General features: G+C 64.4%; 52 protein-coding genes and 5 pseudogenes (2 of these 57 running past the window's edge). 29 read left to right on the forward strand and 28 right to left on the reverse strand.

Annotated elements, in window-relative coordinates:
* Nucleotides 1-795 carry the 5' portion of a LysR family transcriptional regulator gene (locus DQG17_RS17260; protein ID WP_232829484.1) on the reverse strand. Its footprint begins 135 nt before the window's first position, so 795 of the gene's 930 nt are visible here — the first part of the coding sequence; the start codon lies at nt 793-795; its stop codon lies off the left edge, out of view.
* A gap of 261 nt (nt 796-1,056) precedes the next feature.
* Here DQG17_RS17260 and DQG17_RS17265 point away from each other — a divergent pair, with 261 nt between their 5' ends.
* From DQG17_RS17265 to DQG17_RS17300, 8 genes are all read left to right on the forward strand, one after another.
* A complete protein-coding gene (locus DQG17_RS17265; protein ID WP_116134121.1) occupies nt 1,057-2,235 on the forward strand; it encodes an MFS transporter in 1,179 nt (392 codons plus the stop codon).
* A 246-nt stretch (nt 2,236-2,481) separates the two neighbouring features.
* Complete coding sequence (locus tag DQG17_RS17270) at nt 2,482-3,168, forward strand: HAD family hydrolase (RefSeq protein WP_116134122.1); 687 nt, start codon at nt 2,482-2,484, stop codon at nt 3,166-3,168.
* Nucleotides 3,161-4,126, forward strand: a complete 966-nt coding sequence (locus DQG17_RS17275) for a sugar-binding transcriptional regulator (protein WP_116134123.1) — start codon at nt 3,161-3,163, stop codon at nt 4,124-4,126. Before DQG17_RS17270 ends, DQG17_RS17275 begins: the two co-directional genes overlap by 8 nt.
* 112 nt (nt 4,127-4,238) lie before the next feature.
* On the forward strand, nt 4,239-5,558 hold the full coding sequence (locus DQG17_RS17280; protein ID WP_116134124.1) for a sugar ABC transporter substrate-binding protein: 1,320 nt from the start codon (nt 4,239-4,241) through the stop codon (nt 5,556-5,558).
* A 100-nt stretch (nt 5,559-5,658) separates the two neighbouring features.
* Nucleotides 5,659-6,531 (forward strand): carbohydrate ABC transporter permease, encoded by an 873-nt coding sequence (locus DQG17_RS17285; protein WP_116134125.1) that lies wholly within the window; start codon nt 5,659-5,661, stop codon nt 6,529-6,531.
* Between the two features lies 1 nt (nt 6,532).
* Complete coding sequence (locus DQG17_RS17290; protein ID WP_116134126.1) at nt 6,533-7,363, forward strand: carbohydrate ABC transporter permease; 831 nt, start codon at nt 6,533-6,535, stop codon at nt 7,361-7,363.
* A gap of 12 nt (nt 7,364-7,375) precedes the next feature.
* Nucleotides 7,376-8,380, forward strand: a complete 1,005-nt coding sequence (locus DQG17_RS17295; RefSeq protein WP_116134127.1) for an ABC transporter ATP-binding protein — start codon at nt 7,376-7,378, stop codon at nt 8,378-8,380.
* 177 nt (nt 8,381-8,557) lie between these two features.
* Nucleotides 8,558-10,045 (forward strand): mannitol dehydrogenase family protein, encoded by a 1,488-nt coding sequence (locus DQG17_RS17300; RefSeq protein ID WP_116134128.1) that lies wholly within the window; start codon nt 8,558-8,560, stop codon nt 10,043-10,045.
* Between the two features lie 101 nt (nt 10,046-10,146).
* Here the strand turns inward: DQG17_RS17300 and DQG17_RS17305 are convergent, their stop codons facing one another.
* From DQG17_RS17305 to DQG17_RS17325, 5 genes are read right to left on the reverse strand one after another with little or no spacing between them, the layout of a single operon-like run.
* On the reverse strand, nt 10,147-11,343 hold the full coding sequence (locus tag DQG17_RS17305) for an aminotransferase class V-fold PLP-dependent enzyme (protein WP_116134129.1): 1,197 nt from the start codon (nt 11,341-11,343) through the stop codon (nt 10,147-10,149).
* A 16-nt stretch (nt 11,344-11,359) separates the two neighbouring features.
* Nucleotides 11,360-12,130: an amino acid ABC transporter ATP-binding protein gene (locus DQG17_RS17310; protein WP_116134130.1), complete on the reverse strand. Its 771-nt coding sequence runs from the start codon at nt 12,128-12,130 to the stop codon at nt 11,360-11,362.
* 5 nt (nt 12,131-12,135) lie between these two features.
* Nucleotides 12,136-12,786 carry an amino acid ABC transporter permease gene (locus tag DQG17_RS17315; RefSeq protein WP_116134131.1) on the reverse strand — a complete coding sequence of 217 codons (651 nt, stop codon included), beginning with the start codon at nt 12,784-12,786 and terminating at the stop codon, nt 12,136-12,138.
* On the reverse strand, nt 12,779-13,450 hold the full coding sequence (locus tag DQG17_RS17320) for an amino acid ABC transporter permease (protein WP_116134132.1): 672 nt from the start codon (nt 13,448-13,450) through the stop codon (nt 12,779-12,781). Before DQG17_RS17320 ends, DQG17_RS17315 begins: the two co-directional genes overlap by 8 nt.
* 57 nt (nt 13,451-13,507) lie before the next feature.
* The gene (locus tag DQG17_RS17325) at nt 13,508-14,383 is read right to left on the reverse strand and encodes a transporter substrate-binding domain-containing protein (protein WP_116134133.1); all 876 of its coding nucleotides are present in this window, start codon (nt 14,381-14,383) and stop codon (nt 13,508-13,510) included.
* 130 nt (nt 14,384-14,513) lie between these two features.
* Here DQG17_RS17325 and DQG17_RS17330 point away from each other — a divergent pair, with 130 nt between their 5' ends.
* Nucleotides 14,514-15,284, forward strand: a complete 771-nt coding sequence (locus DQG17_RS17330; protein ID WP_116134134.1) for an IclR family transcriptional regulator — start codon at nt 14,514-14,516, stop codon at nt 15,282-15,284.
* Between the two features lie 31 nt (nt 15,285-15,315).
* Here the strand turns inward: DQG17_RS17330 and DQG17_RS17335 are convergent, their stop codons facing one another.
* A complete protein-coding gene (locus tag DQG17_RS17335; RefSeq protein WP_116134135.1) occupies nt 15,316-15,801 on the reverse strand; it encodes a RidA family protein in 486 nt (161 codons plus the stop codon).
* Between the two features lie 312 nt (nt 15,802-16,113).
* On the opposite strand from DQG17_RS17335, the gene DQG17_RS17340 reads away from it, so the two are divergent.
* The 3 genes from DQG17_RS17340 to DQG17_RS17350 are packed head-to-tail and all read left to right on the forward strand — an operon-like array spanning nt 16,114 to nt 18,860.
* A complete protein-coding gene (locus tag DQG17_RS17340) occupies nt 16,114-17,112 on the forward strand; it encodes a TRAP transporter substrate-binding protein (protein WP_116134136.1) in 999 nt (332 codons plus the stop codon).
* A complete protein-coding gene (locus tag DQG17_RS17345; protein ID WP_198666171.1) occupies nt 17,113-17,616 on the forward strand; it encodes a TRAP transporter small permease in 504 nt (167 codons plus the stop codon).
* Nucleotides 17,613-18,860, forward strand: a complete 1,248-nt coding sequence (locus DQG17_RS17350; protein ID WP_116134137.1) for a TRAP transporter large permease — start codon at nt 17,613-17,615, stop codon at nt 18,858-18,860. Before DQG17_RS17345 ends, DQG17_RS17350 begins: the two co-directional genes overlap by 4 nt.
* Nucleotides 18,861-18,869: 9 nt before the next feature.
* Here the strand turns inward: DQG17_RS17350 and DQG17_RS17355 are convergent, their stop codons facing one another.
* Genes DQG17_RS17355 through DQG17_RS17365 form a run of 3 tightly spaced genes read right to left on the reverse strand, consistent with a single transcriptional unit; the run spans nt 18,870 to nt 21,696 of the window.
* Nucleotides 18,870-20,150: a TRAP transporter large permease gene (locus DQG17_RS17355; RefSeq protein WP_116134138.1), complete on the reverse strand. Its 1,281-nt coding sequence runs from the start codon at nt 20,148-20,150 to the stop codon at nt 18,870-18,872.
* Complete coding sequence (locus tag DQG17_RS17360; RefSeq protein WP_116134139.1) at nt 20,151-20,642, reverse strand: TRAP transporter small permease; 492 nt, start codon at nt 20,640-20,642, stop codon at nt 20,151-20,153. It abuts the gene before it with no gap.
* Between the two features lie 52 nt (nt 20,643-20,694).
* Nucleotides 20,695-21,696, reverse strand: coding sequence for a TRAP transporter substrate-binding protein (locus tag DQG17_RS17365; protein WP_116134140.1), 1,002 nt, complete (start codon nt 21,694-21,696; stop codon nt 20,695-20,697).
* A 340-nt stretch (nt 21,697-22,036) separates the two neighbouring features.
* Between DQG17_RS17365 and nadA the strand changes: the two genes are divergently transcribed.
* From nadA to nadC, 3 genes are read left to right on the forward strand one after another with little or no spacing between them, the layout of a single operon-like run.
* A complete protein-coding gene (gene nadA, locus DQG17_RS17370; RefSeq protein WP_116134141.1) occupies nt 22,037-23,077 on the forward strand; it encodes a quinolinate synthase NadA in 1,041 nt (346 codons plus the stop codon).
* A 13-nt stretch (nt 23,078-23,090) separates the two neighbouring features.
* Entirely contained in the window at nt 23,091-24,659 is a 1,569-nt protein-coding gene (locus DQG17_RS17375) for an L-aspartate oxidase (RefSeq protein ID WP_116134177.1), read from the forward strand.
* Nucleotides 24,656-25,504 carry a carboxylating nicotinate-nucleotide diphosphorylase gene (nadC, locus tag DQG17_RS17380; protein ID WP_116134142.1) on the forward strand — a complete coding sequence of 283 codons (849 nt, stop codon included), beginning with the start codon at nt 24,656-24,658 and terminating at the stop codon, nt 25,502-25,504. The genes DQG17_RS17375 and nadC overlap by 4 nt, the downstream gene beginning before the upstream one ends.
* Nucleotides 25,505-25,612: 108 nt before the next feature.
* Here nadC and DQG17_RS17385 read toward each other — a convergent pair whose 3' ends face one another.
* The 4 genes from DQG17_RS17385 to DQG17_RS17400 are packed head-to-tail and all read right to left on the reverse strand — an operon-like array spanning nt 25,613 to nt 29,320.
* Complete coding sequence (locus DQG17_RS17385) at nt 25,613-26,638, reverse strand: ABC transporter ATP-binding protein (protein WP_116134143.1); 1,026 nt, start codon at nt 26,636-26,638, stop codon at nt 25,613-25,615.
* Nucleotides 26,638-27,417 (reverse strand): ABC transporter permease, encoded by a 780-nt coding sequence (locus DQG17_RS17390; protein ID WP_116134144.1) that lies wholly within the window; start codon nt 27,415-27,417, stop codon nt 26,638-26,640. The genes DQG17_RS17385 and DQG17_RS17390 overlap by 1 nt, the downstream gene beginning before the upstream one ends.
* Nucleotides 27,414-28,277: an ABC transporter permease gene (locus tag DQG17_RS17395; protein WP_116134145.1), complete on the reverse strand. Its 864-nt coding sequence runs from the start codon at nt 28,275-28,277 to the stop codon at nt 27,414-27,416. The genes DQG17_RS17390 and DQG17_RS17395 overlap by 4 nt, the downstream gene beginning before the upstream one ends.
* A gap of 8 nt (nt 28,278-28,285) precedes the next feature.
* Nucleotides 28,286-29,320 (reverse strand): PotD/PotF family extracellular solute-binding protein, encoded by a 1,035-nt coding sequence (locus DQG17_RS17400; RefSeq protein WP_116134146.1) that lies wholly within the window; start codon nt 29,318-29,320, stop codon nt 28,286-28,288.
* 338 nt (nt 29,321-29,658) lie between these two features.
* Here DQG17_RS17400 and DQG17_RS17405 point away from each other — a divergent pair.
* Together DQG17_RS17405 and DQG17_RS17410 are read left to right on the forward strand one after the other, a co-directional pair.
* Nucleotides 29,659-29,883: pseudogene (locus DQG17_RS17405) on the forward strand (IS110 family transposase); the annotation flags it as partial.
* Nucleotides 29,884-30,446: 563 nt separating this feature from the next.
* Nucleotides 30,447-32,123 (forward strand): sulfotransferase family 2 domain-containing protein, encoded by a 1,677-nt coding sequence (locus tag DQG17_RS17410; protein ID WP_198666172.1) that lies wholly within the window; start codon nt 30,447-30,449, stop codon nt 32,121-32,123.
* A gap of 12 nt (nt 32,124-32,135) precedes the next feature.
* Here DQG17_RS17410 and DQG17_RS17415 read toward each other — a convergent pair.
* From DQG17_RS17415 to DQG17_RS17465, 12 genes and pseudogenes are all read right to left on the reverse strand, one after another.
* Nucleotides 32,136-32,471 (reverse strand): annotated as a pseudogene (locus DQG17_RS17415) (transposase); the annotation flags it as partial.
* A gap of 14 nt (nt 32,472-32,485) precedes the next feature.
* Nucleotides 32,486-32,713, reverse strand: a pseudogene (locus DQG17_RS22025) (transposase); the annotation flags it as partial.
* A 134-nt stretch (nt 32,714-32,847) separates the two neighbouring features.
* On the reverse strand, nt 32,848-33,915 hold the full coding sequence (locus DQG17_RS17420) for a phosphoribosyltransferase (RefSeq protein ID WP_157973648.1): 1,068 nt from the start codon (nt 33,913-33,915) through the stop codon (nt 32,848-32,850).
* A gap of 276 nt (nt 33,916-34,191) precedes the next feature.
* Complete coding sequence (locus DQG17_RS17425; RefSeq protein ID WP_116134149.1) at nt 34,192-36,243, reverse strand: glycosyltransferase family 2 protein; 2,052 nt, start codon at nt 36,241-36,243, stop codon at nt 34,192-34,194.
* A gap of 3 nt (nt 36,244-36,246) precedes the next feature.
* Entirely contained in the window at nt 36,247-37,551 is a 1,305-nt protein-coding gene (locus DQG17_RS17430; protein ID WP_116134150.1) for a hypothetical protein, read from the reverse strand.
* Nucleotides 37,552-37,894: 343 nt separating this feature from the next.
* Nucleotides 37,895-38,225 (reverse strand): annotated as a pseudogene (locus DQG17_RS17435) (transposase); the annotation flags it as partial.
* 109 nt (nt 38,226-38,334) lie between these two features.
* Nucleotides 38,335-38,487, reverse strand: a pseudogene (locus DQG17_RS17440) (IS1380 family transposase); the annotation flags it as partial.
* Between the two features lie 142 nt (nt 38,488-38,629).
* Entirely contained in the window at nt 38,630-41,218 is a 2,589-nt protein-coding gene (locus DQG17_RS17445; RefSeq protein WP_157973649.1) for a glycosyltransferase, read from the reverse strand.
* A 224-nt stretch (nt 41,219-41,442) separates the two neighbouring features.
* Nucleotides 41,443-42,378, reverse strand: a complete 936-nt coding sequence (locus DQG17_RS17450; RefSeq protein ID WP_116134152.1) for a PfkB family carbohydrate kinase — start codon at nt 42,376-42,378, stop codon at nt 41,443-41,445.
* Nucleotides 42,375-43,382 carry an ADP-ribosylglycohydrolase family protein gene (locus DQG17_RS17455; RefSeq protein WP_116134153.1) on the reverse strand — a complete coding sequence of 336 codons (1,008 nt, stop codon included), beginning with the start codon at nt 43,380-43,382 and terminating at the stop codon, nt 42,375-42,377. The genes DQG17_RS17450 and DQG17_RS17455 overlap by 4 nt, the downstream gene beginning before the upstream one ends.
* Nucleotides 43,383-43,487: 105 nt before the next feature.
* Nucleotides 43,488-43,700: a DUF3329 domain-containing protein gene (locus DQG17_RS21875; protein WP_198666173.1), complete on the reverse strand. Its 213-nt coding sequence runs from the start codon at nt 43,698-43,700 to the stop codon at nt 43,488-43,490.
* A 130-nt stretch (nt 43,701-43,830) separates the two neighbouring features.
* A complete protein-coding gene (locus DQG17_RS17465) occupies nt 43,831-44,640 on the reverse strand; it encodes a response regulator (protein WP_116134154.1) in 810 nt (269 codons plus the stop codon).
* A gap of 127 nt (nt 44,641-44,767) precedes the next feature.
* Here DQG17_RS17465 and DQG17_RS17470 point away from each other — a divergent pair, with 127 nt between their 5' ends.
* Genes DQG17_RS17470 through DQG17_RS17480 form a run of 3 tightly spaced genes read left to right on the forward strand, consistent with a single transcriptional unit; the run spans nt 44,768 to nt 47,294 of the window.
* Nucleotides 44,768-44,962, forward strand: coding sequence for a NepR family anti-sigma factor (locus DQG17_RS17470; protein ID WP_116134155.1), 195 nt, complete (start codon nt 44,768-44,770; stop codon nt 44,960-44,962).
* Nucleotides 44,959-45,516, forward strand: coding sequence for an RNA polymerase sigma factor (locus tag DQG17_RS17475; protein ID WP_116134156.1), 558 nt, complete (start codon nt 44,959-44,961; stop codon nt 45,514-45,516). Before DQG17_RS17470 ends, DQG17_RS17475 begins: the two co-directional genes overlap by 4 nt.
* Nucleotides 45,513-47,294, forward strand: a complete 1,782-nt coding sequence (locus tag DQG17_RS17480) for a sensor histidine kinase (protein ID WP_232829485.1) — start codon at nt 45,513-45,515, stop codon at nt 47,292-47,294. The genes DQG17_RS17475 and DQG17_RS17480 overlap by 4 nt, the downstream gene beginning before the upstream one ends.
* Nucleotides 47,295-47,330: 36 nt before the next feature.
* Here DQG17_RS17480 and DQG17_RS17485 read toward each other — a convergent pair whose 3' ends face one another.
* The gene (locus DQG17_RS17485) at nt 47,331-48,368 is read right to left on the reverse strand and encodes an AI-2E family transporter (RefSeq protein WP_116134157.1); all 1,038 of its coding nucleotides are present in this window, start codon (nt 48,366-48,368) and stop codon (nt 47,331-47,333) included.
* A gap of 164 nt (nt 48,369-48,532) precedes the next feature.
* Between DQG17_RS17485 and DQG17_RS17490 the strand changes: the two genes are divergently transcribed.
* From DQG17_RS17490 to DQG17_RS17530, 9 genes are all read left to right on the forward strand, one after another.
* A complete protein-coding gene (locus tag DQG17_RS17490) occupies nt 48,533-49,501 on the forward strand; it encodes an ABC transporter substrate-binding protein (protein WP_116134158.1) in 969 nt (322 codons plus the stop codon).
* On the forward strand, nt 49,482-50,264 hold the full coding sequence (locus DQG17_RS17495) for an ABC transporter permease (RefSeq protein WP_369908073.1): 783 nt from the start codon (nt 49,482-49,484) through the stop codon (nt 50,262-50,264). The genes DQG17_RS17490 and DQG17_RS17495 overlap by 20 nt, the downstream gene beginning before the upstream one ends.
* Nucleotides 50,261-50,878: an ABC transporter ATP-binding protein gene (locus tag DQG17_RS17500; RefSeq protein ID WP_116134160.1), complete on the forward strand. Its 618-nt coding sequence runs from the start codon at nt 50,261-50,263 to the stop codon at nt 50,876-50,878. Before DQG17_RS17495 ends, DQG17_RS17500 begins: the two co-directional genes overlap by 4 nt.
* Before the next feature lie 255 nt (nt 50,879-51,133).
* The gene (locus tag DQG17_RS17505; RefSeq protein ID WP_116134161.1) at nt 51,134-52,141 is read left to right on the forward strand and encodes a LacI family DNA-binding transcriptional regulator; all 1,008 of its coding nucleotides are present in this window, start codon (nt 51,134-51,136) and stop codon (nt 52,139-52,141) included.
* Between the two features lie 29 nt (nt 52,142-52,170).
* Complete coding sequence (locus DQG17_RS17510) at nt 52,171-53,103, forward strand: substrate-binding domain-containing protein (RefSeq protein ID WP_116134162.1); 933 nt, start codon at nt 52,171-52,173, stop codon at nt 53,101-53,103.
* A gap of 11 nt (nt 53,104-53,114) precedes the next feature.
* Entirely contained in the window at nt 53,115-53,903 is a 789-nt protein-coding gene (locus DQG17_RS17515) for an ATP-binding cassette domain-containing protein (RefSeq protein ID WP_232829486.1), read from the forward strand.
* Nucleotides 53,903-54,904 (forward strand): ABC transporter permease, encoded by a 1,002-nt coding sequence (locus tag DQG17_RS17520; protein ID WP_116134163.1) that lies wholly within the window; start codon nt 53,903-53,905, stop codon nt 54,902-54,904. Before DQG17_RS17515 ends, DQG17_RS17520 begins: the two co-directional genes overlap by 1 nt.
* Nucleotides 54,901-55,968 carry a phosphotriesterase gene (locus DQG17_RS17525; protein ID WP_116134164.1) on the forward strand — a complete coding sequence of 356 codons (1,068 nt, stop codon included), beginning with the start codon at nt 54,901-54,903 and terminating at the stop codon, nt 55,966-55,968. The genes DQG17_RS17520 and DQG17_RS17525 overlap by 4 nt, the downstream gene beginning before the upstream one ends.
* A 23-nt stretch (nt 55,969-55,991) precedes the next feature.
* Nucleotides 55,992-56,759 (forward strand): glutamine amidotransferase, encoded by a 768-nt coding sequence (locus DQG17_RS17530; RefSeq protein WP_116134165.1) that lies wholly within the window; start codon nt 55,992-55,994, stop codon nt 56,757-56,759.
* Between the two features lie 9 nt (nt 56,760-56,768).
* Here the strand turns inward: DQG17_RS17530 and DQG17_RS17535 are convergent.
* On the reverse strand, nt 56,769-56,965 hold part of the coding region annotated (locus tag DQG17_RS17535) for a PfkB family carbohydrate kinase (protein WP_232829487.1) (this coding region is incomplete at its 5' end). The annotated region continues 369 nt past the right edge of the window; 197 of 566 annotated nt are visible.

A 56,965-nucleotide genomic window follows, 5' to 3' on the forward strand; every position in this document is an offset into this window, starting at 1 on the left:
CTCGCTCAGAACCTCGACCAGCCGGCCCGCCTGCAGGTCCTCGCGGATGTGGAACTCGCCGATGCGTGCCAGCCCCGCGCCGGCCAGCGCCATGCGCCGCACGGTCTCGCCATTGTTGGCCAGAAGCGGGCCGGCGGCGGCGCGGTCCAGCATCCGTCCGTTGTCGCGCAGCGGCCAGAGCGGCGTCGAGCGGCGGAAGTTGAGGCCAAGGCAGGCGTGGCCGGCGAGATCGCCAAGCGTGACCGGCGTTCCATTCCGCTGCAGGTACTCGGGCGAGGCGACGATCTTGCGTGGCGCCGTGCCGATCTTGCGGGCGGTCAGGCTGGAACTCGCCAGCGCCCCCACACGGAACGCGACATCGGTGCGGTCGAGGTAGAGATCGACCACCTCGTCCGAGATCGACAGGTCGACGACGATGCTCGGGAACTCCCGCCAGAAGGCGGGAAGCAGCGGTTCGACCGCGACCATGCCGAAGCCGACCGAGGCCGTGACCCGCACCGTGCCGGTGATGCTGGCCGCGCCGCGCGACAGATCGCGCTCGACCGCGTCGAGATCGGCCAGCAGCGCCTGACTGCGGTCGTAATAGATCCGCCCTTCCTCGGTCAGCGACAGCCGCCGGGTCGAACGTTCGAGCAGCCGCACGCCGAGCCGCGCCTCGATCCGCCCGATCAGTTTCGAGACGGTCGAGGGCGTCATCAGCATCTGCCGCGCGGCTTCCGAGAAACTGCCCGAGTCCACCACGCGCAGGAAGACCTGCATTTCGCCCGCCCGGTTGTCCATGTCGCGCTGTACCATGAATTGAATTCACAGATGAAGTGCCTTTCTGGCGGATTATCGCCAGTTGGAGCAGCGTCTATTCAGCAGGTCAGGAAACCGGGTCGCGCACCCCACCAGAACACGTGCGCGGCATTGCCACGACAGGAGACACCACATGCACCACGTGATCGTTCACGCGGCCGAGATCCCAATGCCTGCCCGCTCTGACAGCCGCCGCGTCAGCCCCGAAGATCTTGCGCCGGACCGGGCGTCGTGACCGGTCTGCGAAAGGACACAGCCATGAACCGTCCCAGCCTCAACTGGCCATTGCTGGCCCTCGCCGTGGGCGCCTTCGGGATCGGCGTGACCGAGTTCTCACCCATGGGCATGCTGCCCGTCATCGCCGAGGGCGTTGGCGTGTCGATCCCCACTGCCGGGCTGTTGGTCAGTGCCTATGCGCTTGGCGTGATGATTGGCGCGCCGGTGATGACGCTGCTGCTCGCGCGCTTCGGCAAACGCACGGCACTGATGATGCTGATGGCGATCTTCACGCTTGGCAACGTGATGTCCGCGCTGTCGCCGGACTATTGGACGCTTCTTGCCTCGCGCGTCGTTACCAGCCTGAACCATGGCGCTTTCTTCGGGCTCGGCGCGGTCGTCGCGGCAAGCGTCGTTGCCCCCGAAAAGCGCGCCAGCGCCGTTGCGGCGATGTTCATGGGCCTGACCATCGCCAACGTCTTGGGCGTGCCGCTTGCCACCTGGGTCGGCCAGCAGGTCGGCTGGCGCACGGCCTTCGCGGGGACTGCGCTTCTTGGCCTTCTGACCATTGCGGCCCTTGCGCTGGCGTTGCCGCGCGGCGCCGCCGGTCAGGCCCCCGACGTGCGCCGCGAGCTGCGCGTGCTGACGCGGGCACCGGTGTTGATCGCGCTGTTGACCACGGTCATGGGCTCCAGCGCAATGTTCGTGCTCTACACCTACGTGGCCCCGATCCTCGAGACGCTGACACATGCCTCGGGTGGGTTCATCACGGTGGCGCTGGTTGTCATCGGGCTTGGCTTTACCTTCGGCAACTGGCTCGGGGGGCGGGTCGCCGACTGGTCGCTCGACGGGGCCACGACGATCTTCCTCGGAGCGATGAGCGCGATCATGCTGGTATCGCCGGTCCTGCTGCGCACCCCTGTCGGCGCGCTGCCGACGCTGTTTCTCTGGGGGGCTGCCGCCTTTGCCATCGTGCCGCCGGTGCAGATGCGCGTGATGCGGGCGGCCGAGGACGCGCCGGGCCTTGCCTCGTCGATCAACATCGGGGCGTTCAACCTCGGCAATGCGATCGGCGCGGCGCTCGGTGGCGCGGTGATCAGCGCGGGCCTCGGCTATGCCATGGTGCCGGTGGCCGGGGCGTTGACGGCCGCGGCCGGGCTGTCGCTGGTCTGGCTTGGCCGGCGGAACAATGTCGACCGAACCGCGATCTGCGACGTCTGACGCGACGCGGCATGCCGGCTGAACCGGCCGGCATGCCCACCAAGGCAGCGCACCTTGTGGCGCAAGGGATGCGCGTCCGCCGCGGCGACGGTGACGACCCCAAAGGGTTGAACGCGGCCGTCCGGTGAAAAACCTGCTGACAAATGCGGCGTTCCGCGCGTATGACGAATGGCCCTGTCGGGCCACGCAGCCCGGGATCGGGCGAGTCGCCCGGCGGGGGTGGACGCAACGGGAGGAGGCGCCAAGATGCCCGACTTCGATCTGGTGATCTTCGACTGCGACGGCGTGCTGATCGACAGCGAAGTGATCTCGGCCCGGATGCTGGTGGCAGAGCTTGCCGCCTTGGGCGTTGCGGTCGATCTTCCCTATGTCGCCCGCCATTTCCTTGGTCGCAGCTATCCGGTGGTTCTGGCCCAGATCCGCCAGGAGTTCGGCCTCGATCTGCCGCCAGAGTTCGAGGACGACTATCGCCGCCGGCTGCTTGCCGCCTTCGATGGCGAACTTCGGGCGATGCCCGGCGTGCGCGAGGCGATCGAACGCCTGAGGCGCCCCTATTGCCTCGCGACCAGTTCCAGCCCGACGCGGGTCAACCGCTCGCTCGACATCGTCGGGCTGAGCGGGTTGTTTCAGGGCCGGATCTTCACCGCCTCCGAAGTTGCGCGCGGCAAACCGGCGCCGGATCTGTTTTTGCATGTCGCCGCGCGCATGGGGGCCGCCCCGGATCGCTGCCTGGTGATCGAGGACAGTCTCAACGGGGTCCGGGCGGGTCTCGCCGCCGGCATGACCGTCTGGCAGTTCACCGGCGGCAGCCACATGCAGGGTCTCGCGCAGGTGATGGATGCAAATGTCGAGCCTCATCGCAGGTTTGCATCTTTCGATGACTTCAGTAATCCTGTACCGACCCTCGAACGAGGCGAGGCACCCCATGAATGATCCCAGCTTTCCCGAGGCCGAAATCGCCCCACTGGACGAAGCGGCCCGGGCCGGCTGGCTGTATTATGTCGGCGGCAAGACCCAGGACCAGATTGCGCGCCAGCTCGGGATTTCGCGCCAACGCGCCCAACGGCTGGTGGCGCGTGCGGTCGCCGAGGGGCTGATCCATTTCCGGCTCGATCACCGCATTGCCCGCTGTCTGGAGCTTGAGGCAGACCTTCGCCGCCTCCGCGGGCTGCGGATCTGCCGGGTGGCGCCAAGCCTCGGGGCGGGCTCGGAGCCGGTGCGGTCGATTGCGCCTGTGGCCGCGGCCGAGATGGAGCGCATCCTCGACGTGCCCGATCCGCTTGTGGTGGCCGTCGGCACCGGACGGGCGCTGCGCGCCGCGGTCGAACAGATCCACACCTTCAAATGTCCGCAACACCGCCTTGTTTCGCTCAACGGCAATATCTCGCCCGACGGATCGGCCTCGCATTACGACGTGCTGATGCGGCTCGCCGACCGGGTATCGGCCGACCAGTATCCGATGCCCCTGCCCGTCGTCGCATCGAGCCTCGAGGAACGCGAGCTGTTTCATTCGTTGACGCCGGTGCGGCGCAATGTGGCGCTGGCGCGGCAGGCGCTGATCACCTTCGTCGGCGTCGGCCACGCCTCGGATACCGCGCCGATGCTGCGCGACGGCTTTCTCAGTGAACCCGAGTTCCGCGAGATCCAGGCCGCCGGCGCCGTGGGCGAGATCGTCGGGTGGTTCTATGACGAGTCGGGCCAGTATCTCGATGCCGAACCGAACCGGCGGGTGGCGGGCGTTCGCGTCGAACCGCCGGGCGACAGCGACAAGCTGGTGATCGGGGTCGCCGCCGGCGTTGAAAAGATCGCGGCCCTGCGCGGCGCGATTTCCGGGCGGATTATCAACGGATTGATTACCGACGAGGATACGGCCGCCGCTTTGCTGGCCTGAGCGTTCCGCACAAATATGTGGCGTCGCAAGAATATCCTTGACAAAAGTCTGTCCGAGGGTGAGCATCGGCCCATGTCATGAGCATATGCTCAGGCTTCTTGGGAGGAAGACCATGAAATTGACAAACGCACAGGCGCTGCTCGGCGCATGTGCGGTGGCGGCGTTGTCCACGGCTGCCACTGCCGAAACCATCACCATCGCGACAGTGAACAACGGCGACATGATCCGGATGCAGGGTCTGGCCGACGACTTCAAGGCCAAGAACCCGGATATCGATCTGGAGTGGGTGACGCTTGAAGAAAACATTCTCCGCCAACGCGTTACCACCGACATCGCCACCAAGGGCGGCCAGTACGACGTCATGACGATTGGCAACTACGAAGTGCCGATCTGGGGCAAGCAGGGCTGGCTGATGCCGCTCGACGACATGCCCGAAGGCTATGACGTGGGCGATCTGCTGCCCGCGATCGCCGGCGGCCTCTCGGTCGATGGCAAGCTTTATGCCGCGCCGTTCTATGGCGAATCCGCCATGGTGATGTACCGCACCGACCTGGCCGAAAAGGCCGGCGTGACGATCCCCGACAAGCCGAACTGGGATCAGATCAAGGAAGCCGCCGCGGCGATGACCGACAAGGACAACGGCATCTACGGCATCTGCCTGCGCGGCAAGGCCGGCTGGGGCGAGAACATGGCGTTCATCACCTCGATGGCCAACTCCGAAGGCGCGCGCTGGTTCGACATGGACTGGAATCCCCAGTTCGACAGCCCGGAATGGAAGGCGACGCTCGACGGCTACCTCGACATGATGACCAACTATGGTCCTCCGGGTTCCTCGTCGAACGGCTTCAACGAGAACCTCGCGCTGTTCCAGCAGGGCAAGTGCGGAATGTGGATCGACGCGACCGTCGCCGCCTCCTTCGTGACCGACCCCGAGGATTCGACCGTGGCCGACAAGGTCGGCTATGCCCAGTTCCCGAACAAGGCGGGCATGGAAGGCACCGGCCATTGGCTGTGGTCGTGGAACCTGGCCGTTCCGGCCGGCAGTACCAAGGAAGACGCCGCGAAGAAGTTCATCGCCTGGGCGACCTCCAAGGACTACACCAACCTCGTCGCGGCGCAGGACGGCTGGCGCGCGGCCCCTCCGGGCACCCGTACGTCGCTGTATGAAAACGCCGATTATCAGGCAGCCGCCCCCTTTGCGGCAATGACCCTGGCGGCGATCAATGGCGTCGACACAGCGCATCCGACGGTTCAGGAAGTGCCCTACACCGGCTCGCAATTCGTCGCGATCCCGGAATTCCAGGGTATCGGCACGGCTGTTGGCCAGCAGTTCTCGGCAGCCCTCGCGGGTCAGGCCACGGCCGACCAGGCGCTGCAGAGCGCGCAGGCGCTGACGACGCGCGAGATGAAGAAAGCCGGCTACATCAAGTGAGCTAGGCCTCACGCGATCCGACCTGCTTTCTTCCCTCCCCGGGCCGACGCGTTCTTGCGTCGGCCCGCCCTGCCTGCCACCCCTTGTCGAGGAGCCGGCCATGGCCACCCAACATTCCCGTGCCGCTGCGCGCGCGATGCTCTCACCCTCGGTGCTTCTGCTGCTTGCCTGGATGATCATCCCGCTGTCGATGACGCTCTACTTCTCGTTCCTGCGCTTCAACCTGCTGATGCCCGGGATGGAAGAATGGGCCGGTTTCGACAATTACCGATATTTTCTGACCGACCCCGCCTTCTGGTACGCCATGCGCAACACGCTGGTTCTGGTTGGTGGCGTGCTGGTGATCACCATTGTCGGCGGCACCCTTCTTGGGCTGCTGCTCGACCAGGATTTCTTTGGCCAGGGCATTGTCCGGGTGCTGGTGATCGCACCGTTCTTCGTCATGCCCACCGTCTCGGCGCTGGTCTGGAAGAACATGTTCATGAACCCGGTCAACGGGTTGTTTGCCCATTTCGCCCAGGCGCTGGGGCTGCAACCTTTCGACTTTCTGGCCCAGGCGCCGCTGCTTTCGATCATCGTGATCGTGGCGTGGCAATGGTTGCCCTTCGCCACGCTGATCCTGCTGACCGCGCTGCAGTCGCTTGACAGCGAACAGCTTGAGGCCGCCGAGATGGACGGGGCAAGCCCGCTCAGCCGCTTCATCTATATCGTGGTGCCGCACCTGTCGCGCGCCATAACCGTGGTGATCCTGATCCAGACAATCTTCCTGCTGTCGGTCTTTGCCGAGATCCTGGTCACGACCAACGGCGGTCCGGGCTATGCCTCGACCAACCTGACCTACCTCGTCTACGTCCAGTCGCTGCTGCAGTTCGACGTTGGCGGCGGATCGGCCGGGGGCGTCGTCGCCATCATCCTCGCCAATATCGTTGCGATCTTCCTGATGCGGATGATCGGCAAGAATCTGGAGTCCTGACATGGCACGCAAGGTAACATCCCGCCGCATGGCGATCGTCACCGTCGTGGCTTGGGCGGTGGGTTTCGCGATCTTCTTCCCGATCCTGTGGACGATCATCACGAGCTTCAAGACCGAGGCGGAAGCCATTGCTTCTCCGCCGAAATTCCTGAACTTCCACTGGACGCTCGAGAATTATATCACGGTGAACGAGCGGTCGAACTACTTCCGCCACTTCATGAACTCGGTGGTGATATCGGTCGGCTCGACGCTGCTTGCCCTGCTGATTGCGGTGCCGGCGGCCTGGTCCATGGCCTTCGTGCCCTCCAAGCGCACCAAGGACATCCTGATGTGGATGCTCTCGACCAAGATGCTGCCGCCCGTCGGCGTCCTGATCCCGATCTACCTGATGTTCCGCAACCTCGGGCTTCTGGATACCCGCACCGGTCTGGTGATCGTGCTGACGCTGATCAACCTGCCGATCGTGATCTGGATGCTCTATACCTACTTCAAGGAGATCCCTGTCGATATCCTTGAAGCCGCACGGATGGACGGTGCGTCTCTGAAGTCCGAGATCATCTATGTCCTGACCCCGATGGCGGTGCCGGGCATTGCCTCGACACTGCTGCTGAACGTCATCCTCGCCTGGAACGAGGCTTTCTGGACGCTCAACCTGACGGCGGCCAAGGCCGCCCCGCTCACTGCCTTCATCGCCAGTTACTCCAGCCCCGAAGGGCTGTTCTATGCCAAGCTGTCGGCGGCCTCGACCATGGCCATTGCGCCGATCCTGATCATGGGCTGGTTCAGCCAGAAACAACTCGTCCGCGGCCTGACGTTCGGCGCCGTGAAATAGGGGGGGAGACCTATGGGACAAATCACACTCAACAAGGTTCGCAAGGCATTCGGCGACGTGGAAGTCATTCCGCCGCTCGACCTGCGGATCGAAGACGGAGAGTTCGTGGTCTTCGTCGGGCCTTCGGGCTGCGGGAAATCCACGCTTTTGCGGCTGATCGCGGGGCTCGAGGATGTCTCGAGCGGCGCGATCGTGATCGATGGCAAGGACGCCACCGACGTGCCGCCCGCCAAGCGCGGGCTTGCCATGGTGTTCCAGTCCTATGCGCTTTATCCGCATATGTCGGTGCGCAAGAACATCGCCTTCCCGCTCAAGATGGCGGGGCTCAGCAAGTCCGAGATCGACAAGCGGGTCGACAATGCCGCGCGGGTTCTGAACCTTGCGGCCTATATCGAACGTAAGCCGGGCCAGCTTTCGGGCGGTCAGCGTCAGCGGGTGGCGATCGGGCGTGCCATCGTGCGCGAACCTTCGGCCTTCCTGTTCGATGAACCGCTGTCGAACCTCGATGCGGCGCTGCGGGTGAACATGCGGCTCGAAATCTCCGAACTGCACAACACGCTCGCCACCACGATGGTCTATGTCACGCACGATCAGGTCGAGGCGATGACCATGGCCGACAAGATCGTGGTGCTGCAGGCCGGCCGGATCGAACAGGTGGGATCGCCGCTGGATCTGTACCGGACCCCGTCGAACAAGTTCGTCGCAGGCTTCATCGGCAGCCCCAGGATGAACTTCATCGAAGGACCGGAAGCTGCAAAGTACAATGCCCATACCATCGGCATCCGCCCCGAACACCTCGATGTTTCCAACACCGAGGGTGCCTGGAAGGGGGTTGTGGGGGTCTCGGAACATCTGGGTTCCGACACTTTCGCCCATGTGCTCGACACGGGTCTTTCCGAGGGCATGACCGTCCGTGCCAGCGGCGAGGTTGCGCTCAACCACGGCGATACGGTCTTCATGACGCCGCAGCCCGACAAGATCCATCGCTTCGACGAGCAGGGTCTGAGGCTGTCATGACAGGGGCCGAAGGCTCACCCGCGGCGCAGATCCGCGCCGCAGCCTTCGCCGCCCATTTCTGCAAGGTCGACGGCGGCCAGCGAATACGCTGAGCCGCCGCCATCGGGGCGCGGCAAGCGCGCCCCGGACGACACCCAGGGCGGCATCATCGACCGTCCGATCCGAACGGAGGCCAAGATGACCACGACACTTTCCCGACTTTCCCGCGCCACACTGGGCGCGCTTCCCGCCGGGGTCGCAGCGCCCGGCTATGACATCGATGCGGTGACGCCCGGCATCCTTCACGTGGGGCTCGGCAATTTTCACCGGGCGCATCAGGCGGTCTATCTCGACGATCTGTTCGCCAAGGGGCTCTCGCACGACTGGGGCATTCTCGGCGCCGGGGTCATGGACTATGACGCCGAACAGCGTAAGGCGCTGATGGCGCAGGACTGCCTTTACACCGTGGTCGAACAGGATGGCGCGGGCGACGCGGCGCGCGTGATCGGGGCCATGCGGGGCTTCCTGCCGGTCGAGCCGGGCTGTGCCGCGATCCTTGCGGCGATGGCCGACACGACGATCCGCATCGTGTCGATGACGGTGACAGAGGGCGGCTATTTCATCGATCCCGCAACCGGGGTGTTCGACCCGAGCCAGGCCGCGATCCGCCACGACATTGCCAACCCCGACAGGCCGAAAACGATCTTCGGCGCCATCGTGGCGGGCCTCAAGGCGCGCCGCGCCGCCGGCGAGGTGCCCTTCACGGTCATGTCCTGCGACAACGTTCCCCACAATGGCCGCGTCGCCCGCGACGTGGTGGTGGGGATCGCCGAGGGTCAGGACACGGCGCTTGCCGCCTGGATCAAGGACACTGTCGCCTTCCCCAATGGCATGGTCGACCGGATCACGCCCGCGACGACCGAAGCGCGGCGCAAGTACCTGCGCGACACCTTCGGGGTCGAGGATGCCCGGCCGGTGTTCTGCGAGCCGTTCCGGCAATGGGTGCTGGAGGACAAGTTCACCGCCGGCCGGCCGAAGCTGGAAGACGTGGGCGTGCAGTTCGTGCCGGACGTGACGCCCTATGAGAACATGAAGATCCGGATCCTGAACGGCGGCCATGCCTGCATCGCCTATGCGGGCCATCTGATGGGCTGCCACTATGCCCACAACGCGATGGAGCATCCGCTGGTCTCGGCCTTCCTCGAAAAGGTTGAACGGGACGAGATCATTCCGGTGGTGGCGCCGGTGCCCGACACCTCGCTTGAAGACTACTTCACCCTGATCCGGCAGCGGTTCTCGAACCCCAGGATCGAGGACGAGATCCGCAGGCTCTGCCTTGACGGCTCGAACCGGCAGCCGAAGTTCATCGTGCCCTCGGCACGCGACAATCTGGCGAAGGGCCGCGCGGTGCCCGGCCTCGCGCTCGAAAGCGCGCTGTGGTGCCGGTACTGCTATGGCGAGGACGAACAGGGCGTCGTGATCGAACCGAACGATCCCGATTGGGACCGGTTGACCAGGCAGGCGCGGGCGGCGCGGGACAATCCCGCCGCCTGGCTTGAGATGGGCGACATCTATGGCGACGTCGCCAAGGCCGAGGCGTTCCGCGCCGATTTCATCGGCTGGCTGAACCGGCTTTGGGCCGAGGGTACCGAGACGGTCGTGCGCGACTATCTGGGGAAGGCCTGAAGCCGCCCTGCCCCGGCCGTTTCGGGGGTGGCCGGCCGGGGCAGGTATTTGGACCAAGAAGAAGACGCCGGGGGTTCGGCCCCGGCGATGGTCCGTGGTGGTCAGTCGGGCCAGGCGAGCCAGCCTGCGGCGCTGCGGCGCGGGGTGTCCATGGCATAGTCCGGGCGCGGGGCGGCCATCAGGGAGATCAGCGCCTCGGCCACCACCTCGGCCTCGCCCGGGTGCAGGTTGCAGGGATCGAGGAAGAAATGGCCAAGCTCGGCCTCGTGGTTGCGCACGATCACCGGCGGTTCGGCTGCGGCAAGCGCGCGGGCAAACCCGGTGGCGGTGAAGCCGCTTTCGGGCAGGACCCGCACCTCGACCCGGTCGAGCGGGTTTGCGGTCGGGTCGGGCACGATCCTCGCCTGCAGGCCGGGCATCCCGGCAAGTGTGCTCATCCACAGATCGAGCGCGGATTGTTCGCGGGCGCGGATCCCTGTGTGATCGCGCCGTTCCCAGGCGTCGAGGGCTGCCATCACGCCGGCGATGCTTTCCTTGCCGACCTTCATGCCGCGGCCGATGCCGTGGTTCTGGATATAGGCCGCGCGCACCAGATCCTTGCGGCCCGCAACAAGCCCCGAGGTCGGCCCGGACAGGAACTTGTGGCCCGAATAGACCACGAGGTCCGCGCCTTGCGCGAGGAACACCCGGAGGTCGTATTCCGACGCCGCATCGACGATGACCGGGATGCCCCTGGGCTTGCAGATCGCGACGACCTCGGGCAGCGACAGCATCCCGTATTGCGCCGAATGGTGGGTGACGACGTGCAGCACCGCCGCCGTCCGGTCGGTGATCGCGTTCGCGATGTTGAAGGGCATGGTCGAGCTGACGGTGCCGGCCAGCACCACCTTGCCGCCGGCGAGCCGCACCGACTGGTCGATCGGCGCGCCATAGTTCACCGAATGGCCGAGTTGCAGGATCACCTCGTTCGGGCGCCCGCCGGTGTCGTCGGGCAGCCGTTCGACGGCGAGCAGGTCGTCGCCGGTGATCGTACCCGCGACCGCCATGCTGATGCCGGCGGCGCAGCAGGCGGTGACAAAGCCCGCCTCGCCGCCCGTCAGGCGGGAAATCGTCGCGCTGGCGCGGCGCTGCAGGTCGTCCATCTCGATCCATTCGGGCGCGATCTCGGCCATCGCCGCGATGGCTTCGGGGCCGATGATCGAGGCGCCGAGAAAGGTCATGGTTCCCGAGACATTGACCACCTTGCGAAGGCCGAGGCGGCTGCGGATGTCGGAGTTGGTGAGGGTCGGCGGGGTCATGTCAGCTCCAGAGAGGTCAGAAATAGGAGGCGCGGAAACGCGCCAGGAAGGCCGCGAGGCGGGGATAATCGTCGGCGTTGGCCAGAAGCTCCCTCGGTTCGCCCTCGGCCGCGATCCGGCCGTCGGCCATGAAGACGATGCGCGAAGAGGCATCGCGGGCAAAGGCGATCTCGTGGGTGACCATCAGCATGGTCATGCCCTCGGCGGCAAGCGCGCGCACCACCTCGAGCACCTCGCCGACAAGCTCGGGGTCGAGGGCCGAGGTGATCTCGTCGAGCAGCAGCACCTTTGGCTCCATCGCAACGGCCCGCGCGATACCCACACGCTGCTGCTGGCCGCCCGACAGTTCGGCCGGCAGGCTGTCGGCCTTGTGGGCAAGCCCGACCCGGTCGAGCCAGGTCTCGGCGATGGCGCGGGCCTCGTCGCGCGATTTGCGGCGGACCTTGCGCAGGCCCAGCATGATGTTCTCGGCCGCGGTCAGGTGCGGGAACAGGTTGAAGCTTTGAAACACCATCCCGGTCTCGGCCCGCATCCGTGCCAGCGTGCGTTCGTTGCGGCGCTGGCCGGGGGCGGAAAAGCCGACCTCTTCGCCATCGATCCGGATCGAACCGGCATCGTAGCTTTCAAGGAAGTTGACGCAGCGCAGCAGGGTGGTCTTGCCGCTGCCCGAGGGGCCGATGACGGTCACAACCTCGCCGCGCCCGACGTCGAGGTCGACGTCTTTCAGAACCTCGATCTCGCCGAAGGATTTCCGCAAGCCGCGGATCGAAAGCAGTGGGTCGGTCATATGGATCAGGCCTGCATGAAGGAGAACCGCCGTTCGAGCCGTCGCGACAGCGCCGAGAGCGAGTAGTTGATGACGAAATAGATGAACGCCCCGAGGATATAGAGCGGCAGCGCCTCGTAGGTGCGGCCGATCACCTGGTTGATCGAATGCATCAGGTCGGTGACGCCGAGCAGCGACACCAGCGCACTGCCCTTGACCGCATCGGTCACGCCGTTGATCCAGGGCGGCAGGAACCGGCGCAGCGCCTGGGGAAAGATCACATAGCGCAGGCGTTCGGCGAATGTCAGCCCGATCGCCATGCCCGCCTCGGTCTGGCCGCGCGGGATCGATTGCACCGCGCCGCGGAGATATTCGATCACCTGCGCGGTCTTGAACAGCGTCAGCGCCGTCACCGCGGCCCAGAACGCGTCAAAGTCGATGCCGATGGCCGGGAAGCCGTAATAGACGAAGAACAGCAGCACCAGGATCGGGATGCCGCGGATGGTGTCGGAAAACAGCCGCACCAACAGCCGCAGCGGAAGTGCGCCATAGATCAGCGCACAGCCGAGCAGGACGCCTGCGACAAGCGAGATCCCGACCGTCAGCGCGGAGACGACGAGCGTGACCCAGAGCCCGCCGAACAGGAACGGGATGGCATAGACGATCTGCTCAAGCATGGCGGCCGACCCGGAAACGACGCTCCAGCAGGCGCAGCAGGAACAGCAGCAGATAGCCGGTGACAAGATACATGGCGGTCGCGATCAGATAGGCCTCGACGATGCGGAAGGTGTTGAGGTTGATCCATTGTGCGCCCCAGGTCAGTTCGGGCACGGCGATGACCGAGGCGACCGAAGTGTCCTTGAAGAGCGAAATGAAGGTGTTCGACAGCGCCGGCAGGATGATGCGGATCATCGCCGGCAGCCGGACCGAGGTGAAGCGCTGCCAGGGGGTCAGGCCCAGTGCCTTGCCGGCGTCGATCTGGCCCTTCGGGATGGCCTCGAGCCCGGCGCGAAACACCTCGACCAGATAGGCGCCGGAATAGACCGACAGCGTGACGACAAACGAGGTCGCCGCGTCATAGCGGATATCGACCGCCTGCGGCAGGCCGTAGAACACCAGATAGACCAGAAGGATCAGCGGCACGTTGCGGATCGTCTCGACATAGGCCGCGATTACGCCGCGCAGCCAGCGCCCGCCCGAGACATGGGCGAGCGCCAGCACCAACCCGATCAGCACGCCGATCGCGATCGAGATCACGGCTAGTTCGAGGCTGAGCAGCAGCCCGCCCCACATCTTGTCGAAGTTCCGCCAGACCACGGCGAAGTTCAGGTCGTATCCCATGGCAATCTCCGGCGGGGGGCCGCGGCGGGGGGGCGCCGCGGTTGACAGGTTCGGCGCTCAGATCGTCGGGAAGCCCGGCGTGCGCGTCGGCGGCTCGAGCCCGAAAAAGGTCTTGAAGGCCGCGTCATAGAGCGTGGTCTCGTGACCGAACATGGCGATGGTGAAAGCCGTGTTGACGAAGGTCAGCCAGTCGAGGTCGCCCTGCTTCATCGCTGCGCCATAGAGCATCGAGCGCCATTGCTTGCCGGAATCGAAATAGCGGTCGGGGTTCTTCGCCACCAGCCAGCGCACCGTCGAAAGATCGACCACCGCCGCATCGGCGCGCCGCGAGTCGACCGCCTGCAGCACGTTTGCCTGGGTGTCGAGCTGCATCACCTCGGCCTCGGGCAGCGCCTCGTGCACCGCCTCTTCGGCGCCGACGTTCTGCAGGATCGAGACCCGCGCCTTGGATCCGATGGTCAGCAGGTCGTCATAGCTCTTGATCTCGTTCCCTGGGCGCGAGATCAGCGCCACGCCCTCGACGTAATAGGGGCGCGAGAAGTTCACAAGCTGGGCACGCTGGCCGCTCATGGTCATGAACTGGCATACGATGTCGACCTTGCCGGTGTTGACGTTGGGGATCCGCTGGGCCGGATCCTGCAGCACGAACTCGACCTTGGTCTCGTCGTCGAACAGCGCCTTGGCAAGGATCCGGCCCATGGTGATGTCCATGCCGACCAACTCGCCCGCGTCGTCCTCGAAATGCCAGGGCGCGTTGGTCGATCCGGTGCCGACCAGCACCTTGCCGCGGTCGATTACCTTCGGCAGCAGGCTGTCCGCGGCCGATTGTGCCGCCGCCTCGCCGGCTGTCAGGACCAGCGATCCGCCCGTCACGCCGGCCGAGGCCAGCCCGAAGGCGCCGAATTTCAAAAAGTCTCTGCGTAGCGAAGTCATGTGAAATCTCCTGTCGGATGGTTTCTGGTTGCTTGCGTTATTCAGTAATTATATCCATTCGGGCGGAACACCGGCGCCGGGGCCGCGCTCAGGGCGGCGCCGGGCCGAGGGGAAACAGGGGGGACGCATCATGGATCAGGCCACCGCGCCCCGCACCCGGACCAGCGGTATCGACCGGACGCTGCAGATCATGGACATCCTTGCCGAACGCAAGGTGGCGATGTCGGCCTATGACCTGGCCAAATCCGCGGGCGCGCCGGTCTCGACCATCTACCGTCTGGTCGATGAACTGGTTGAGCGTTCGATGTTGACCCGGCAGCCCGACAACATGATTTGGCTGGGGCCGCGGCTGATGCGCTATGGTCTGGTCTATCGCGCCCAGATGGATGTGTTCTCGCTGGCCCAGCAGGAGATGCAGCGCCTGGTCGATGCGACCGGCGAGACGGTGCAGATCTGTGCACGCGACGAGGGCATGATGCTGGTGATCGGCATGGCCCATGGCGAGGGGCATTTCCGCGTCGCCTCGGCGGTCGGAACGCGGGTGCCGCTGAACTGGACCGCCTCGGGGCGGCTGCTTCTGGGCCACCTTGGCGACGAGGATCGGCGCGCGACATTCGCCGCGACCGCGCGGCCCTCGAACACCGGCATGGCCGAAACCGACCCCGACGTTCTGTCGCGGCAGGCGCGCGAGGATTTCGAGAACCGGCTTTCGGTGCAGTTCAACGCATCGGAATTCTCGGTGGCCTGCATTGCAGCCCCGATCCGCGACGAATCCGGTGCCTGCGTCGCGACGATCTCGATCGTGGTGCCGGACCGCAAGGCCGAGGAGCGCAGCGAGGCATTGTCGGTCGCGGTCCGCGATGCTGCGGCGTCGGTCGAACGCTCGCTTGGGCGCCACTGATCCAAAGCGCGCAGGGGACGGCATCGGGCGGCTAACCGGCATGTTCGAAGATCGCCTCTATCTCGACCGTGATCCGATTGGGCAGCGAGGCGACGCCGAGCGACGATCTGGCGTGAATTCCGGTCTCGCCGAATATCTCGGCCAGAAGCTCGGAGGCGCCGTCGATGACAAAGGCATGGCGCGCGAAGTCTGGCGTCGCGTTGACCAGTCCCAGCAGCTTGACCACCCCGCCGACCGCGTCGAGCCCGCCGCAATGGGCCCTGAGCGCCGCCAGAATGTTGACGGCCACGAGCCTTGCATGGCCGCGCGCCGCCTCGGCCGAGACATCGTCGCCCACCCTGCCCTGCATCAGGCTGCCATCGGCAGACACCGGCCCCTGCCCCGAAACGAACAGCAGATTGCCCGAGCGGCGCACATTGGCAAAGCTGCCGATCGGGGCTGGCGGAACCTGTGGCAGGGCGATGCCGCTGTGCGCCAGTCGCGCTTCGGGTCCTTGGGACGGGTCTGAGGCGGCCATTGTTACACGTCGTCCCTCGGGTTTTCCGGCTTCCGCACCGCCCGATTTGCAGCCCGGTGGTGCCGCGATGGCGGAATGTCATTATTATGGAGCATAGTTCCGAATAAAGTATGTTTCGGAACCACCCACCTGTCAAGGCCCAGCCGTGCGCGGCGCTGCGTTCTCGGGTCCTGACATGCGCGCCAAGGTTGTGTGACGCCACGTCAGTATCGGCTCTTGACGCCTTGACGGGCCCCGGACGCCATCGCTGGTTGACCTTCTCACGCGGCTGAATGATGGAGGGACGCCTGATTTTCGGAGGAGACTCACACAATGCTCAGACGTAATTTCCTTGCCTCGGCCCTTGGCGCGGCGATGGTCCTCGGCGCAATGCCGGCCACCGCACAAGGTTTTGACGACATGAAACCCGTGACTCTGCGGCTTGCCCATGTGGTGACCGAACAGGACGGGTTCCACATTGCGGCGATGAAGTTCCGCGATCTCGTCGCCGAACGCACCGACGGCAAGGTGACGATCGAGATCTTCCCGAACGCCTCGCTCGGCGACGAACGCACGTTGCTGGAAGGCATGCAGATCGGCAGCGTCGACATGGGCATCATCACCAACGGTCCGGTCGCGAACTTTGTCGAACCGATGGCGGTGTTCGAACTACCGTTCCTGTTCCCCTCGCGCGAAGCGGCCTATCGGGTGCTTGACGGCGATGTCGGGCAGGAGCTGCTCGACCGGCTGTCCGAGGTGAACCTCAAGGGCCTCGCCTATGCCGAACGCGGGTTCCGCAACCTGACCAACAGCCAGCATCCGGTGGCCACCCCCGCCGACATGGACGGGCTGCGTATCCGCGTGATGGAAAACCCGGTCTATACCGACACGTTCCGCGAACTTGGCGCCAACGCGATCCCGATGGCCTGGACCGAGGCGCTGACCGCGATGCAGCAGGGCACCATCGACGGCCAGGAAAACCCGGTCGGCGTGGTCTATTCCTTCAAGCTCGACGAAACCCAGAAATACATGACCATGACCCGGCACACCTATGCCCCGGCGATCTTCGTCATGGGGATGCCGGCCTGGAACAAGCTTCCCGAGGCTGCGCAGGACGTTCTGGTCCAGTCCGCCCGCGATGCCTCGGCCTTCGAGCGCGCCTATAATGCCGATATGGAGGCAACCCAGCTCGAAGAGCTGAAGGCCAATGGCATGGAGGTCATTGAGGACGCCGACCTGACCGCGTTCAAGGAAGCGGTGGTGCCGGTCTACGAGAAATACGGCGAAGCCTTCGGCGACTACCTCGACCGCATCAATGCGGAGCTGAACTGAGTGCTCAGGCTGGCCGAGGGGATCGATCGTGCAATCGGCGCCGCGCTGCGCCCGCTGCTGTTTGCGGGCATGGCGGCGCTGATCGTGTCGATCACGCTGCAGGTCGTCACCCGCGTGTTCTTTACCGCCTTCGGCTGGACCGAGGAAGTCGCACGCTTCCTGCTGGTCTGGCTGACCTTTCTCGGCTCGGTCTATGCCTGGCATGAACACCGCCACATCGCGGTGACCGTTCTGGTCGAACGCCTGCCCGACGCGGCGCGTCGGGCGGCCACCATTGTCGCCCTTGTGCTCGCGCTCGCGTTTTTGCTGTCGCTCGCCTGGGTCGGGTACGAATACATGTCGATCCAGAGCTTCCAGAAATCGGCGGCAATGCGGCTGCCCATGTCTTATGTCTATGCGATCATCCCCGTTTCCGCGCTGCTGATGGCCTGGTTCTGCCTGTCGGACCTGCTGCGCGCGATCCTGGCGGGCAAGACCCCGGAATTCGCGGAGCCTGCCGAATGAGCCTTGTCCTGCTCGGTCTTTTCGCGCTGTTTCTGGTGCTCGGCCTGCCGGTGGCGCTGGCCATCGGTGGGGCGACGCTGATTTCGATGCAGGCCGGCGGCGTGCCGCTTCTGGTGCTGCCGCAACAGATGTTCTCAGGGATCAACAGCTTTGCGCTGGTCGCGGTGCCAATGTTCATCCTTGCCGGTGACATCATGGCCCAGGGTCAGGTCAGTGCCCGGTTGATCGCGCTTGCCGACGCGTTGATCGGGTTTCTGAAGGGCGGGCTGTCCATCGTCTCGATCCTGGCGGCGGTGTTCTTTGCCGCGATCTCGGGCTCGGGGGCCGCGACCACGGCCGCGGTCAGCGCGACGCTGGTGCCCGAACTGACCCGCAAGGGCTATGACCCGGCCTCGGCGGCAAGCCTGATTGCCGCGGGCGGCACCATCGGTGTCGTCATCCCGCCGTCGGTTCCGATGATCATCTATGCCGTCATCGCGCAGGAATCTGTCTCGAAACTGTTCCTCAGCGGCTTCATCCCGGGCGTCGCCATGGCAATCGGACTGATGGCGATTGCGCTGATCCAGGGCCATCGCCGCGCCTATCCCAGCGGCGGCGCGGTTTCCGTCACCCGGATATTTCGCACCTTCCTGTCGGCCTTCTGGGGGCTGATGACGCCGGTGATCATCCTTGGCGGCATCTTCTCGGGCGTCTTCACCCCGTCTGAGGCGGCGGTGATCGCGGTCAACTATGCGCTGTTCGTTTCGCTGGTGATCTATCGCGACATGCGCGCGAGCGACGTCTATCGGCTGTTCATCCGCTCGGCGATGACCACGGCCGTCATCATGTTCGTGATCTCGGCCTCGGCCGCGCTCAGCTGGCTCTTGTCGAACTGGCAGGTTCCGGCGCAGATCGCCGGCGCCGTGCTGTCGCTGTCCTCGAACACCTTCGTCATCCTGACGCTGATGCTGCTGCTGATCCTGCTGACCGGCGTCTTCATCGAAACCGCCTCGGCCCTGATCATCCTGACGCCGATCCTGCTGCCGCTGGCGCTGCAGCTTGGGCTCGACCCGGTGCATTTCGGCATCGTCATCGTGATGGGGCTGGCAATCGGCATGATCACGCCGCCGGTCGCGATCAACCTCTATGTCGCGACCTCGGTGACGGGGCTCGGGCTCGAACAGATCTCGAAGGCCGTGCTGCCCTATATGGCGGTGCTGATCGTGGTGCTGTTTCTGGTCACCTTCGCGCCGCTGGCGTTCTAGGTCCCTGCCCTATCCCCCCAGCAGCCGCGGCACGATCAGCGACAGGCCGGGGATATAGGTCACGAAGGCCAGCACGATCAGGTTGACGACGACAAAGGGAAACACGCCCGCGACGATGCTCATCACGGGTTTTCCAAGCGTCGAGGACGCGACGAAGATGTCGAGCCCGAAGGGTGGCGTGATCATTCCGATGCAGATGTTCAGCGTCACCACCATGCCGAAATGCACCGGGTCGATGCCAAGCGCCATGGCGGCCGGGAACAGCGGCGGCACCAGGATCAGCAGCGCCGAATTCGGGTCGATGAACATGCAGGCGATCAGGAAGGTGATGTTGACCACCATCAGGAACAGCACCGGCCCGGCGTGGATCGCCTCGAGAAACCCGATGATCTCGGTCGGGACCCGGGCGAGCGTGACGAAAAACGACAAAAGCCCCCCCATCGCCAGCAGCACGAAGATGATCGCGGTGGCGATGGCGCTTTCCTCGGTGATCCGGAACAGGTCGCGCAGCGTCAGTTCGCGGTGGATCAGGGCCTCGACCATGATGGCATAGACCGCACTGACGGCGGCGGCCTCGGTCGGGGTGAACAGCCCCGAATAGATCCCGCCAAGGATGATTGCCGGCATCCCCAGCGCCCATTTCGCGTCAAGGATCGCGCGGCCCCGCGCGGCCCACATCTGCTGTTCTGCCACGCTCACGCCATCCCGCCGCGCCTCCCACAGCACGAACAGCGCGAAGGCGAGGCCAAGAAACAGCCCGATGGCAAGTCCGCCCGCAAACAGCGATGCGATCGAGGTGCCGGTCATCCAGCCATAGATGATCAGGGTGATCGAGGGCGGGATCAGCAGCGCGGTCTCGGCGCTCGCCACCAGCAGGCCCAGGCTGAAACGATCTGAAAACCCGGCCGCCCGCATCTCGGGATAGACCATCCGCCCCATGGCGGCGACGGTTGCGGGCGCCGATCCGCTGACCGAACCGAAGGCCATCGACCCGCCGACGACCGTCAGGCCGATGCCGCCCGGCAGATGCCCGACCATCGCCTGGATCACGCCGACCAGACGCCGCGCGATCTGGCCCGAGGCCATCAGGTTCGCGGCAAAGATAAAGAACGGGATCGCGAGCAGCGTCGCGTGGTCGATGCCGCCGAACACCTTCTGGATCACCACCGGGTCGGGAAGTTTCGGGAAATAGGCCGCCTTCACCGCCAGCGCCGGAACGCCGAGCACCAGAAACATCTCGAACCCGGCAGCCAGCATCACCGCGGCGAGGATCATGATCGCGATCAGCATTCACGCCCCTCCGGTCTGGTGGCGGGTAATCACCCCGGCGAGCCGCAGGCCATAGCGCAGCGCGAGCAGCGCAAAGCCGATGACCGGCGCCATATAGACCCAGCCCATCGGCAGGCCGAGCGTCGGGCTGGTCTGGCCCGTCTTCAGCACGAAGGCGACCAGTTGCAGCCCGAGCCAGGACATATAGACCGAAAACACCAGCCCCACCGTGTCGATCACCGCGCAGAGCACTCGCAGAGCGGCTGGCGGCAGCCGGTTCTGCAGCGTGTCGATGCTGACCTGCTTGCCGCGTTCCAGCGCCAGACCGAGGGCGAGGAAGACGAGGAAGATGTTGAGGATCCGCGTCGCCTCCTCGATCCAGGCAAAGCGGCTGGCAAAGACGCCGCCAACCTCGCGGGTGACGACGCCAAGAAAGAACAGCGCCACCATGCTCAGAAGGATCAGCACCAGCAGCGACCGTTCGGCCAGGCGCAGAACGCGCAGGATGGTCATGGCCTGCCTGTGAAAAGCGGCCGGCCGCCGGGGCCGGCGCCTGGGGCCCGGCTCACTTGCCGGTCTCGTCCGCGTAGATTTGCAACAGCGTCGCGCCATCCTCGCCGGTCTTGTCGAGATAGGCCTGCGAAGCCGGGGCGAACATCACATCGCGGAACGCCGCACGCTCCTCGGGCGAGGCGATGCGCACGTTGGTGTCGCTCGCCTCGATGGTCTCGAGTGCCGCCGCGACCGCCGCCGCCTTGTGGGCGCGCAGCTCTGGCACCGCCTCGTTGAAGGCATCGACGATGACGGTCCGGTATTCCTCGGGCAGGCTCTCCCACCACATCGGGTTGAACAGCACCACATCCTCCATGGCGCCATGTTCCGACACCACGAGGTAATCCTGCACTTCGTAGAATTTCATGTTGAGGATGGTGTCGAGCGGGTTTTCCTCGCCGTCCACGACGCCCGTTTGCAGCGCCGTGTAAAGCTCGCCAAAGGGCAGCGCGATGGCCGAGGCGCCAAGGGCACTGAACTGCTCGATCAGGATCGAGCTGTCCATCACCCGGAATTTTTGCCCGGCGAATTCCGCGATGTCGTCAAGCGGCTTGTTCGATGTGAAGTTCTTGGTCCCGTTGGGCCAGAGCGCAATCGCCTTCACGCCCTTGTCGTCGAAGGAGGCAAGCAGCGCCTGCCCGAACGGTCCCTGGCGCAGCGCCTGTGCCGCGTCGCCGTCGGCCGGGATCAGATAGGGGATGTCGAGCACCGAGACGAGCGGGTTGAAACCGCCCAGAAACGCCGCGGGCGACACCGTCGCCTCGATCGCGCCAAGCTGCACGCCTTCGGTCATCTGCCGCTGGTTGCCCAGCTGGCCCTGCGGGAAGATCTGGAACTCGACCGCGCCGCCGGTCCGCTCGTTGACGAGGGCGGCGACCTTCTCGAGCATCACGTTGCGGCTTTGCGCCGGCGATTCCAGATGGCCGATCTTGGCCACATAATCCTGGGCCGAAGCCGCCGAACCAAGGGCGAGCGTTGCCGCAAGGCACCCCGCCAGAACGAAATGATGCGACATGAACTGTCTCCCTGTCTGATTTTATCTGCCCGCCATGAACGGGTGCCTTGACCTTTTCCTCTAATCGAACACCGGACCGGGGATTGCAACGGCAGCAGGCGTGGCAAAGCAAGCCCGGCGGGAAATGCCCAAAATTCGGTCTTTTGTCACCGCGGCCGGCAACCTTTGGCCGGCATCTTTCCCGGGATTGCCCGCGGAACCATGCCATCGCCGGTTTCCGCGACGTCCGCACATTGATCCTCCCGCGGAATGGGTGTTAGGGACCGAAATTCGGGGCTGCCGGGCAAAAGCTGTGCCGGATGGCCGGGGACTGGGGAGAGGGCGCGACCAGGTGCTTGACATGTCTGACAAGGGCGCGCTCCTGCGCGAGCACTACGATCTTGCGCCATCGCTCGATCTGGCCTGCGAGATGCAGGATACCTATGACCGGATGAAGCGGGTGGTTCCGCTGCCCGACTGGGCGATCCACGCGCCCTATGTGGCCGCGATCAACCGCTTGAAGCGCGAGCGCGGCGCGGTGATCCTTGCCCACAACTACATGACGCCCGAGATCTATCATGGCATCGCCGATTTCGTCGGCGACAGCCTGCAGCTTGCCGTCCGAGCGACCGAGGTCGAGGCCGAGGTGATCGTCCAGTGCGGCGTGCATTTCATGGCCGAGACCTCGAAGATCCTGAACCCCGCCAAGACCGTTCTCATCCCCGACACCGAAGCGGGTTGTTCGCTCGCCTCCTCGATCACTGCCGAGGGCGTGGCCGCAATGCGGGCGCAATACCCCGGCGCGCCGGTCGTCTCCTACGTCAACACAACGGCCGAGGTGAAGGCCGCCTCGGACATCTGCTGCACTTCGGCCAATGCGCTGCAGATTGTCGATGCGATGGAGTCCGATACCGTCATCATGACGCCTGACCAGTATCTGGCGCAGAACGTCGCCAATGCCTCGACCAAGAAGGTGGTGTTCTGGCCGGGGTCGTGCATCGTGCACGAGCTTTACACCGCCGAGGACATCCGCGCCTATCGCGACGGCCATCCCGGGGTCGCGATCATCGCCCACCCGGAATGCACGCCCGAGGTGGTGGCCGAGGCCGATTTCACCGGCTCGACCAGCGGCATCCTCGACTGGGTCGCGCGCAACCGCCCGGCCGAGGCGATGCTGGTCACCGAATGCTCGATGGCCTCGAACATCGCCGATGCGTTGCCCGACGTGGCCTTCTCGAAGCCCTGCAACATCTGCCCCTACATGAAGAAGATCACGCTGGAAAAGGTGCTGTGGTCGCTGCATTCGATGACCACCAGCGTCGAGATCGACGCGGCGGTCGCGGTGCCCGCGCGCGCCGCGGTCCAGCGGATGATCGACCTGTCGCGCCGTCTTGGCCTTTGAGCCCGTCGGCCGCGTGAACCCGCTTTCGACAGACCGGGTCGTCATCCTCGGTGCCGGGCTTGGCGCGCTTTATGCCGCCATCAGCCTTGCCCCGCGCCCGGTCCTTGTGATCTCGCCCGAACCGCTGGGACTTGGCGCCAGTTCGGCCTGGGCGCAGGGCGGGGTCGCGGCGGCAATGAACCCCGAGGACAGCGCCGAAAGCCATGCCGCCGACACCGCGCGCGCGGGCGCAGGCACCGTCGATCCCTCCGTCGCCCGCTCGGTCACGGCCGAGGCGCGCGATCATATCCTCGGTCTGACAGCGCTTGGCACGCCGTTCGACCGCACCGGGGCGGGCAGCTATGTGCTGTCGCGCGAGGCCGCCCACAGCTTTGCCCGCGTCGTGCGCGTGAAGGGCGATCAGGCCGGCGCCGAGATCATGGCCCGGCTGATCGCGACGGTCGCGGAACTGCCGTCGGTGCAGGTTCTGGAAGGGGTGATGGCCGTCGGGCTTTCGACCGAGGATGGCGCGGTGACAGGTGTTTTCGTGCAGCCATCGGATGCCGCGGGCGGTGCCCCGGTTCTGATCCGCGCCCCGGCCTGCCTGCTTGCCGGTGGCGGATCGGCCGGGCTCTATGCGATCACCACGAACCCGCCGCGGATCCGCGGGCAGGTCATCGGCATGGCCGCGCGCGCTGGCGCGGTGATTGCCGATCCCGAGTTCGTGCAGTTCCATCCCACCGCCATCGACGTGGGCGAGGACCCTGCCCCGCTTGCCTCCGAGGCTTTGCGCGGCGAAGGCGCGGTGCTGGTCAACCGTCTGGGCGAGCGGTTCATGACGGCCGAGCACCCCGACGCCGAGCTTGCCCCGCGCGACATCGTCGCCCGCGCGGTCTTTGCCCAGACCAAGGCGGGGCTGCGCCCGATGCTCGACACCCGTGCAGCCCTTGGGGACAGGGTCGAGACGCTGTTCCCGGCGGTGGCCGAGGCGTGCCGGCGCAACGGCATCGACCCGGTGGCCCGGCCGATTCCGGTTGCCGCTGCCGCGCATTACCACATGGGGGGCATCCGCACCGACGACCGCGGCCGGGCCAGCCTTGGCAGGCTCTGGGTCTGCGGTGAGGCGGGCTCGACCGGGCTGCACGGTGCCAACCGGCTGGCCTCGAACGGTCTGCTCGAGGCGATGGTCTATGGTCGCCGTGCCGCCAGCGATATTGCCGAGGTGCTTGGCCCGGCGCCCGATACCTTGCCCGAACTTGTCGTCGATTTTGAAACCGGAGGCGAGCCTGCGGATGACGCGGCGGTGGCGGCGCTGCGGCAGGTGATGACCGACAAGGTCGGGGTGATCCGCAATGCTGCGGGCCTGACGTCCGCGCTGCGCGCGATTGCGAAGCTCGAACGCGACCATGGAACGGACGAGAGCTTTCGCAACATGACCGCGACCGCGACACTGATTGCGGCTGGCGCCCTGCTGCGGCAGGAAAGCCGTGGCGCCCATTGCCGCGACGATTTTCCCCGGCCGCTTGCCGAAGCGACCCGCACCATGCTGACCCTGCAGGCGGCGCTGGCGCTGCGGGACAAGACAGAGCAGGAGCCTCAATGACCCCGACGAACGTGCCCGACCTGATCCTCGAACCCATGGTGCGCGGCGCGCTGCTGGAGGATCTTGGCGCCTATGGCGATGTCACGACGCGGGCGGTGATTCCCTCCGGCACCCGCTATCGCGCCGAGCTGCGGGCGCGCGCGTCAGGGGTCGTCTCGGGAATGCAGATCGCGGCGCTGGCCTTCCGCCTTGTCGATCCCGCGCTGACCGTCACCACCCGGGTGCCGGACGGCAGCCCCTGCGGGCCCGGCGACGTGCTGATGGTGATCGAGGGCGACGCCGCCGCGATCCTGTCGGGGGAGCGTGTGGCGCTGAATTTTGCCGGCAGGTTGTCGGGGATCGCGAGCCTGACCGCGCGCTTTGTGGCCGAGACCCGTGGTACCAAGGCGCGCATCACCTGCACCCGCAAGACCACGCCCGGCCTCAGGATCGCCGAGAAACTCGCCGTGCTGCATGGTGGAGGCGCGAACCACCGGTTCTCGCTGTCGGACGCGATCCTGATCAAGGACAACCACATCGCCGCCGCAGGCGGTGTCCGTCCGGCGCTGCAGGCCGCCCGCGCCGCCGCCTCGCACATGATGGTGATCGAGATCGAGGTCGACCGGCTCGACCAGCTCGACGAGGCTCTGGCGACCGGCGGTGCGACGGCCGTGCTGCTCGACAACATGGATTGCGCGGCCCTGCGCCGGGCCGTCGATCTGGTCGCGGGGCGGCTCGTGACCGAAGCCTCGGGGAACATGCAGCTCGACCGGATCGCCGAGGTTGCCGCGACCGGCGTCGATTTCATCTCGGCGGGCGCACTGACCCATTCGGCGCCGACGCTGGATCTGGGGCTGGACTTCTGAGGCAGGCCGGTTTTGTTCATTCATAACATTTAGTATTGCTGCAAACTAATTGTTATTATGGCGTATTTTAAAGATCTACGAGGTGACGTCTGATCTGTCCGAAAGCCTCTATGCCCGGTCGATGGGGATCGTGTCGGCCCTGGCCCAGCCAAGCCAGACCTCTGTGTTTTCAGGCAGTTGCGGCAGGTCGCGGTCGCGCGCGACGACCTTCCAGGTCTCGCCCAGGACAGCGACGATGCAGGTGGCCATCGAGCCGGCAAAGACCCGGCTTACCAGCCGCCCGGGCAGCAGGTTCTCGGCCGCCGCGATCGGGCCCGGCGAAAGCGTCAGCGCCTCGGGCCGGACGGCATGGGCCGCGGCAGAGGTCAGCGACAGCCGGGCGCCATCCGGCAGCGGCACTGGAAGCGGATCTGGCAACAGGTTGGCCTCGCCCAGAAATCTTGCGGTGAAGGTGTCGATGGGGGCGTTATAGACCTCGCGCGGCGGCCCTGCCTGCACCAGCCTTCCGTCGCGCAGGATACCGATCCGGTCGGCCAGCGTCAGGGCTTCTTCCTGATCGTGGGTGACAAAGATCGTGGTGATCCCGACCTCGCGCTGGATACGTTTAAGTTCTATCTGCATGTCGACCCGTAATGCCTTGTCCAGCGCCGATAAAGGCTCGTCCAGCAGCAGCACCTTCGGGTTCGTCACGATGGCGCGCGCCAGCGCCACCCGCTGACGCTGACCGCCCGACAATTCGCGCGGGCGCCGGGCGCCAAGGCCTGAAAGCTGCACCAGATCCAGCGCCTCGCCGACCCGGCGGCGCTCCTCGGCCCGGCTGACGTGGCGCACGCGCAGGCCGAAACCGACATTTTCGGCCACGGTCAGGTTCGGGAACAACGCATAGTTCTGGAACATCATGCCGATCTCGCGCTTTTCGACCGGCACCCGTTCGACCGGCTGGCCGGCGATGCGCACCCTGCCCGCCTGCGGAAACAGGAACCCCGCGATCACCCGCAACAGCGTGGTCTTGCCGCTACCCGACGGCCCCAGCAGCGCGAAGAACCCGCCATTGACGAAATCGAGGCTCACGTCGTCAAGCGCGGTCATCTCGCCGAACCGCATGGTGACGCCCGCAACTGAAACCTCGGCCATCAGCGATGTCCCCCGAAGCTGAAGAACCGCGCGACAACCAGCATCAGTGCCATCGAGGTGACGATGATCAGGGTCGAGACGGCGTTGATCTCGGGCGTGAAGCCCTTGCGGATCGCGGTATAGATCAGGACGGGCAACGTGGAATCCCCCGGTTTCGACAGAAAATACGACACCACGAACTGATCGAAGCTGACCGCAAAGGCAAAAAGCGCCCCGGCGACGATCCCGGGCGCGATGGCGGGCAGTGTCACCCGCCGCGTGACGGTCCAGGGCCCGGCACCAAGTGCGCGCGCCGCCTCCTCCAGCGTGATGTCGAACCCCGCGAGCCGGGCATTCACCACGACAATCACATAGGGCAGCGCCAGCGCCACATGGCCGATCAGCACCGCGGGCGTGCCGCGCCCGAGCCCGATGGCGAAAAAGAAGATCAGCATCGCCGTGCCGGTAATCAGCCAGGGGATCGCGATCGGCGGGAACAGCAACAGCTTCAGCAGGCGCTTTCCGCGAAAGTCATGGCGAAACAGCGCCAGCGCGGCCGCGGTCCCAAGCGACGTGGCAATGATCGTGGTCGCAACCGCGATCAGGACCGACCGGGTCGCGGCGTTCCGGATCGCCGCATTCTCCGCCAGATCGTGATACCAGCGGGCCGAAAATTCGAACGGCAGCTGATAGAACGGCGAGGCGTTGAAGCTCATCGCCGCCATGACGAGGATCGGCGCATAGAGGAAGATCAGCACGAGGCCGAGCCACATCAGGCCCGCAAGCCGCAGTCCGGTCATGTCAGCCCCCGCCGCAGCACCGGGCTGGAAAGCCCGAGGATCGCCAGCACCACCGCCAGCAGGATGAACGACAGCGCGGCCCCGAGCGGCCAGTTGAAGACGGCGACGAACTGATCCTCGATCACTGTGCCGAAATAGGTGCCGAACCGGCCGCCGAGGATCCGCGGCTCCATGAACGAACCGACGACGGGAACGAAGACCAGAACCGCCCCGGCGATCAGCCCGGGCAGCGACAGCGGCAGGATCAACCGGCGCAGGATGGTGATCCGTCCGGCGCCAAGCGCGCGGGCGGCGTCGAAAATGTCGTCCTCGATCGCCTGCAGCGCCAGATAGCTGGTGAGGATGACGTAGGGCAGATAGGAATGCACCAGCCCGATCACCACGGCCGCCGGCGTGAACATCAGCCCCAGCCGCACATCGAAGGGCAGCAGCGCGTCCAGCGTCCGGTCGAGCACACCATTGCCGCGCAGCACGATGGCCCAGGAAAAGACCCGGACCAGAGAATTCGACCAGAACGGCAGGATCACCAGCAGAAACAGCGCCTCGCGCGCCCGACCCCTGATCTGGCGGGCCAGCACCAGCGCGCAGGGAAAGCCGATCAGGACGCAGAGCAAGGTGACCCAAAGCCCGAGCCGGATCGATTTCCACAGCAACAGCGCATAGGTCGGTGTCTCGAAGAAATCCCTGTAATTCTCAAGCGTTGCGCGCGGGCTTTCTGTACCGAAGGGCGCCGCGGTCAGGAAGCTGAAAAACAGCATCGCCGACAGCGGCAGGAAGACCGCGAGCGTCAGCCACAGATAGGCGGGCGCGAGCAGCCCCGCCGCCCGCCGTCCGTCGCCCGGGATCGGCGCCTGCGCCATCCCCGGTCCTATTGCCGTGCTTTCAGGCCCTGCCAGAGCTCAAGGTACGTCTCGCGCGTCGCATCATCGACAGGCTTCTGGAACTGCACCCGCGCCACCACGTCCGGATCGCCCAGCACCCGCTTGTTGAACGATGTGTCCGCGAGCGCCTCGGCTGCGGCGGCATTGGCCGAGGCAGGCGCGCCTTCGGCATCCCATCTGGTGTAGAAATCGGGGTCGATCATCCAGTCGATGAACTGGGTGGCGGCGTCCTTGTGGGTCGAACTCGCCGGGATCGACAGCCCGTCGAGCCAGGCAACCGCTCCCTCCTTCGGCACCACGAAGGCAACCGGCAGCCCCATGTCGGCCGAGCGTGCCGCCGAGCCGGACCAATAGGTTGCGAGGTCAAGTTCATCTGCCGCCATATACTGGTTCCAGTCGTTCTCCGAGCTCCAGAACGTGCGGATCTGCGGCATCAGTTCATTCAACTTCTTCTCTACCGAATCCAGATCCTTGACATCGTTTATGTTCTGTCCGGTCGCCAGCGCTCCGAACTGGACCGCCTCGAGCGCGTCATCGCGGATCGACACCCGGCCCTTGTGGGCGGGGTCCCAGAATACCTGTATCGTGTCAGGAGCGGTCTCGAAGGCATTGGTATTGATGGCAAACGAGGTCAGTCCCCAGGTCCATGGCACGCCATAGACCGCATCCTCGATCACCAGTTCACTGTCGGTCGTGAAGCCGTTGGAAATATTTTCGAAATTCGTCATGGATGTGGTGTCGATCGGCCCGATCAGCCCCTCGTCCTTCGCCTGCCGGGTGAAGGCGGCGTTGATCAGCACCACGTCATAGGCGCCGGGATTGGTGCGCAGCTTGGTCAGCATCTCCTGTTCGGAGGTGAAATATTCGTGCAGCACGGTATTGCCGGTCGCTGCCGCATAGGCCTCGACCGCCCAGTCGAGGTCGGTGCCATAGCCCTGCCAGTTCAACACGCGGATCTCGTCGGCCGTGGCAGAGCCCGCGGCGAGTGCCAGAAGAGAGGTCAGAAGCAGATGTCGGGTCATGGGAGTCCTCCACAAAGAGTCTGGATACAGGCTAGCCGGTTTCGCCGGTCGACGGCAATGTGAGGACGCCGTGATAGCGAAACTGCGCTGCCGAGACGGTCTGCTCCAGTACGCAAGAACGACGCTGGGATGCAGGCCGCACGTCCGCATCGGATCGCGATCGTGGCGACGACTCGGAAACTCCTGCTCGCACTCAGGGGCTACGCCGAACACGGAGTAGTGCCCGCCGGAGCCGACATTCGCGCGAAGGCCGCTGCAGGGCGTCGATGATGTGATCGCGCCACGGCGGCATCGATGTGCCAACGTGGGTCTGCGATGAACCACAAAGGCGGACGATCATATCGGAGATTATCACAGTAGAGCTTAATCTGGCGAAGAACGTGTTTCGGGTTCATGGAACTGACGGCACAGGTCGAGCGGTCTTGCGCAACAAACTGCGGCGAGCGCAGTTGCTGGGGTTCTTCAGTCAGGTGCCATCTTGTGTCGTCGCCATGGAGGCAAGCGTTGGCGCACATTTCTGGGGCCTTGAGATCGACAAGTTGGGCCATGAAGTGCCGCTCGTCAGCGTATTCCGGAACATCGAGACTCAAGCCCCGGACCTGAAAGCTGCCGCCTGACATGAAACCAATGCTATAGCTAATCGCGGTAGCGAGCTGGTCGAAAAACCACGACCACCTCTTACATCGAGACGTTCTACAACCCGAAGCGCAAAAACACGAACAACGGCATGCTGTCACCCGTTGACTTCGCGACCAGACAGCAGAAACTGAACGAGGCAGGCGTCTAGGTAATAGGGGCACCTCATTCAGCGTCGGCATCACGGCCTCTTGCCGCTTGATCGTCCCGATAATCTGCGCTTCGGTGAGGCGGATTTCCTTCTTCGCGCGCTCTTTCGTGGATGGGCAGACTTTACTTTGGATTCAGGGAACTTCCGGGGGGGGGCGAGCAGTGGCCGTAAACCCATGCCCCATTGTCAAGCCCGAAAGAGGGTTGATTGTGTGGCAGACGAGGGAGTAAGCGGGAGAACGTTCGATGTGAACGACAATCATTCGGAGCCGCGAAAGCGTGTGCTGGCAGCGAGATGTTAGTTTTTCACGATATAACCCCTCCTCTCAAGGCGTCAGAAATGTCGCTTGAAGACGTGGCGAAGTACCTGGGTTTTGAACCCAAATGGATCAATTACCTTGTCAACGTCGACGACCAACGCAGGGTGGTTTATTTCGAGACGCCTAAGGTCGGCTGCACCACAATCAAACTTCTCATGCAGGAAGCGTATGTCGGCAGAAAGATCGACTTCGGACCGGACCCATATCTGGTCCACGATCGCGGCCGCTCGCCCTTGCTGCAGCTTGGGCCGATGTCGCCTGAAGATCGCGCAGAGGCATTGTTTGGCGCCTCATTCTCCCGTTTCGGGTTTGTTCGCCATCCGACCCGGCGTGCCATCTCTGCCTACAGGGACAAATATGCCAACCTCAACAATCCGGAACGGGAACATCATCTTTTTCGCATCGGTCTGAAAGCGGAGGACGACCCCAGTCTGCTTGAGGTGCTTGAGCGCATGAAGGACTTGGGTGACATCGGCCGAGATATCCACTTCATGACACAGAACTTCCTGCTTGGTTCTGGCCATGTGAATTTCGACTTCGTTGGCCGCTTCGAGACATTTGGCGAAGACCTGGAGACCATCCTGTACCATCTCTATCCAGGCACGCGGTTTGACCTGGGGGAAAATAGCGCCTTTACGGCAAGACACGCCACCGGAGCGGATCTGGCGCAAATAAGTGCCCAGGAGGAGCAACTGATCTATGAGATGTACCGCGACGATTTCGAGCGCTTTAACTATTCACCGCTGCATATGAATTCGCCGGTGGTGGTACCAAACACGGCGGCAGACGATCCTGGGCCTGCGAACAAGCCCTTGACGACCGATGCTGCAGAGCAACGATCGATTCAGGAACCCGGGAATGCCGCGGCCCCCACTGTCTTTCAATGCGACTGGTTCGAATGGAAAGTCGGTCAGGGGTTGGCGCAGGCGAAGAGCGAAGATACCTCCGCGTTGCAGGCAACTGAACGCGAATTCTTCAATCTTCTGTTCATCGAACTGCTTGAGCGGCAAAAAGAAGGACGTGGCCAGACACGGGACCTAATCGAGTTTTTTTCGTTTGCAATAGCTAACATAGACCGTAGCCATGCCCAAATCCTCCAAGATCTTTGGGTCCTTTTTATGACCAAAGAGAAGCGCATGGGCTACTTCGTCGAGTTTGGCGCGTGTGATGGCATCTCGCTCAGCAATACGCTCCTGCTCGAGCGGGATTACGACTGGAACGGAATTCTGGCTGAACCCAACCCGAACTGGATCGATCGTCTCAAACAAAACCGAAAGGTTTCGATCGACACGGATTGCGTTTTTCCAGTCTCCGGCAAGACGGTTACCTTTCAATGTGTGATGGACGAACCCGAACTGTCCCGAGTAAGTGAATTCGTCCCCAACGATGTCCACGAGCGTCACGGAAATCGTAAGAACATGCAGATCGTGGATGTGCAGACAGTGTCACTTCAAGACCTTCTCCTGCGACACGGCGCGCCGAACAAGATCGATTTCATGTCGGTTGACACCGAAGGGTCCGAATTTGAGATTCTCAGCCAGTTCGACTTCGACAGGTTCGACGTCCATCTTTTGGCAGTGGAACATGCCGGCGACGAAGACAAGCGAGAGAAAACCCGCGCACTGCTTGAGGGCCGAGGCTACAAGCTGTGGTATCCAGAGTTTTCGCGATGGGATGACTGGTTTTATCGCGAATAGGTCGGTGGGTTAGGCGAGGACACCCTCCTCGGCGGTGCCCGTGAGCCTAGCCAGCTTCGGGAGCTTGCTGCGCATCTGGTCCGCCACGCGCCGCCAGCGGGCCTTCGCCGCCACATGGTCGGGCCGGGCGAAGTCGGTGGCTTATGAAGGCCAGGACCACCCGGCGGCTGTTCTTGCCGGCATGGGCGAGAGCATTGCGCCGGAAGCGGACCCGGCAGCGCTGTCAGGTCGTGGACAGACCCCGAGCGGTGGTGGCCTTGGCGCCCCCTCATGCGCATCGCTTACGAGCTTCACGCCGCCGGGCCCAGGGCGGACGAGGTCACGCAGGAGCTCGGTCCAGTAGTCCTCGGACCAATGTTGAACAATGGCTCGCTCCTCTCGGCCATGTCGCTGGGAATGCCCGCCCGCTTGCCGCAGTCGACCTCAGCCTTTCAGACCCAGCCGTTCAGCGTGTTCGCCGATCGGCCGATCTTCGCGGCGATCGACGTGATCCCCTGTCAGCGAGAGCCATGTTGGCCTTCACCGTCCAGAACCATCCGCACAGCGCGTTCGCGGCCTTCAGGGGAGAACTTGTTCGCGGTCTTGCTCAGGATGCTCCATCCTATTCAGGAGTTGGAGCCTCCGGCAATCCCGGGGCGGTTCAGAATGGGTGGCCGGATGTTCCGGAATACGCACCGCGGCGGCTCTGCTCTGAAATGGTCTCTATCAGGGCGTCACCGGGCGACTATTTCCCACGCCTGCGAAAGATACTCTTGCCGAAGGTTCGGATATCTCTGAAGGAGGGAATCGACTTAACTGCAGGTAAATCCTGTTCGGCCAGCGACTTGTTGTGAAGCTGAAGCATCAGTGCACGGTTCTGACGCCGAAGTTCTTGGATCGTCGCAGTCGTTTCCAGGTTGTTGACGCCACCCTGCGCCTCGACATCCGAAAGATGCTCGGCGCCGTACAGCAACATGTCATTCGCGGTGCAAATGACCGGCTTGTCGCTGCGCTTAGCGATCTCCCGTGCCTGCTTCCAGTTGCTTTCCACGAACAGCACTTCGCTTCGCGACTTGTAGATCTCGGCCTTGAATGGTGCGTGCGCCTTCAGACGGCGCCGCTCGGCCGCGGTGGGCAGATCGAGCATGATCAGCTCGCCGTATTGAATCTCGTTCCGGGCCAGCCAATCTTCCGTCTCCGCCCGATATTTCTCGAGCCGCGACGTGACAATCCCGCTAATCCTCCGCTTCGGACAGGCTAGTATCTGTGCCGTCGCAATGAATTTCAGGTATTCTTCACCATCATCGTTCTGCTCGTCAGTCGGGTCAACGCAAAGCACCCCGTCAAGGTCGAATAACGCATGTTCGGCAATAACGTGGTTGCGATAGTTCCACTGAAAGAACCGCGGTTGATCAACATATGCAAGGACGATATCGGTGACGTCCTCATGCATCCCAGGCCGGATCCCATAAACGGCGCAGTAAACAAAATCGTGCTCCGCTCCGAAATGACTCAAGCGGGATCTTACTGTCCGGAACTCACGACCGGAGTTGACGGAGTCGTCGACGATCAGCACGCGCATCTTTTCAGGTCCGACAGCCGAGTGCTGGCGGCGCTCGCCCGAACGCGGGCTGTAGCGGAACAGAAAGGAGTCGAGATCGATGAACTCGCGGTTCAGGAACGTCGCAATCATCATCGCCGGGATTAGCCCCGATTTTGGAACTCCGACAACAATATCGACAGGGGGAAGGCTGGCAAGTCCCGCTGCAACGTCGCGCGCTAGATCCCCATAGGTCTTGTAGTTAAACGGCACTTACGCCTCCATTTCGGGGATCGTGGGCGAAAACGTTGGATTTTTGGGCGCGATAGGAGGGATTGCCGAATATACATCTGCCAAGGAAATCCATGCACTCTCTCTCGCCGCAGGCCCCCTGCCATCGCGAGCCTCACCGGCAGTAATAGTATCCAGCTTCCGGCGGAGCAAGCGGCGCCAGTCCGACAGGACTGGGCCTCTCTGCCTCCGGCCGCAACAAGGCAGAGACCCGGCGCGACGCCAGCCGCGCCCGGGGTGGGCAAAACGACAGATCCGTCAGTGCCGCATGTACTTGAAAATAGAGGCGATACCCACGAGATCGCTGGCCGGCACATCGCCCTTTTCGCCCGAACCCCGCACCAGACGGTTGCGCAAGATAGCGCTATATTCCAAGTGCTTGTCACGGCCGGCGGTAATACTGTTTCCGAACGCAATACTCTCGCTGCGATCTCGCACATGGTAGTTGGCAAGGTAGTCGGGCAAGACTGCTATGTCCGTGCGGCTAAGCACCTTGAGGTTGAAGTCCCAGTCGCCCAGCACCGGAAGTGTCGGATCGAATCCCCCGACCTCGTCGTAGATATCCCTGCGGAACAGGAAGCTGATCGGTGGGAACGAGTTCGAGATCGCATGCTCCGCAAGATAGATTATCTCGAGGTTGGGGTTGTAGGGCCTAACCTCGTGGGCTTCTATTCCATCCGGATGCACGCTTTCGGAAACCAGCATGCTGCGCGAAACAACGCCGCCGTATTTCTGGCCAGGTGCGCTTTCCAGAAATTTCACCGTCTCCGCCAGAAAATCGTGGTGCCAAGTGTCGTCGTCATCATGAATGACGATGAACTTTGAATCGCAGGCTCCGACGGCAAGATTCGATGCCGCCTCCATGCCCCGATTGGCCACCCCGTCCACCACTACAATCTTGCTGTGTTCGACGTTGGCGACGCGGATTGCTTCCAGCACATCTTCTATCGGACCGCCGTCACACACCACCACATGGACATAGTTCCGGAACGTCTGCTGGGATACACTTTCCAGCGCCCGGCGCAGCATCATCGGGCGATCCATTGTCCTGGTTATAACCGCGACGGCGGGGCGGGTGGCAGTGTTCAGTGCCGATGTGTCCGGTTCCGGCGCGGCCTTCGGGAATGTGGATTTCTGAACAGAGCGCGCCATGCCGGGCTCGTATTCCAGCGCGATCTGCCCCTGCGTCCAAAGTGCGCGGCTCAGCCGCTCGTCAGCACTCGAAAGCTCGTCGGGACCGTAAAGCACAGGAACCTGGAACCGCCGACCAAAATCCGCGCTGCGCGCCGAGTTGAGGAAAAGCGCTGCGGTCTCACGATCCGGGGTCAGAATGCGTTCGAACAGTCTTGCCCACGCCGCTTCGGCACGCCGGGCGATTTCCCACGGGTCCTTTGGCCCAGTTTCGAGATAAACAATCACGCCCGCGAAAAGCGGGTCGCTGCGCCACGCCTGTCGGGCCCTCTCGCAGGCTGCCGCACCGGGAACCACGACACGTCCATTGGTGCCGCTCTCATAGCATTCAATGCTTGGTGCATCAGGCTCGAACAGAATCTCGATCAGATGCCGGAATGCGACTGCTGCGGTCCGCGGCTTTGCCGGGTCCACATAGTCGCTCTGGAAAGCGAGGCCTAGCGCTTGCCGCCAAACACTGCGATCAGTTTCGCCCGAGCCGATCAGCCCGAAATAGGCGCCCCACCAGTCCACGTCGGAAATCGCCTTCGTCAACAGACGCTGGCTGGTAGCCTGCCAGCCCGTATCGACGATCAGGGCGGTTTCCCGGCCACCCAGCAAACGGGCAAGCTCCATTTCGAACAAATCTGACTGCGTCTCAAGATGCTTGATCAGGTCGCCCGAATTGGAATTGCGCAGTAACTCGCCTATCCTGTGCTTCGACTTCGGCTGATAGAATGCGCCGGAATCGAGGTCACGAATTAGGTGTTCCTGTCCCATAATACACTGGGCAGCGATATCTGCCGGAGTATTGCAGAATTCGCTTTCGAGCATCTTGGTCGCAAGTTCAGGCGCCCGCTTCCAGATGCCTTTGGCAATCATCAACCGAGAAACCCAGAAATCTTCCCATTCCTCTGGAAGGGCTTGCCCCTTCGAGCCAACGAAGACTTCGAGCGCCTGACGAATCCTTACACCAGCTCGTGCCGAAAAGAGAATTTTCGCGTCGCGCTGCCGATCGAAATAAAGGGCGTTTTCCCAGAGGTTTTGCAGAAATTCTGCGACCGCCGGCCCAAGATCATCGTGTCCAAAGGCATAAAGGGCCTCATCGCTCCCACTGCGGCGGTCGTCCGAGATATTCATTTCTTACACTTTTGCCCAGCTTCTGATGTCGACACCTGCATTCCGACTTCTTTCTATCGACCTTTGCAGCGACTTTTCCCGGGACCGAACGAGGTTCTGCGAGACCGGCAAATGGCCCACCGCCCAACCGGCTTCTCTAGGGTTGCGAACGTCGGAAACAAAGGAATCCCCGATGTGCAGAAAATCCTCGGGCCGCAGGCCCATTTCTGCTTCGATCTCCGCAAATATTAGCCCCGAACGCTTGCTTACAATCGTATCGGCGCTGCTGAAGACCTTATTGATCTTCAAAAAGCCTTCAGGATCGACCCGGGTGCAGATGTCGTTGATGACCGCGGCCGGAAGATACATGTCGCTAAGGCCAATGATGCTCATTCCGGCGTCCACCGCGGCGGCCATGACCGGGCGGAGCAAGGGATTTGGGCGCAACACCGTCGATTCATAGGCGATTTCATATTCTATCAGCTGCGCAGCAACCGTAGAGTCTCCGCCTAGCGCACCTGCGACGACCGCTGCGACGTCCTCGATCGTTCCTTCGCCAGCCCCGTTCCGTCGTGGCCGACAACGATAGGTCGTCTGCATCGCCGACTTGCGCAAAAGAGTCAGTCCCTCGGGAGAAATGCTCTCGACCAGATCACCGAGACCGTTCTGCGCTAATTGCTTGAGAATGAACTCCGAAAGCTGAAAGTACCGATCCGCCTCCGCATCTCCGTTTCGCAGAAGAAACGTGTCGAAGATGTCCAGTGACAGACATTTCTTGCCAGCACATGCATCAATGTATTGCGTCGAAACCCGCGGGGCATTGTCTTGCAGCCAGCCGATACGGTCTTCGGCCGCGTCATAGTCTGAGGGTAGCGCGGCGAGGCGCAACTTGATTGGATCTTCTTCGCCCGCGCCAATATCGATGCGCCCGCAGGCCTCCAATGCCAGCACGACAGGAACCTGCGCGGTCTCTGAGTGCATCTTGTGCGAACCGCCATCAAACAAGTTCAATCGCTCTGCAGATGCAGACACGGAATGATGGGCGGGAGCGGACGCTACATGGGTAGCGGTGCCGGACCCCGACGAAAGGATTTTCTCGAGCTTCTTGCTGCGACGCCGGCTCAGCCAAACGAGTCCCAGAAATGCCGATTTGGCGAATTTGGCCTTCTTCTCTTGGGATACTCCGGGAAGCTTCATTGCCGCACTAAGCAAAAGAACTTCGAATATCGATTTCTTCTTTAAATGGCGCGACAGGCTAGACGCATCGATGCCGGTTCGGTAGGACCTGATGCTGCGCACCAGTTCATTTGTCGTTTTGTCATGCTTCATGCACTGCACCAGCCGGCTTATTCTTCTGCCACTTCGGACCTTATCCAGTACGACAGGATGGTTGTCCATAACCAATTCGTCTGACCGGAACAACGGTTTCAGGCTGTTTTTTTGAGGATCTGCGGGGTGCGGAGGCCACCATTCCGGCGTCGTTGATCTGACTATAGCGGGGCACGGTTGTGAGACAGCGCGTTGCGCTGGTCATGCCTCCCTTTTTGAGATACTTGGCGGCTTCGGTTCCAAGTGAACCGCCCCGGGTTTGCCGGTGGCTGACTACGGGATGATGTCCGGAGAGGTGGTGTAGCTCACAGCGGACCTCGCGCTCGAAAGCGGGCTGGGCTGGTCAGTCGCTCTGCGCTGCAGGCAGGCTGATAGAGAGATCACCGCAGACGGGTGCGAGCGTTTTCAACGTCATGTATCTGGCACGCTGGACCCTCTATTCCTTGGTCGGCTCCATCAGGATCGCGCCGGCGAAGCGCCGGATCGAAGCCGCGTTGGGAAAGATCCCGACGACGTCTGTTCGCCGCTTGATCTCGCCGTTCAGAGGCGCTCGACCGAGTGGGTGCTGCGCAGTTTGGCGCGAGGCTGGGCTGGGAACGTCATGCAGGCGAGGACCTCCTCCTCGGCGGTGTGTCCATGAGCGTGGCCAGCTTCAGGAGCTTGCCGCGCATCTGTCCGTCACGAGCAGCACCACCTCTCTGGACATCATTCGGGCGCGTCACTGGATTGAGGGCCCCCCTGCTCGCCGTCAGCCCTGTGGACATCTCCATTTCACAGAACTCAGCGCTCCAGCATTCCGAACTGGCTAAACAAGAAGTTCGGCTGATAGCACACGCCGTCGAAGTGCCCGTTCCAGGCTGTGTCCTTCTGCTCGCTATGGGTGGGACTGACCGAGCTGTCCCTCTCCAACACGGTATACTTCCGGCCCTTGCAGTCTTTTCAGGGGAGCAAGTCAACCTGCCCCAGGGTCCCGCCGCTCCGGGGCTCCCAGACCTCGCTTCACGAGGCGGCAGATCTTCGAAGCAGCTCGCAGCGCACCAATCTCGCCGCTAGCGTCGGCATGTTCCGCACCGCGCTTTCAGCCCGCACGCGACGGCGCTGAAAGGAACCGTTCGAGATTCCGCCCGACCCGTTCCGGCGAGCAGTTTCTGTCGAGAAAGTCGAAGCCGCGTCGGGCCTGTTCCCGGTACTTCCCTACGTCGTTTGCGAATTCGTGGATCAGATCCGCGACCCCCTCGGGCGCACTGTAAAGCGCGGCGTCTCCGAAGATCTCGCGCTGTTCGGGATCGATGATCACGACCACCCCGCGCGCCATGGCTTCCATAGTATTGCGGCCGAACTCCTCGATATAGTCGGGGTGCAGGAAGTTGACGAAGAAATCCAGCGACTCGAGGAACTCCTCGACATCGAGCGTGTCGAAGGCATGGACCTGCCAGTTCCTGGGCTTCTTGCCCAGCAGTTCCAGCGCGCGCCCGGCACCGCCTAGGAAGCGAACCTCGATATCGCCGCGGTTGACGCAATAGGCCGTCGCGATCTTGTCGACGGTTTCGGGCCATTTCGTCCAGTGGTCCCGCGAATGCCGGCCGATCACGATCTTCCGACCGGGCAGGCTCGCCAACGACTTCGGGCTTGCCGAAATTCCCGTGTCGAGGGGGGGATACCAGATCTCGGGGTTGATCGGATCGTACCCGCCGAGCGAGTCGAGGATGCGGACAACGCGCGGCGAGATCGCGGTCCAGGTCGGCTCACGGCCGAACATGGCCCTGCAGGCGGCCTTGACGGCCGTCGGGTCATAAAGGTGCGGCGCCTCTGACCACAGTTGCATCGGCGACTGGTTCACCAGCACGGTCAGGTGATCGCAGGCGATCTCGGGCACCGCGTCGATCGGATAGCGCAGGATCGGCGGATGGTGGACGATGCAGAGCCGGGTCGTCACCTTGTCCTCGGGCACCAGAAGGTCGATGCCGTCGTTGGCCGTCAGATCGAGGTAGTCGGGCGATATATCCTTCAGACGCAGGTCCCAGCGCGGATAATGATAGAGCCCGACGCGCAGGCCCATCTCCATGGCCACCGACAGGTATCCCTGATTGCAGCGCCGTGTGCCGCCGAGCAGCGTCAGATCGCTGACGAAGACGAGGTCATAGTCGCAGTTTCGCGGCCAGGTCTTTGGCGCGATGATCTGCGGGATCGGGAACGGCTGCTTGACGCTGCGCCGGTCCATGATCAGCGGCGCATCGGCCGCGATCTGTTTCTGGTGCCAATGGCCGGCCTGCAGCGCATAGCTGCGCCGCACCCCGAAATTCACGCTGGCAAGGCTTGTCGTGGCGCTGTGGGTCAGCGAGTTTTCGCGGCAAAGCTGGAACGTCAGGGGGGCCACGACATCGACGGGTTTCACGGCCTGCCTGCCGTGAACCGCCCGCACCCGCTGGACCAGTTCGTCGTCGCCGTTCACCGTCACATCGTCCCAGCCGCCAAGCGACAGCAGCATGTCGCGCCGCATCATGAAGGACGGATAGGACACCCGGATCGCGTCCGGGTTGGGGCGGGTTGGAAGGATCATGTAGTACATGTCCTCGGTCACGCGCGCCGAATGGGCGAAGACCCCGCGCAGGGTCTCGTCGCCAAGGAAATGCCGCGTCTGGGTGGCGATCAGTTCGGGATGGGACCAGTCATCGCTGTCATGGACCGTGACAAGATCGCCCCTGGCCAAGCGCAGCGCGCGGTTGCGCGTGACATAGGCGCCGAGGTTCGCCTCGTTGCGCGTGGCGCGGATCCGGCCGTCCGCTGCGGCATGGCGCTGCACGATCTCCCAGGTATTGTCGGTGCTGGCGTCGTCGACGATCACCAGCTCGATGTTCGTCCAGGATTGTCCGAGGATGCTTCGCAGGGCAAAGTCGAGTTCCGCCGCCGCGTTATAGACCGGCATCAGGACCGAAACTTTCGGCCCCTCGACTGACGCGGGAGCGCGTGGGATGGCGAGGTTGGCGATGTGAAAGCCCCGGTCGGCATCGCGAAAGCCCAGCTCGACCAGTCCGTTGGCGCGGTAGAGCGTGTTCAGCAGATCCAGCCGTTCGGAATCGGCGCCGCCACCGCTGCGGGCGTGCAGCAGGTTGCTTTTCGCAACCGTCATGTGGGGGACCAGCGTGTCGTCGACCGGTTCGTCCAGAAGCGTCGCGGCCGCGTCCAGACGCCCGCTGCGGACAAGCAGATCGGCATAGATTATCCTCGGGCGCTTCGCCTTGACGACTTTGGAGTTGCAGCGCAGCGCCGCCTCCATGGCCTTGAGCGCGGCCGAGGTCTCGCCTTTCGCCGCGTGCCAGCGCGCCAGCTCATACCCGGCGCTGACTCGGAACGGGCTGGTCTCGTCCTCCTTCAGAAGGAACTTTTCCAGTTCGACGGAGGTGATATTGCCGAAACCGGACCAGAGCTTTGTACGCAGATCATAGAACCGGCGTTCGGACGAGATCCCGGGCTGCCCGCGTTTCCCGGACGTGCGTGGCTGCGTCACATCCTGCGGCCTGCGCGCCTTGTCGCGATTGCGCCTTATTGCCTTGATCGCCAGATAGGAGACCGACACGGGGAACGTCAGCACCGCAACAATGGCGATCAGGATCTTCCTGTTGCGCTGCGTCCTTTTCCGAAGCTGCTTGCGGGATGCTGCATCCATTCCGATCGTTCGGGCGGGCGTGTTCATTCGTGCCATATCGTTTCGACCAAGCCCCTGGGTCCGGTGTTGATGCCCGCAAACTGCCCCGGAAGGCTTCGCGCTCGGATCTTCGGCTGGCAGTGGTCTCCCGGTCGCGTTCCCCGGCACAACCCTCGGATTTTTGCCCATTCGGCGCAAGTGCCAAGCGGCCGATGTTCAGGCAGGCAATCCCGTTGCGACGCAGATTATGGCATGCGCGGCCATGTGTCGGTTCCCTGCGCCAGCAAGGCCAGCACGCCCGCCTCTGGCGGCGCGGTCGACGGCCCCTTGACCGTCGTCGAAAGGGCCGCCGCCACATTCGCGTAGCGCGCGGCATGGAGCGCATCGCCGGTGGCGTCGAGCCGGGCGAGGAAGCTGCCGATATGGGTGTCGCCGGCACCGTTGGTGTCGATGGCCCGAACCTCGAAGGGCGGTATTTGCGTGACCCGGCCTCCGGTGGCCAGCCAGCAGCCGCGCGCGCCATCGCGCAGGATGGCGCCGTCGCGGCCCCTGGCCAGGTCTGCGACCGCTTCGTCCAGATCCGTTCGGCCGGTCAGATGCCGGGCCTCGCTGGCGTTGGCGCTGATCCAGGTGGCGCGGGCCAGAACCGGGCGCAGCAGATCGGCGGGCAGTTCGGCCACCAGCGGCGAGGGGTCGAAGACCAGCGGCGGCAGTGCCGCGGTGCGGTCGATCCAGCCCGAAATCGCTGCATTCATCCCGTCGTAGTGCAGCGAATAGCCCGAAACCAGTGTCCAGCCGAAATCCCGCACCGAGATCGCGGCAAGATCGGCAGCGGTCATGTGGCCCTCGGCGTTGGGGGCCGCGACAAAGCTGCGCTCGCCCGAGGGTTCGATAAGAACGGTGCAGCAGCCGTTGTCGCGCACCGGGTCGCGCGGCCGGGCAAGCCCGATCCCTTCGCTGGCAAACCCAGCCATGACCAGTTCCGAAAACGGGCCGGTGCCGACACCGCCGCCGCACATCGCCGCCATCCCGGCCCGCCGCGCCGCCACCATGGCGTTGAAACCGCCGCCGGGCGCCATGGCAAAGCCCGTGACCACCGCCTCTTCGCCCGACCGCGGCAGGGCCGCAACCTCATAGAGCAGGTCGATGACCGGACCCGTCATCTGCAAGAGCGCGCTCATCGGCCCTGTCCCGCCGTCGTTCGCAACGCCAGCAACCCGGCTGCCGGCCCGTCGAGGTCGGCCGGATTGGCGGCGCGCAGCGTCGCAACCTTTTCGGGTGGCAGTGACGCGGCGCCAGAGCAGGCGCCGCAGATCGCCCCGGCGATGGCGCCGATGGTGTCGGTATCATCGCCGAGATTGGCCGCCATGCAGGCGGCGGCCCAGGCATCACCTTTTGCGGCCCGCACCACGGCGAAGGCTGCGGGCACCGACTGATGGCTGGCGACCGATGTGCCGATCTGCGCTGCGATCTGATCGGGTCCGCAACAGCCACCGATTTCAATCGCCGCCGCGATCCGTTCGGGCATGTCATCCACACCGGCCGGAAAACCCTTTGCCTGACCCAGACGCGCGGCGGCGAGCGCCACGGGCACGGCCGCCTGCCAGTCGGCCCCGTCAATGCCGCAGCTGATCATGGCCGCAACGGCCGCGGCACCGGCGATGGCCTCGCCGGTGTTGTGGGTGACGCGGCAGGTCTCGACCACCCGGGCGAGCAGTGCCGCGGGGTCCGCTGCGCTGACGGCGATCCCCACCGGGGCAATCCGCATCGCGGCCCCATTCGTCGTCCCCGTCCGGCCGGTTTCGGCCAGCGGCACGCCGTCGAGCAGCGCGGTCAGCGCGGCCTTGGTCGAGGGGCCGAGCAGATCGCGCAGGCCCCGCGCCTTCACGTCGGCCTCCCACCCCAGCAGATCGCGCGCCCAGGCCGCGGCATCGAATGTCCCGGGCGTCGCCAGCAGCCGCTCTGCCAACAGCAGCGCCTGTTCGGTATCGTCGGTGATCTGGGCCGCGGTCAGCCCGTGCGACACCGGGTGACCCGGAAACGGCGCGACAAAATCGGCAATTACGCCATAGCGCGCCCGGATCTCCTCTCGCGGCAGGGTCTGGCCGGGCATCCCCAGCGCGTCCCCCATGGCGAGCCCCAGCAAAGCGCCACGCGCCCGGTCGAGCGGCTGAACGTCCGTCATCGGTGCGCGGCTCCCAGTTCAGGCGGGGCCGGGTCAGGTTCGTGCATTACAATAGCTTCGGTGGGAAACATTCTGATTGGAAGGTGAACCCCGGCACGGCGCGCCTCAGGTTTCAGCGTCATCGCCTGGCTCTTCCGGCTTGCCCGGATCAAAGGTGACGAACAGCCCCCAGATCGAAACGCCGGCGATGGCAAGAACGATGATCGCCCAGACCATCTCGCCAAACAGGATCTCGACGAGACCCCAGCCAAGCGTGACCGCAACGATCAGGATACGGATCCAGAGCGGCCGGTAGAACGGGTGCGAAAAGTCGAACATGGGCTCCGGCATATATCAGGAGAAAGGGCAGACAGGGGCGCCAAGGCGTCCCTGCCGGGGGGATGATCCTCCAACGGGGCGGGCGATGCAATGGCAGCCCTTGCGTCCTGCCCGCGGATCGCGCCCCGGCTCAGGCCTTCAGCGTTTCGGTCGAGGCAAAGAACATCGCCTGACTGACCGCGCTGATCACCTGATCGGGCATGTAGGGCTTGGCAATCAGGAAGGCGGGCTCGGGGCGTTCGCCGGTCAGCAGCCGCTCGGGGAAGGCCGTGATGAAGATCACCGGAACGTCGATGTCCTGAAGGATCCGGTTGACGGCGTCGATGCCGCTGGAGTTGTCGGCAAGCTGGATGTCGGCAAGGATCAGGTCCGGCCGGTCGCGGGCCGCCATCTCGACCGCGGTGTCGCGGGTCCGGGCAATCCCGGTCACGTCGTGGCCCATCAGCGCCACGATCCCTTCGAGGTCCATGGCGATGATCGCCTCGTCCTCGATGATCATCACCCGGCCCTGGACCGACTGCTGCATCTCGGCCCGGGCGAGGTCGACCAGCGTCTGCGCCTCGTCACCGGAGATCCCCATGATCACGCCGATCTCGTCGAGGCCAAATCCCTCGACCGTGTGCAGCAAGAGCGCCTCGCGGGTGTTCGGCGTCAGTCGCGCCAGATGCATCTGCGCCCGGGCGTGCAGGCCGGTCGCCTCTTCGGGCACCGGGGCGCCGGCGCTTGCCCAGATCGAATGGAACACCTTGAAAAGTCCGACCTTGCCACCTTGGCTCTGGTCGAAACAGCCCGGATCGGCCAGGATCGCCTCGAGCGTCGCCGCGGCATGGGCATCGCCGCCGTCCTGACTGCCGGTCAGGGCGCGTCCATAGCGCCGGAGATAGGGCAGAAACGGGCCAATGAGGTCGGACATGGTGCGGGGGCGGGACAGATCTGTCATGATTTCTCCAGACGTGGGCATTTTCCATGGAACAAACGCCGCGCCCCGGGCGTTTGTTCCATGGAAAAGAGCGATGAACGATCGACGGATGTCGAGCAACAATATGGCCTTGAGGTAAAAATCGGCAATGCCCCTACGGAAGAAAGCTCTGCGAACACAGATTGACGAGAACCTCAGGCTGATTTTCGAGGAGGATGCCCGAGCGGAACTGCCAGATCGCCTGCTCTCGCTGCTTGACCGACTTGACGCCGTCGAATTGCCGCCGGTGGCGCCGATCACCGACGCCGAGCCGAACGATGACACAGGGGGAAGCTCTTCGTGAGGCGAGAAGATGCCAAGGCCGAACTGGTCGGCCACATGAAGGTCCTCAGGGCCTTCGCCATGAGCCTTACACGCAATTCCGCCGCGGCCGACGATCTGGTCCAGGATACGGTGTTGAAGGCCTGGGCCGGCATGGACGGGTTCCAGCAGGGATCGAACATGCGGGCCTGGCTGTTCACGATCCTGCGTAACACCTTCTATTCCAACCGCCGCAAAGCCGCACGTGAATCCGAGGATGTCGACGGCATACTGGCGGGGCGGCTGGCAGAGAAGCCTGCCCATGACGGACGGCTGCAACTGAAGGATTTCCGGATTGCCTTCGATACCCTGCCGCCCGAACAGCGCGAGGTGCTGATGCTGGTCGGTGCATTGCAGCATTCCTATGAGGATGCGGCCGAGATGTGCGGCGTCAAGGTGGGCACGATCAAGAGCCGTCTGGCGCGCGGGCGCGAGGCGCTGGCGCAGGCGATGGGGCTCGACGAGAACGGGCCGCTGGAGTTGACCGATGCGGCAACCCGCGCTGTGGTTTCGGCCAACGGCGGACAGATGGGGTGACCACCGGTTCGGACACGGCGCCGTCGCTGGCGCCTGCACTGCGCGCCGTGCGCAGCCTGTCGCTGCGGCTTGCCATGCTGCTGTCGATGGCGCTGCTGCCGCTGGGGCTGATCGCGGTCTGGCAGACCACGCGGCTTGAACGCGAATTGGGCGAACTCAACGCGCGCGATCTGGTCGCGCTGACCGCCGAGGTTGCCCGGCAAGAGCGCGAGACGATCGAGTCCGCGATTGGCGCGGCAACGGCCCTGTCGGCGGCTGTCGTCAACCTCGACGGCGAACCGGAGCGCTGCCGGAAAGTGTTCGAAAGTTTCCTCGACACAGCCGGCGGGCGGTTCACCTTCGCGGGCTTCCTGCCGGTCTCGGGGACGATGACCTGCTCGTCGCTCGGCAAGCCGGTTGATCTGCGGCAGAACAAGGCGTTTCACGAATTGATCGCGGATGGCGTCCAGACCGTATCGCTGAACACCCATGGGCCGTTCTCGGGACAGGCGGTGGTGGTGGCCAGTGTCCCGGTCCACGACCGGCAGGGCGCATTGTCCGGGTTCGTCTCGATCTCGATCCCGCATCGGCGGGTCAATTCGCCCTATGCCGAGATCATCGGCGGACGCGAGGTCGATCTGTTTACCATCAATAACAACGGCGAAGTTCTGACTGCCTCGGGCGATCTGGAAACTGCGGCGTCGCGGATGCCGGCGGACCGGCCGGCGAGTATGCTGATCGGCGGGCCGGACCGCTTCGTCGCCCGCAATGGCAACGGTCAACAGCGCGTCTTTTCGGTGGTGCCGATCGTCCATGATACCGTCTATGCGGTCGGCGCCTGGAAGCCCCTGCGTGGCATGACCGGCGGGCCGGTCGTGGCGTTCCTGCGCTCGCCGGCGATGTTTCCGCTGATAATGTGGCTGGCAAGCCTGGTGCTGATCTATATGGCTGTCGAGCGCCAGGTTGTGCGCCACGTCCGGGTTCTTGCCGGGCAGATGCGCCAGTTCGGACGGACGCGGGAACTGCCGTCTTCGGCGCCTGCCGGCCACATTCCCGACGAGATCGCGGTGATCGAACGCGAATTCGGCGCGCTCGCCTCGCAGCTGCTGCAAGACGAGGCGGAATTGATGGATGCAATGCGCGACAAGGACGTGCTGCTGAAAGAAGTGCATCACCGGGTGAAGAACAACCTTCAGCTGATCTCGTCCATCGTCAACATGCAGGCCCGGCGCACCGCCAACCCGTCGACCGCCGCGGCATTGGAAAACGTCAATCGCCGGGTGATCAGCATGGCCACGGTTCACCGCAGGCTGTATCAGGCCGAAAACCTCGGCCGGGTGCGTGCCGACGAGCTGCTGCACGATGTCATTGCGCCGCTTGCCGATCTGGCGGCCCCCGGGCGCCAGCGACCGCGGATCGAGCTGTCGCTCGATCCGGTGGTGCTCTACCCCGACCAGGCAGTGCCCGCGGCCCTGTTGTCGGTCGAGGCGGTGACCAATGCATTGAAATACCTTGGCCCCGACGCGTCGGGGGATTCCTGGCTGCGGGTACGGCTGAGGGATCTGGGCGATGGTTGCCTGACGCTTTCGGTGGAAAGTTCGATGACGCCGGGCGCGGCGCCCCAGCCGCCCGGCGAATCGAGCGAGGGCGGCGGGCTTGGCAGCCAGTTGATCCGCGCCTTCACCCGCCAGCTCGAGGCCGAAAGCGAAATCATCGAGGGCACCGACAGCTATCTGCTGCGCCTGACCTTCCAAGCCGCGGCCTTCGAACCGACGTCGGACACCACCGCCCCGACCTGACCGGCCGGGGTGGCGGAATGGCTCCCGCAGCCATCGCTACGCGAAATACTTCTGCGGCGACACGGCGGGCCGCTCAGTCAGCGCCAGCACCCACACGAGCAGCGGCAGCGCGACAACACCGCCCACAGCCCCCCAGAGCCAGAGCCAGGCGGTAAGCGTCAGGAACACCAGCAGCGGGTTGATCGACAGCGTCCGGCTGACCAGCGTCGGCGTGACGAACTGGCCCTCGATCATGTTGAGCGCCATGAAACACGCCACCGGCGCCAGCCCGAGGATCCCGTCGAACACGAGGACGCCCCCGATGGCGAGGGCAGCAGCATAGACCACCGGCCCGAGGTAGGGCACGAAGTTGATGACGCAGGCAAGCACCCCCCAAAGGACCGGATTCGGCATGCCGACGACCGTCAGGGCCAGAGTCACCAGCACACCAAGGCCCACATTGATCATCGCAATGGTCAGAAAATAGCGCGACACCAGACGTTCGGCCTCGAACAGCCGGTCGTTGCCGACCCCCGGCATGAGTTCGCCAAGCAGGCCATAGGCCTCGCCCCGGCCGAGCAGAAAGAAGAACAGCGTTCCGACGAAGATCATGGTCTGCCCGGCCAGCGCCGGCGCATAGCTGATGGCGTCGCCGACGTCGGGCAGCGCATCGGCGACCTTCGAGCCCTCGTTGCCGGCGGTCTGCGCCGCGTCCTTTCCGGCGTCGAGCGCCTCGGCCACGCTGTCGGCCACCTGTTCGACCCCGCGCAGCAGGTGGCGCAGGTTTTCGATGACTTCCTGCGCCTCGCGCCACAGATAGGGCGCACGCCGTACCAGATCCGAGACATAAGGCTCGAGGAACAGAACAAAGGTCGCGGCAACGGCTGCGGTGGCGAGCAGCCCCGACAGCGCGGCCAGCGCCGGCGGAACGCCTGCCGCTGCCAGCCGATCGGTCAATGGCGCCAGCAGCACGCCGACGACGAAGGCGAGCAGGATCGGCGCAAGCAGCCCCTGTGCAACCCGCAGTGCGGCGACTGTTGCCAGTGCCGCCAGCAGGATCACGGCCACCCGGACCGCGGTCTGGTCTGATTTCATGCATCACCTCCGCGTGGCGAACGCGCGGCGCAGGGTTCTGTTCCCCCGGAACCGCACGCCGCCCTCCGTCTGAGACCAAAGTGGGGATCCCTGCCCCGCCGCTCAGGGCCTAGGCTCTGGTTGTGCCGCGCTGGTCGCGCGGTGCCGCCAAGGGAGGATAACCGATGACACGACGCATCCTGCATGCGGCGGCGCTGTGGCTCTGCGCCGCGACCGCCCCCCATGCCGAGCCCGCCACGCTGCGCGCCGCGGTGCTCGAGACCGGCACGGTGAACTGGGAACTCGAGACGATCCGCGCAGGCGGGCTCGACGCCGCCAACGGTTTCACGCTGGAGGTTCAGGGACTGGCGGGCAACCCGGCCACCCGCATTGCCTTTCAGGCGGGCGAGGCCGATTTCATGGTCGCTGACTGGATCTGGGTCGCGCGCCAGCGCGCCGCCGGCCGCGACTATGTCTTCCTTCCCTATTCCAAGGCCGTGGGCGCGCTGCTGGTCGCCAACGACGACCCGGCATTGACCCTTGCCGACATGGCCGGCCGCAAGATCGGCATCGCCGGCGGACCGGTCGACAAAAGCTGGCTGATCCTGCGCGCCTATGCCCGGCAGGAATATGGCATGGACCTTGCGGCCGAGACCGAACAGGTGTTTGGCGCCCCGCCGCTGATCTTCAATGCAGCCCTCGGTGGCGAGCTCGATGGCGCCATCAACTTCTGGCACTTCGCCGCCAAGATGGAGGCCCGCGGGATGCGCCCGCTGATCACCGTCTCTGACGCGGCGCTTGCGTTGGGCCTCGACCCGGACCTGCCGCTGCTTGGCTATGTCTTTCATGGCGAGATGGTGCGCGATCACCCCGATCTGGTGGCGGGCTTTGCCGCCGCCTCGCGCGCCGCCAAGGAAAGAATGGTGTCCGACCCTGCGGTCTGGGAGCATCTGCGCCCGATGATGCGGGTCAAGACCGATGCGGATTTCGCGGCGCTGAAGGCCGGCTATGTCGCCGGCATCCCCGCCCCGGGTCCGATTGACCCCGACTCCGCAAGCCGGGTGCTGCAGGTCATGGCGGACCTTGGCGGGCCAGAGCTGGTGGGCGATGCCAGCGAACTGCCGGAGGGGGTCTTTGTCCAGCCGCTCAACTAACCCCGCAGGCGCCGCCTCCGGGCTCTGGCTCGGCCGCATCGGCTCGCTCGGTCTGATGCTGGCGGGCTGGGCATTGGCGGCGCGGCTGCTTGACGATCCGCTGACGCTGCCCTCGCCCGGCTCGGTCGCGGGATTCATGGTTCGCGAATGGGCCAGCGGCGCCCTGCCCCATAATCTGCTCGCGACGCTCGGCCGGGTTGCGGCCTCCTTCGCGCTGGCGATGTCGGCGGGACTCGCGCTCGGGCTTGCCATGGGCCGGCACCGGCGGCTCGATTCCTGGCTCGACAACCTGCTGATCGTGCTGCTGAACCTGCCGGCACTGGTGACCATCGTGCTGTGCTATATCTGGATCGGGCTGAACGAGACCGCCGCGATCACCGCCGTGGCGCTGAACAAGATCCCGATGGTCACGGTGATGATCCGCGAAGGCGCGCGTGCGCTCGACCCGCAGCTCGATGCGCTGGTCCGTATCCACCGTCCCTCCCGGATTGTCGTGCTGCGCGACGTGCTGCTGCCCCAGCTTGCGCCCCAGATCGCGGCGGCCGGCCGGGCCGGGCTGGCCCTGATCTGGAAGATCGTTCTGGTGGTCGAATTCCTCGGCCGCTCTGACGGGGTCGGCTTTCAGATCCACCTCGGGTTCGAGATGTTCGACGTGCGCCAGATCCTTGGCTATGCGCTGTCCTTCGTCGCGGTGATGCTGCTGATCGAGGCGGCTGTCCTGCGGCCATGGGAGTTGCGCGCCAACCACTGGCGGCTGGCATGATCCGGCTTGCGATCCGCGGAAAGTCTCATGGCGGGCGCCGGATCCTCGGGCCGATCGACCTGAGCGTGGCGCGGGGCGAGACGGTGGCGTTGATGGGGCCGTCGGGCGTGGGCAAGTCCACGCTGCTTGCAATCGCCGCCGGGCTCGACACCGATGTAGAGGGCACGGTCGAATGCCAGGGCAGGCTTGCCGTGGTGTTTCAGGAACCTGCGTTGCTGAAATGGCGGCGGGCGGTGCAGAACATCACCCTGATGACCGGCGCCTCGGACGCCCGCGCCCGGGCGTTGATGGAGGAAATGGGGCTTGCCGGTCTGGAACGCAGCTTTCCCGGCCAGATGTCGCTTGGCCAGCAACGACGGCTCTCTATCGCACGGGCGCTTGCCGCCGAGCCCGAGGTGCTGCTGCTCGACGAACCCTTCGCCTCGCTCGACCCCGATCGGGTGGGCGACATCGCCGCCCGGGTGCGCCACGCGGCGCGCACCCGGGCCATCGCCTGCCTGTTGGTGACCCACGACCGCGCCGAGGCAGCGCTGCTTGCCGACCGCATCCTGCGGCTTGAGGGCAGCCCTGCCCGGCTGTGCCCCGATCCGCCGCGGCTTGTCGCGAACAGCTGATCGAACGGCACCGGCCGGGGCGTGCTGGCCTGGAACCGGCCGGGCGACAACGAAGCTCTACTCCACTTTTCGCTGATCCGTTGACCCGGGCGCCGCAATTTTGGGCAACAGGTATCGCCTGACTCTCCGCCGGAACGTGCTTTCGCTGAAACGGAATGAAGAATCCCAACTGCGCTATTGCGGAACTGAAACTCTTCGCACACCGTATGTGAAGCGGTTTAGTAAACCGATTCACTGGCGTTTCCCGGGGCGAACATGGCGAATCTGAAGCACGTGGCGAAGGCGGCCGGGGTCTCGGTGACAACCGTATCCCGCTATCTCAATCGCTCGCTCGATCTGCCGGACGACACGGCAAACCGGATCAATGGCGCCATTCTTGCGCTGAATTATGTCCCGAACCCCCATGCTAGGCGTCTCAGCCTTGGACGAACCGACACAATCGGGCTGGTCGTGCCCGAGATCGCAACGCCGTTCTTTGCGACCTTTGTCGCCGCCGTCGAGGAAGAGGCCGACCGGCGCGGGTTGACCTTGGCGTTGCACGCGACCCTGAACCGGGCCGAGCGCGAAGTCCTTTATCTCGACGCACTGCGCCGCAACCACATGGACGGTTTGATCTTTGTGACCAACCACGCCGGCACCGATCCGTTGGCCGAGATCATCAACCAGAGCAGCAAGGTGGTGGTGGTGGACGAAGACGTCCCGGGCGCCAGGGTCCCCAAGCTGTTTTGCGACAACGAGGCGGGCGGCTATCTCGCCGGGCGCTGTCTGGCGCAGGCCGGGCACCGCCATGCGATGTTCGTCGGCAGCGACGACGCCATGATCAGCGGCGCGCGACGGTTTTCCGGCTTTCGTCGGGCCATGCAGGAAAACGGGTCCGACGTAACGATCGAACGTTTTTCGCGCGCCTATACCGTGGAATGCGGGCGCGAGGCCGGCCGGCATTTCCTGAACGCTGCCCCCCGCCCCACCGCGATCTTCGCCACCTCGGACGAGATTGTCGTCGGCCTGATCGAAGTTCTCCGGGATGCCGGAATTTCCATCCCCCGGGAGGTCTCTATCGTCGGATTCGACGATATCGGCCCCCTGCACCTGTTCGCACCGGCCGTGACAGCGGTGCGTCAACCGATCCGTCGGCTCGGCAAGCGAGCGCTCGAACTGTTGCTCGATACGGATGCGGCCACCGCAGAAAATCTCCCGCAAGAGGAGTTGCTGCCTGTCACCCTGATCGAACGCGACTCCGTGGCAGCGCCGTTCGGAACCTGAACCAGCCACTTCCAACAGAGAGACCTGACATGACCCCCCAGACCCTTACCCGCCGCAGCCTTGGTGTCTTGCTCGGAACCGGTATTATCGCCGCCGCGCTGCCCGCCCTGGCACAAGAGGCAAAGACCTTCGCCCTGATCCAGATCAACCAGGAAGCATTGTTCTTCAACGAAATGAACCGCGGCGCCCAGGCCGCGGCCGATGCCGCCGGTGTCAATCTGGTGATCTTCAACGCCAACAACGATCCCTCGGCCCAGAACAACGCCATCGAGACCTATATTCAGGAAGGTGTGGACGGCTTTGCTGTCGTCGCCATCGACGTGAACGGCATCATGCCGGCGGTCGAGCAGGCCGGTGCGGCGGGTATCCCGGTGGTCGCCATCGACGCCATCCTGCCCGAGGGCCCGCAAAAGGCCCAGATCGGGGTCGACAACGCGCAGGCCGGCGCCGATCTGGCTGCCTATTTCAATGCAAATGGCCAAGCCGGCAAGATGGGTGTCGTGGGTGCGCTGAACTCCTATATCCAGAACGTCCGCCTCGATGGTTTCAAGGACGCCCTCGATTCCGGTAAGGCAGAGGTCATCGGGATCGTCGATGGCCAGAACGTTCAGGACGTCGCCCTTGGTGCCGCCGAAAACCTGATGACCGCCAACCCGGACATGACGCTGGTCTATGCGACCGGCGAGCCGGCGATGGTGGGCTCCGTGGCCGCCGTGGTCAGCCAGGGCCGTCAGGCCGATGTGGCGCTTTACGGCTGGGACCTGACCGCGCAGGTGATCGATGGCATCGACGCGGGCTTCGTGAAGGCGGTGATCCAGCAGGACCCGGCCGGCATGGGCGCGGCTGCGGTCGACGCGCTGGCCACCCTCAGCGCAGGCGGCGAGGTCGACGCGACTATCTCGGTTCCGGTCGCAATCGTGACCAAGGACAATGTCGACGATTTCCGCCCGCTGTTCCAGTAAGGGGCAGTCTCGTGTCAGACGTGATCCAAACAGTGGAAGGGGCATCGCCCCTTCCTTCAGGAGCGGCCCGGCCGCCGCTCCTGAGCCTGCGCAACATTCACAAGACCTTCGGCTCGCATCAGGCGCTGCGCGGCGTCGATCTCGATATCCTGCCCGGTGAATGCCTCGGCCTGATCGGCGACAACGCCGCGGGCAAGTCCACCCTGTCGAAGGTCATTTCCGGGACCTACGTCCCCGACGAGGGCAGCATTGCCATCGATGGCAAACCCGCCCGCTATCACAGCCCGGCCGAGGCGCGGGATCTGCATATCGAGATGGTCTATCAGGATCTGAGCCTGTGCGATCATATCGACGTGGTGGGCAACCTCTTCCTCGGGCGAGAGCTGCGGCACGGCCCGTTTCTCGATCAGGCCCGGATGCTGTCCGAGGCCGAGAAGATGCTCGCCGCGCTGGAAATTCGCATTCCGCGCCTGACCGCCAAGGTCGAGAAGCTGTCGGGCGGCCAGCGGCAGGCCATCGCCATCGCCCGCGCGGCCAGTTTCGAGCCGCGCGTGTTGATCATGGACGAACCCACCTCGGCGCTTGCGGTGGCCGAAGTCGAGGCGGTGCTGGAACTGATAAACCGGGTGAAGGCCCGCGGCGTTGGCGTGGTGCTGGTCACCCACCGGATGCAGGATCTGTTCCGGGTCTGCGACCGGGTCGCCGTCATGTACGAGGGGGCCAAGGTGGCAGAACGACAGATCGGCGAAACGAACCTTCAGGACCTCGTGGACCTTATCGTCGGAAAGGGAGGCGCCTGATGGCCACCTATACCGAACGCCAGAAGGGCTCGGCGCTTGCCGATTTCGTCACCGATCACGCGCAGGTGCTATCCATCGCGCTGTTTTTCGCGGTTTGCGCGTTGTTCTTCGGCGTGATGACCACGACATTTCTGACCACCGGCAACATCCTGAACGTCCTGCGTCAGGCAGCCCCGATCCTCGTGGTCGCGGTCGCGATGACCCTCGTCATCACCACGGCAGGCATCGATCTGTCGGTGGGCTCGCAGGTGGCGCTTATCAACGCGCTGACCGCCATCACCATCGCCGCCGGTGTGCCCTGGCCCATCACCGTGGTGCTCATGCTGGTCATGGGCGCGATTGTCGGTGCCGCGCAGGGGTGGTTCGTGGCCTATCAGGGCATTCCGGCCTTCATCGTGACGCTCGCGGGCCTGTCGATCCTGCGCGGCGTGGCGCTCTTGCTGACCGAGGGCTATTCGATCCCGATCCGCGATGCGGCCGGGTTCTTCTGGATCGGGCGCGGCACGATTGCCGGCATGCCGGTGCCCGCAGTGCTGTCGATTATCGTGGCGATTCTGGGGTTTGTCGTGATGATGCGCACCCGGTACGGACGGCGGGTCGTCGCGGTCGGCTCGAACATGGAGGCGGCGCGGCGGGTCGGCATGCCCGCCAAGGCGATCCTCGCCTCGGTCTATGTCGTCTCGGGTGTGGCAAGCGCCATCGCCGGGATGCTGATTGCGGCGCGCCTCGGCTCCGGCTCCTCGAACTCCGGTCAGGGGTTCGAATTGCAGGTCATCGCGGCCGTGGTGCTGGGCGGGACCTCCCTGATGGGCGGCAAGGCGTCGATGCTGGGCACGGTGCTGGGCACGATGACCATCGCAGTCATCGGCAACGGGCTGATCCTGATGCATATCTCGCCCTTCTTCACCCAGATCGTCACCGGCACCATCATCCTCGTTGCCATCTGGATGAACACCCGCCTGTTCGGCCGGAACTGGAAATTCGGAAGGAAAGCGAAATGAGTACCGAACTGTCCGAGGCGCATGTCGGATCGGGCAAGGTCATGACGGTGGACGGGCCGATCCCGTCCGCCGCACTTGGCCACACGCTGATGCACGAACATCTGCAAAACGATTGCAGCTGCTGGTGGAACCCGCCGAAAGAGCCCGAGCGCCAGTATCTGGCCGAAGGCCCGGTGCGCATCGAAATCCTGTCCGAGCTGACGCAGGACCCCTTCGTCAACAAGCACAATATCGCGCTGGACGAGCTGGACCTGTGCATCGAGGAGGTGAAGAAATTCACCGATGTCGGCGGACAGACCATTGTCGATCCGACCTGCCGCGGGATCGGCCGCGACCCGATGAAACTGCGCCGGATCTCGGCTGAGACCGGGGTGCAGGTGGTGATGGGCGCGGGCTATTACCTGGCCAGTTCCATGCCCGACAGCGTGGCTGGCCTGAGTATTGACGACATCGCCGACGAGATCGTGGCCGAGGCGCTGACCGGCGTGGACGGCACCGACGCCCGGATCGGCCTGATCGGCGAAATCGGCGTCTCCTCGGATTTCACCGAACTCGAGGACCGCTCGCTGCGCGGTGCGGTGCGGGCGCAGGTGCGCACCGGCCTGCCGCTGATGGTGCATCTGCCGGGCTGGTTCCGGCTGGGCCACAAGGTGCTCGATATCGTCGAGCAAGAGGGCGGCAACCTGAACCACACCGTGCTCTGCCACATGAACCCCTCGCATATGGACCCGGACTATCAGTCCGGGATCGCAGCACGCGGGGCCTTTGTGGAATTCGACATGATCGGCATGAGCTATTTCTATGCCGACCAGCAGGTGCAATGCCCGTCGGATGACGAGGTGGCGCGGGCGATCGTCGGTCTGGCAGAGCGGGGCCATATGGACCGGCTTTTGCTGAGCCACGATGTCTTCATCAAGATGATGCTGACCCGTTACGGCGGCAATGGATACAGCTTTGTCACAAGGCATTTCCTGCCGCGCCTGAAACGCCACGGCATGAGCGATGCCGATCTTGAAACACTGATGGTGACGAACCCCCGCCGGGTGTTCGACGCCACGATCTGACACGACAAACAAAGGTAAGAGCAATGACCACGAAGGTACTGCTGGTTGGCGAAAGCTGGGTCACCTCGGAAACTCACTACAAGGGCTTCGACCAGTTCGGCAGCGTCCATTTCCACCTTGGCGCGAAGCCGCTGGTGGACGCCTTGAAGGGCACCGAGTTCGAGCTGGACTACATGACCGCGCATGAAGCTGCCGAAGGATTCCCCTTCGAGATGGAGGGGTTGAAGAAATACGACGTCATCCTGTTGTCCGATATCGGTGCGAACACCTTCCTGCTGCCGCCGGCTGTCTGGCAGCGTTCCGAAACGGTGCCGAACCGCCTGCGGCTGCTCAAGCAATGGGTCGAGGACGGCGGCAACCTGATGATGATCGGCGGCTATTTCTCGTTCCAGGGCATCGACGGTCGGGCACGCTGGCGCAAGACCCCGGTCGAGGACGTACTGCCGGTGACCTGCCACCCGTGGGATGATCGGGTGGAGGTGCCCGAAGGCGCCATGGCCGAGGTCCTGATCGCCGATCATCCGACCATGGCCGGGCTCGACGGTGCCTGGCCGCCGATCCTGGGGGTGAACGAGGTGGAGCCACGCGAGGGTGCCGAAATCGTGGCCCGGTTGCCCGTGGATCAGGGCGGTCACCCGCTGCTGGTGCTGGGAACCTTTGGCAAGGGGCGGACGGCCGCCTGGACCTCCGATATCGGCCCGCACTGGCTGTCGCCCTCGTTTTGCACCTGGGACGGCTATGCCAGATTGTGGAAGAACCTTCTGGGCTGGCTTGTCGCGCGGGATGCGTGAACGGGCGCCTCAGGGGGCCTTCAGGATCTCTCGCATCTCCTGCGGCGTGGGAAAGGCGCTGACGGTGCCCGGGCGCATCACCGTCAGCGCGGCGGCGGCGGCGGCATGGCGCAATGCCCGGGCATCGAGAGGCACGCCCCGCAGGCCCGCCGAGGCCAGCGCCACCCCGAGGAAACAATCGCCCGCGCCGGTGGTGTCGACGGGAT

Source organism: Tropicimonas sp. IMCC34043 (assembly GCF_003390845.1).
Classification (GTDB): Bacteria; Pseudomonadota; Alphaproteobacteria; order Rhodobacterales; family Rhodobacteraceae; genus Tropicimonas.

Coding starts and splice junctions, on each gene's coding strand:
- DQG17_RS17265 (WP_116134121.1), top strand. CDS start 1,057: ATGAACCGTCCCAGCCTCAACTGGCCATTGCTGGCCCTCGCCGTGGGC.
- DQG17_RS17270 (WP_116134122.1), top strand. CDS start 2,482: ATGCCCGACTTCGATCTGGTGATCTTCGACTGCGACGGCGTGCTGATC.
- DQG17_RS17275 (WP_116134123.1), top strand. CDS start 3,161: ATGAATGATCCCAGCTTTCCCGAGGCCGAAATCGCCCCACTGGACGAA.
- DQG17_RS17280 (WP_116134124.1), top strand. CDS start 4,239: ATGAAATTGACAAACGCACAGGCGCTGCTCGGCGCATGTGCGGTGGCG.
- DQG17_RS17285 (WP_116134125.1), top strand. CDS start 5,659: ATGGCCACCCAACATTCCCGTGCCGCTGCGCGCGCGATGCTCTCACCC.
- DQG17_RS17290 (WP_116134126.1), top strand. CDS start 6,533: ATGGCACGCAAGGTAACATCCCGCCGCATGGCGATCGTCACCGTCGTG.
- DQG17_RS17295 (WP_116134127.1), top strand. CDS start 7,376: ATGGGACAAATCACACTCAACAAGGTTCGCAAGGCATTCGGCGACGTG.
- DQG17_RS17300 (WP_116134128.1), top strand. CDS start 8,558: ATGACCACGACACTTTCCCGACTTTCCCGCGCCACACTGGGCGCGCTT.
- DQG17_RS17305 (WP_116134129.1), bottom strand. CDS start 11,343: ATGACCCCGCCGACCCTCACCAACTCCGACATCCGCAGCCGCCTCGGC.
- DQG17_RS17310 (WP_116134130.1), bottom strand. CDS start 12,130: ATGACCGACCCACTGCTTTCGATCCGCGGCTTGCGGAAATCCTTCGGC.
- DQG17_RS17315 (WP_116134131.1), bottom strand. CDS start 12,786: ATGCTTGAGCAGATCGTCTATGCCATCCCGTTCCTGTTCGGCGGGCTC.
- DQG17_RS17320 (WP_116134132.1), bottom strand. CDS start 13,450: ATGGGATACGACCTGAACTTCGCCGTGGTCTGGCGGAACTTCGACAAG.
- DQG17_RS17325 (WP_116134133.1), bottom strand. CDS start 14,383: ATGACTTCGCTACGCAGAGACTTTTTGAAATTCGGCGCCTTCGGGCTG.
- DQG17_RS17330 (WP_116134134.1), top strand. CDS start 14,514: ATGGATCAGGCCACCGCGCCCCGCACCCGGACCAGCGGTATCGACCGG.
- DQG17_RS17335 (WP_116134135.1), bottom strand. CDS start 15,801: ATGGCCGCCTCAGACCCGTCCCAAGGACCCGAAGCGCGACTGGCGCAC.
- DQG17_RS17340 (WP_116134136.1), top strand. CDS start 16,114: ATGCTCAGACGTAATTTCCTTGCCTCGGCCCTTGGCGCGGCGATGGTC.
- DQG17_RS17350 (WP_116134137.1), top strand. CDS start 17,613: ATGAGCCTTGTCCTGCTCGGTCTTTTCGCGCTGTTTCTGGTGCTCGGC.
- DQG17_RS17355 (WP_116134138.1), bottom strand. CDS start 20,150: ATGCTGATCGCGATCATGATCCTCGCCGCGGTGATGCTGGCTGCCGGG.
- DQG17_RS17360 (WP_116134139.1), bottom strand. CDS start 20,642: ATGACCATCCTGCGCGTTCTGCGCCTGGCCGAACGGTCGCTGCTGGTG.
- DQG17_RS17365 (WP_116134140.1), bottom strand. CDS start 21,696: ATGTCGCATCATTTCGTTCTGGCGGGGTGCCTTGCGGCAACGCTCGCC.
- nadA (WP_116134141.1), top strand. CDS start 22,037: ATGTCTGACAAGGGCGCGCTCCTGCGCGAGCACTACGATCTTGCGCCA.
- nadC (WP_116134142.1), top strand. CDS start 24,656: ATGACCCCGACGAACGTGCCCGACCTGATCCTCGAACCCATGGTGCGC.
- DQG17_RS17385 (WP_116134143.1), bottom strand. CDS start 26,638: ATGGCCGAGGTTTCAGTTGCGGGCGTCACCATGCGGTTCGGCGAGATG.
- DQG17_RS17390 (WP_116134144.1), bottom strand. CDS start 27,417: ATGACCGGACTGCGGCTTGCGGGCCTGATGTGGCTCGGCCTCGTGCTG.
- DQG17_RS17395 (WP_116134145.1), bottom strand. CDS start 28,277: ATGGCGCAGGCGCCGATCCCGGGCGACGGACGGCGGGCGGCGGGGCTG.
- DQG17_RS17400 (WP_116134146.1), bottom strand. CDS start 29,320: ATGACCCGACATCTGCTTCTGACCTCTCTTCTGGCACTCGCCGCGGGC.
- DQG17_RS17410 (WP_198666172.1), top strand. CDS start 30,447: ATGTCGCTTGAAGACGTGGCGAAGTACCTGGGTTTTGAACCCAAATGG.
- DQG17_RS17425 (WP_116134149.1), bottom strand. CDS start 36,243: ATGAATATCTCGGACGACCGCCGCAGTGGGAGCGATGAGGCCCTTTAT.
- DQG17_RS17430 (WP_116134150.1), bottom strand. CDS start 37,551: ATGAAGCATGACAAAACGACAAATGAACTGGTGCGCAGCATCAGGTCC.
- DQG17_RS17445 (WP_157973649.1), bottom strand. CDS start 41,218: ATGGATGCAGCATCCCGCAAGCAGCTTCGGAAAAGGACGCAGCGCAAC.
- DQG17_RS17450 (WP_116134152.1), bottom strand. CDS start 42,378: ATGAGCGCGCTCTTGCAGATGACGGGTCCGGTCATCGACCTGCTCTAT.
- DQG17_RS17455 (WP_116134153.1), bottom strand. CDS start 43,382: ATGACGGACGTTCAGCCGCTCGACCGGGCGCGTGGCGCTTTGCTGGGG.
- DQG17_RS21875 (WP_198666173.1), bottom strand. CDS start 43,700: ATGTTCGACTTTTCGCACCCGTTCTACCGGCCGCTCTGGATCCGTATC.
- DQG17_RS17465 (WP_116134154.1), bottom strand. CDS start 44,640: ATGACAGATCTGTCCCGCCCCCGCACCATGTCCGACCTCATTGGCCCG.
- DQG17_RS17470 (WP_116134155.1), top strand. CDS start 44,768: ATGCCCCTACGGAAGAAAGCTCTGCGAACACAGATTGACGAGAACCTC.
- DQG17_RS17485 (WP_116134157.1), bottom strand. CDS start 48,368: ATGAAATCAGACCAGACCGCGGTCCGGGTGGCCGTGATCCTGCTGGCG.
- DQG17_RS17490 (WP_116134158.1), top strand. CDS start 48,533: ATGACACGACGCATCCTGCATGCGGCGGCGCTGTGGCTCTGCGCCGCG.
- DQG17_RS17500 (WP_116134160.1), top strand. CDS start 50,261: ATGATCCGGCTTGCGATCCGCGGAAAGTCTCATGGCGGGCGCCGGATC.
- DQG17_RS17505 (WP_116134161.1), top strand. CDS start 51,134: ATGGCGAATCTGAAGCACGTGGCGAAGGCGGCCGGGGTCTCGGTGACA.
- DQG17_RS17510 (WP_116134162.1), top strand. CDS start 52,171: ATGACCCCCCAGACCCTTACCCGCCGCAGCCTTGGTGTCTTGCTCGGA.
- DQG17_RS17520 (WP_116134163.1), top strand. CDS start 53,903: ATGGCCACCTATACCGAACGCCAGAAGGGCTCGGCGCTTGCCGATTTC.
- DQG17_RS17525 (WP_116134164.1), top strand. CDS start 54,901: ATGAGTACCGAACTGTCCGAGGCGCATGTCGGATCGGGCAAGGTCATG.
- DQG17_RS17530 (WP_116134165.1), top strand. CDS start 55,992: ATGACCACGAAGGTACTGCTGGTTGGCGAAAGCTGGGTCACCTCGGAA.